Annotated in this window: 48 protein-coding genes and 1 tRNA gene (2 of these 49 only partly in view); 28 read left to right on the top strand and 21 right to left on the bottom strand. The window is 34.3% G+C overall.

Features of this window, described 5'->3' with window-relative positions; genetic code table 11:
* A protein-coding gene (locus tag IPK88_13635) for a TonB-dependent receptor (protein ID MBK8244465.1) crosses the window boundary here: on the bottom strand, window positions 1–2,146 show its 5' portion. The gene continues 83 nt to the left of window position 1, outside the view; 2,146 of the gene's 2,229 nt are visible here — the first part of the coding sequence; its start codon is at window positions 2,144–2,146; its stop codon lies beyond the left edge, outside the window.
* Between the two features lie 150 nt (window positions 2,147–2,296).
* Here IPK88_13635 and IPK88_13630 point away from each other — a divergent pair, with 150 nt between their 5' ends.
* On the top strand, window positions 2,297–3,391 hold the full coding sequence (locus tag IPK88_13630) for a hypothetical protein (GenBank protein ID MBK8244464.1): 1,095 nt from the start codon (window positions 2,297–2,299) through the stop codon (window positions 3,389–3,391).
* Window positions 3,375–4,850 carry a sigma 54-interacting transcriptional regulator gene (locus IPK88_13625; GenBank protein ID MBK8244463.1) on the top strand — a complete coding sequence of 492 codons (1,476 nt, stop codon included), beginning with the start codon at window positions 3,375–3,377 and terminating at the stop codon, window positions 4,848–4,850. Before IPK88_13630 ends, IPK88_13625 begins: the two co-directional genes overlap by 17 nt.
* A 729-nt stretch (window positions 4,851–5,579) precedes the next feature.
* Here the strand turns inward: IPK88_13625 and typA are convergent.
* Window positions 5,580–7,394, bottom strand: a complete 1,815-nt coding sequence (gene typA / locus IPK88_13620; protein MBK8244462.1) for a translational GTPase TypA — start codon at window positions 7,392–7,394, stop codon at window positions 5,580–5,582.
* Window positions 7,395–7,689: 295 nt separating this feature from the next.
* Here typA and IPK88_13615 point away from each other — a divergent pair, with 295 nt between their 5' ends.
* The gene (locus IPK88_13615) at window positions 7,690–8,433 is read left to right on the top strand and encodes an acyl-CoA desaturase (protein MBK8244461.1); all 744 of its coding nucleotides are present in this window, start codon (window positions 7,690–7,692) and stop codon (window positions 8,431–8,433) included.
* Window positions 8,434–8,482: 49 nt separating this feature from the next.
* Complete coding sequence (locus tag IPK88_13610) at window positions 8,483–8,965, top strand: hypothetical protein (protein MBK8244460.1); 483 nt, start codon at window positions 8,483–8,485, stop codon at window positions 8,963–8,965.
* A gap of 63 nt (window positions 8,966–9,028) precedes the next feature.
* On the opposite strand, the gene IPK88_13605 is transcribed toward IPK88_13610, so the two are convergent.
* Window positions 9,029–9,550 carry a hypothetical protein gene (locus IPK88_13605; GenBank protein ID MBK8244459.1) on the bottom strand — a complete coding sequence of 174 codons (522 nt, stop codon included), beginning with the start codon at window positions 9,548–9,550 and terminating at the stop codon, window positions 9,029–9,031.
* Between the two features lie 105 nt (window positions 9,551–9,655).
* On the opposite strand from IPK88_13605, the gene IPK88_13600 reads away from it, so the two are divergent.
* The 3 genes from IPK88_13600 to IPK88_13590 are packed head-to-tail and all read left to right on the top strand — an operon-like array spanning window position 9,656 to window position 12,103.
* On the top strand, window positions 9,656–10,000 hold the full coding sequence (locus IPK88_13600; protein ID MBK8244458.1) for an iron-sulfur cluster assembly accessory protein: 345 nt from the start codon (window positions 9,656–9,658) through the stop codon (window positions 9,998–10,000).
* A gap of 50 nt (window positions 10,001–10,050) precedes the next feature.
* Window positions 10,051–10,476 carry a DoxX family protein gene (locus IPK88_13595; protein MBK8244457.1) on the top strand — a complete coding sequence of 142 codons (426 nt, stop codon included), beginning with the start codon at window positions 10,051–10,053 and terminating at the stop codon, window positions 10,474–10,476.
* A gap of 37 nt (window positions 10,477–10,513) precedes the next feature.
* A complete protein-coding gene (locus tag IPK88_13590) occupies window positions 10,514–12,103 on the top strand; it encodes a T9SS type A sorting domain-containing protein (GenBank protein MBK8244456.1) in 1,590 nt (529 codons plus the stop codon).
* Between the two features lie 10 nt (window positions 12,104–12,113).
* Here the strand turns inward: IPK88_13590 and IPK88_13585 are convergent, their stop codons facing one another.
* Window positions 12,114–13,568 (bottom strand): T9SS type A sorting domain-containing protein, encoded by a 1,455-nt coding sequence (locus IPK88_13585; GenBank protein ID MBK8244455.1) that lies wholly within the window; start codon window positions 13,566–13,568, stop codon window positions 12,114–12,116.
* 829 nt (window positions 13,569–14,397) lie between these two features.
* Between IPK88_13585 and IPK88_13580 the strand changes: the two genes are divergently transcribed.
* The gene (locus IPK88_13580; GenBank protein ID MBK8244454.1) at window positions 14,398–15,033 is read left to right on the top strand and encodes a hypothetical protein; all 636 of its coding nucleotides are present in this window, start codon (window positions 14,398–14,400) and stop codon (window positions 15,031–15,033) included.
* A 148-nt stretch (window positions 15,034–15,181) separates the two neighbouring features.
* Here the strand turns inward: IPK88_13580 and IPK88_13575 are convergent, their stop codons facing one another.
* From IPK88_13575 to IPK88_13565, 3 genes are all read right to left on the bottom strand, one after another.
* Entirely contained in the window at window positions 15,182–15,778 is a 597-nt protein-coding gene (locus IPK88_13575; protein MBK8244453.1) for a hypothetical protein, read from the bottom strand.
* Between the two features lie 217 nt (window positions 15,779–15,995).
* The gene (locus IPK88_13570) at window positions 15,996–16,751 is read right to left on the bottom strand and encodes an enoyl-CoA hydratase/isomerase family protein (GenBank protein ID MBK8244452.1); all 756 of its coding nucleotides are present in this window, start codon (window positions 16,749–16,751) and stop codon (window positions 15,996–15,998) included.
* 202 nt (window positions 16,752–16,953) lie between these two features.
* On the bottom strand, window positions 16,954–17,544 hold the full coding sequence (locus IPK88_13565) for a transferase hexapeptide repeat family protein (GenBank protein ID MBK8244451.1): 591 nt from the start codon (window positions 17,542–17,544) through the stop codon (window positions 16,954–16,956).
* A 145-nt stretch (window positions 17,545–17,689) separates the two neighbouring features.
* On the opposite strand from IPK88_13565, the gene IPK88_13560 reads away from it, so the two are divergent.
* Complete coding sequence (locus tag IPK88_13560) at window positions 17,690–18,358, top strand: DUF2461 domain-containing protein (protein MBK8244450.1); 669 nt, start codon at window positions 17,690–17,692, stop codon at window positions 18,356–18,358.
* A 555-nt stretch (window positions 18,359–18,913) separates the two neighbouring features.
* Here the strand turns inward: IPK88_13560 and IPK88_13555 are convergent.
* The 3 genes from IPK88_13555 to IPK88_13545 are packed head-to-tail and all read right to left on the bottom strand — an operon-like array spanning window position 18,914 to window position 21,569.
* Window positions 18,914–19,882, bottom strand: a complete 969-nt coding sequence (locus tag IPK88_13555) for a YihY/virulence factor BrkB family protein (protein ID MBK8244449.1) — start codon at window positions 19,880–19,882, stop codon at window positions 18,914–18,916.
* Window positions 19,872–20,285, bottom strand: a complete 414-nt coding sequence (locus tag IPK88_13550) for an acyl-CoA thioesterase (protein MBK8244448.1) — start codon at window positions 20,283–20,285, stop codon at window positions 19,872–19,874. The genes IPK88_13555 and IPK88_13550 overlap by 11 nt, the downstream gene beginning before the upstream one ends.
* Window positions 20,286–20,303: 18 nt before the next feature.
* Entirely contained in the window at window positions 20,304–21,569 is a 1,266-nt protein-coding gene (locus IPK88_13545) for an arginine deiminase (GenBank protein ID MBK8244447.1), read from the bottom strand.
* Window positions 21,570–21,840: 271 nt separating this feature from the next.
* On the opposite strand from IPK88_13545, the gene IPK88_13540 reads away from it, so the two are divergent.
* On the top strand, window positions 21,841–22,479 hold the full coding sequence (locus tag IPK88_13540; protein ID MBK8244446.1) for a nicotinamide mononucleotide transporter: 639 nt from the start codon (window positions 21,841–21,843) through the stop codon (window positions 22,477–22,479).
* 88 nt (window positions 22,480–22,567) lie between these two features.
* On the opposite strand, the gene IPK88_13535 is transcribed toward IPK88_13540, so the two are convergent.
* Genes IPK88_13535 through IPK88_13520 form a run of 4 tightly spaced genes read right to left on the bottom strand, consistent with a single transcriptional unit; the run spans window position 22,568 to window position 27,427 of the window.
* Complete coding sequence (locus tag IPK88_13535; protein MBK8244445.1) at window positions 22,568–23,731, bottom strand: PLP-dependent transferase; 1,164 nt, start codon at window positions 23,729–23,731, stop codon at window positions 22,568–22,570.
* Window positions 23,728–25,053 (bottom strand): amino acid permease, encoded by a 1,326-nt coding sequence (locus tag IPK88_13530; protein MBK8244444.1) that lies wholly within the window; start codon window positions 25,051–25,053, stop codon window positions 23,728–23,730. The genes IPK88_13535 and IPK88_13530 overlap by 4 nt, the downstream gene beginning before the upstream one ends.
* Window positions 25,054–25,095: 42 nt before the next feature.
* Entirely contained in the window at window positions 25,096–26,169 is a 1,074-nt protein-coding gene (locus IPK88_13525) for a mannose-1-phosphate guanylyltransferase (protein ID MBK8244443.1), read from the bottom strand.
* Window positions 26,170–26,185: 16 nt separating this feature from the next.
* Window positions 26,186–27,427, bottom strand: coding sequence for an aminotransferase class I/II-fold pyridoxal phosphate-dependent enzyme (locus tag IPK88_13520; GenBank protein MBK8244442.1), 1,242 nt, complete (start codon window positions 27,425–27,427; stop codon window positions 26,186–26,188).
* Between the two features lie 140 nt (window positions 27,428–27,567).
* Between IPK88_13520 and IPK88_13515 the strand changes: the two genes are divergently transcribed.
* Both IPK88_13515 and IPK88_13510 read left to right on the top strand, forming a co-directional pair.
* On the top strand, window positions 27,568–28,290 hold the full coding sequence (locus tag IPK88_13515; GenBank protein ID MBK8244441.1) for a TIGR00730 family Rossman fold protein: 723 nt from the start codon (window positions 27,568–27,570) through the stop codon (window positions 28,288–28,290).
* A 9-nt stretch (window positions 28,291–28,299) separates the two neighbouring features.
* Window positions 28,300–29,160 carry a hypothetical protein gene (locus IPK88_13510; GenBank protein MBK8244440.1) on the top strand — a complete coding sequence of 287 codons (861 nt, stop codon included), beginning with the start codon at window positions 28,300–28,302 and terminating at the stop codon, window positions 29,158–29,160.
* Window positions 29,161–29,236: 76 nt separating this feature from the next.
* Here IPK88_13510 and IPK88_13505 read toward each other — a convergent pair whose 3' ends face one another.
* From IPK88_13505 to IPK88_13495, 3 genes are all read right to left on the bottom strand, one after another.
* Window positions 29,237–30,259, bottom strand: a complete 1,023-nt coding sequence (locus tag IPK88_13505) for an SRPBCC family protein (protein ID MBK8244439.1) — start codon at window positions 30,257–30,259, stop codon at window positions 29,237–29,239.
* 187 nt (window positions 30,260–30,446) lie between these two features.
* Window positions 30,447–31,112, bottom strand: coding sequence for a fructose-6-phosphate aldolase (fsa, locus tag IPK88_13500; protein MBK8244438.1), 666 nt, complete (start codon window positions 31,110–31,112; stop codon window positions 30,447–30,449).
* 296 nt (window positions 31,113–31,408) lie between these two features.
* Window positions 31,409–32,080, bottom strand: a complete 672-nt coding sequence (locus IPK88_13495; GenBank protein ID MBK8244437.1) for an RNA pseudouridine synthase — start codon at window positions 32,078–32,080, stop codon at window positions 31,409–31,411.
* A 40-nt stretch (window positions 32,081–32,120) separates the two neighbouring features.
* On the opposite strand from IPK88_13495, the gene IPK88_13490 reads away from it, so the two are divergent.
* The 3 genes from IPK88_13490 to IPK88_13480 all read left to right on the top strand — a co-directional run bounded on the left by IPK88_13490 (window position 32,121) and on the right by IPK88_13480 (window position 34,805).
* Complete coding sequence (locus tag IPK88_13490; protein MBK8244436.1) at window positions 32,121–32,957, top strand: 1,4-dihydroxy-6-naphthoate synthase; 837 nt, start codon at window positions 32,121–32,123, stop codon at window positions 32,955–32,957.
* A 413-nt stretch (window positions 32,958–33,370) separates the two neighbouring features.
* Window positions 33,371–34,483, top strand: coding sequence for an alanine dehydrogenase (ald, locus tag IPK88_13485; protein MBK8244435.1), 1,113 nt, complete (start codon window positions 33,371–33,373; stop codon window positions 34,481–34,483).
* An 88-nt stretch (window positions 34,484–34,571) separates the two neighbouring features.
* Window positions 34,572–34,805 (top strand): DNA-binding protein, encoded by a 234-nt coding sequence (locus IPK88_13480; GenBank protein MBK8244434.1) that lies wholly within the window; start codon window positions 34,572–34,574, stop codon window positions 34,803–34,805.
* Between the two features lie 63 nt (window positions 34,806–34,868).
* Here IPK88_13480 and IPK88_13475 read toward each other — a convergent pair whose 3' ends face one another.
* The gene (locus IPK88_13475) at window positions 34,869–35,963 is read right to left on the bottom strand and encodes a DUF3810 domain-containing protein (protein MBK8244433.1); all 1,095 of its coding nucleotides are present in this window, start codon (window positions 35,961–35,963) and stop codon (window positions 34,869–34,871) included.
* Window positions 35,964–36,043: 80 nt separating this feature from the next.
* Between IPK88_13475 and trxA the strand changes: the two genes are divergently transcribed.
* From trxA to IPK88_13425, 10 genes are all read left to right on the top strand, one after another.
* Window positions 36,044–36,364 carry a thioredoxin gene (gene trxA / locus IPK88_13470; protein MBK8244432.1) on the top strand — a complete coding sequence of 107 codons (321 nt, stop codon included), beginning with the start codon at window positions 36,044–36,046 and terminating at the stop codon, window positions 36,362–36,364.
* A 67-nt stretch (window positions 36,365–36,431) separates the two neighbouring features.
* On the top strand, window positions 36,432–37,358 hold the full coding sequence (locus tag IPK88_13465; protein ID MBK8244431.1) for a DUF58 domain-containing protein: 927 nt from the start codon (window positions 36,432–36,434) through the stop codon (window positions 37,356–37,358).
* A gap of 16 nt (window positions 37,359–37,374) precedes the next feature.
* The gene (locus IPK88_13460) at window positions 37,375–38,124 is read left to right on the top strand and encodes a polyphosphate kinase (protein MBK8244430.1); all 750 of its coding nucleotides are present in this window, start codon (window positions 37,375–37,377) and stop codon (window positions 38,122–38,124) included.
* Window positions 38,125–38,131: 7 nt separating this feature from the next.
* Window positions 38,132–38,530 carry an RNA-binding S4 domain-containing protein gene (locus tag IPK88_13455; GenBank protein MBK8244429.1) on the top strand — a complete coding sequence of 133 codons (399 nt, stop codon included), beginning with the start codon at window positions 38,132–38,134 and terminating at the stop codon, window positions 38,528–38,530.
* Between the two features lie 112 nt (window positions 38,531–38,642).
* Window positions 38,643–38,716: transfer RNA gene (locus tag IPK88_13450), tRNA-Ala, on the top strand.
* A 474-nt stretch (window positions 38,717–39,190) separates the two neighbouring features.
* A complete protein-coding gene (locus tag IPK88_13445) occupies window positions 39,191–40,492 on the top strand; it encodes a hypothetical protein (protein MBK8244428.1) in 1,302 nt (433 codons plus the stop codon).
* Between the two features lie 229 nt (window positions 40,493–40,721).
* Entirely contained in the window at window positions 40,722–41,099 is a 378-nt protein-coding gene (locus IPK88_13440) for a LysM peptidoglycan-binding domain-containing protein (GenBank protein MBK8244427.1), read from the top strand.
* A gap of 184 nt (window positions 41,100–41,283) precedes the next feature.
* On the top strand, window positions 41,284–43,023 hold the full coding sequence (locus tag IPK88_13435; GenBank protein ID MBK8244426.1) for an OmpA family protein: 1,740 nt from the start codon (window positions 41,284–41,286) through the stop codon (window positions 43,021–43,023).
* 79 nt (window positions 43,024–43,102) lie between these two features.
* Window positions 43,103–44,014 carry a class I SAM-dependent methyltransferase gene (locus tag IPK88_13430; protein MBK8244425.1) on the top strand — a complete coding sequence of 304 codons (912 nt, stop codon included), beginning with the start codon at window positions 43,103–43,105 and terminating at the stop codon, window positions 44,012–44,014.
* Window positions 44,007–44,774: a class I SAM-dependent methyltransferase gene (locus tag IPK88_13425; protein MBK8244424.1), complete on the top strand. Its 768-nt coding sequence runs from the start codon at window positions 44,007–44,009 to the stop codon at window positions 44,772–44,774. The genes IPK88_13430 and IPK88_13425 overlap by 8 nt, the downstream gene beginning before the upstream one ends.
* A gap of 82 nt (window positions 44,775–44,856) precedes the next feature.
* On the opposite strand, the gene IPK88_13420 is transcribed toward IPK88_13425, so the two are convergent.
* Both IPK88_13420 and IPK88_13415 read right to left on the bottom strand, forming a co-directional pair.
* Window positions 44,857–50,601: a gliding motility-associated C-terminal domain-containing protein gene (locus IPK88_13420; GenBank protein ID MBK8244423.1), complete on the bottom strand. Its 5,745-nt coding sequence runs from the start codon at window positions 50,599–50,601 to the stop codon at window positions 44,857–44,859.
* Window positions 50,602–51,044: 443 nt separating this feature from the next.
* Complete coding sequence (locus IPK88_13415) at window positions 51,045–51,671, bottom strand: aquaporin (GenBank protein MBK8244422.1); 627 nt, start codon at window positions 51,669–51,671, stop codon at window positions 51,045–51,047.
* A gap of 66 nt (window positions 51,672–51,737) precedes the next feature.
* On the opposite strand from IPK88_13415, the gene ribD reads away from it, so the two are divergent.
* From ribD to IPK88_13400, 3 genes are all read left to right on the top strand, one after another.
* Window positions 51,738–52,739, top strand: a complete 1,002-nt coding sequence (ribD, locus tag IPK88_13410; protein MBK8244421.1) for a bifunctional diaminohydroxyphosphoribosylaminopyrimidine deaminase/5-amino-6-(5-phosphoribosylamino)uracil reductase RibD — start codon at window positions 51,738–51,740, stop codon at window positions 52,737–52,739.
* A gap of 170 nt (window positions 52,740–52,909) precedes the next feature.
* Entirely contained in the window at window positions 52,910–53,386 is a 477-nt protein-coding gene (locus tag IPK88_13405; GenBank protein MBK8244420.1) for a DUF255 domain-containing protein, read from the top strand.
* Between the two features lie 134 nt (window positions 53,387–53,520).
* Window positions 53,521–54,738 carry an NAD(P)/FAD-dependent oxidoreductase gene (locus IPK88_13400; protein MBK8244419.1) on the top strand — a complete coding sequence of 406 codons (1,218 nt, stop codon included), beginning with the start codon at window positions 53,521–53,523 and terminating at the stop codon, window positions 54,736–54,738.
* Window positions 54,739–54,911: 173 nt separating this feature from the next.
* Here IPK88_13400 and IPK88_13395 read toward each other — a convergent pair whose 3' ends face one another.
* Window positions 54,912–57,671, bottom strand: the 3' portion of a protein-coding gene (locus tag IPK88_13395; GenBank protein ID MBK8244418.1) for a gliding motility-associated C-terminal domain-containing protein. The gene runs 2,985 nt beyond the window's last position; 2,760 of the gene's 5,745 nt are visible here — the last part of the coding sequence; its start codon lies beyond the right edge, outside the window — the gene reads right to left on this strand; the stop codon is at window positions 54,912–54,914.

Genomic DNA, 57,671 nt, shown 5'->3' with positions numbered 1-57,671 from the left:
TATTCTTGCGATCATAAGCATTCGTAACACTGGCTACGATTTCAAAATTAATATTTTTAGTAATATCAATTCTACGTTTTAATGAAAGGTCCAATCGATGGTAATATGGCAATCTTCCTGAATTGATCTTATCAGAATACACAATACCGATATCCGGATTATCAATTCCAAATTTAGTATCCAAGCCATTTGGTATTTTATTGTCTCCGATGAATCCTTGGATCTTAGTAAATGCAAAACCAGAACCTAAATTCCACCTTAGTCCCAATTCCCAACATTTAGCTCTACCCCATTGATAATCCAAAACTGCATTCATATTATGTCTTCGGTCAAATAATGCCGGAAATTTTTGCTTCCCATCATCCCGATTCACAAATCCTAAAGAATAACCTAACCATAATCTCCAATTAACCCACGATGATTTTACTAAAAAATCTATCCCATAGGAATCTCCCGTTTCTTTGGTATAATCTGATTCCTGAACCGTTCTTTTGTTGCGATTAAGATTGTAAAGGGATGTGAATTTTTTATAATATCCTTCTACATTGATATCCGTATTCGAAGTAATATCATATTCAAATCCTCCAATAGCATGTGAAGAATAAATTAAATCTGGACTTGTAATGAAGCCCACAAAAAGATTGACAATATCTCGTTCACTTACAGAACTCATCAAATTCTGTGAATACAAACCACCCGCAGCTTTGAGTCTAAAATCATTGGTAACATTTACTTTAAGTCCAAATCTAGGCTCTATGCTGGTTTTACTTAAAGATGCATAATATTGAAATCTGATACTTGGATCTATTACAAATATTTTAGATGCATAACGGTACCTCAGATAACCGGCAACTTCAGTATTATTATCTTTTTTAGTTATTGGAACTTTTAAGAAATTTGTAAATCTAAAGTCCGTTGAATTGGCATTAAATTCTATTCCATATTTAATCTCTGACTTGCGATTAAAATAACTAAAATCCAAATTCGCCTGCAATCCATTGATTTGGCTTAATCTACGTTCAGCCTTAATTTCATCCAGCGTTATTAAATATTTTGAATAAGCTACGTTACCACCGATAATAATACTTGAAGACCCTGGTATTAATTTAAAACTTGCACCTGCACCGCCGGCATTCCAATTTAAATCTGCCAGATCGGTGTAATTCACTTGATCTTTAAAATTAAATCCAAATAAATTTAAAAAACTTCCATTTCCACTTATGGTAGAAAACTTACCATAAATATCCGTAAAATTAAATGGCAATTTTCCTGTGGCGCTATCCACTGCATATTTATAAAAAACAGGTGAAGTCTGAGCTATATAAGACTTCTTTCCTGTTACTAAAAAAGATGTACTACCACTTTTACCTTCTCTGTATTTGGAAATAGGGCCTTCTAACAATAATTTAGACATAAAAGGACTAGCCGTAGCTAATCCAGAAAATCTGGTCTTATTCCCTTCCCTTGTTTTCATATCGACTATGGCCGACACCCGCCCACCGTATTCTGCACCAAAACCTCCAGTAAGTACATCTACGGTTCTTATCACTTCGGTCTCGAAAACAGAAAAAATTCCAATAGAATGAAAGGGATTAAAAATGGTCATTCCGTCTAACAATATTTTGTTCTGAACCGGTGACCCACCCCTTATGTATATTTGACCGCCCTGGTCACCGGTGCTTATAACTCCCGGTATAATCTGTAAATATTGAGCAATATCAGCTTCACCACCTGTAGAAGGCAAGGCTTTTATTTCCTTAGGTGTAACAGAAATAGATGAGATTTTAACTTCAGTTCTGGCTTGTTCCTTTTTTCCTGAAATACTTACTTCCCCTAAGGTAAAACCCGTTTCAGATAGCGCAACCTGCTTGTTGATAATTTGATTACCTTGTAAGGTCAATAAAAAACTGGCACTGTCATAACCTATATAGTTCACAACGAGGCGATAATCACCTTTTGGCACACTTGCTATGGTATAAAAACCCAATGAATTTGTTGTGGTACCATAAGACGTACCTGCAAGAAAAACGGTAGCAAAAGCAATCGGTTCACCAGTAGCTTTATCATAAACATTTCCCCGTATATCGCCCTTTTGAGCTGATAAACTAAGACTTAAAAACAAAAAAATGATACTAAAAACCCTCATGCCCTAAATAATTATAAAATGAATGCAAATGTAACAATTAAGCCATTCCCATTTCCAAAAAGAAATGATTGACCAATTCTAAACGATTCAGAATATAATTCGTTTGTATCTAGGCAATATAAATCTATGAAATCAAAGCAAAATAAACCAATTCATGGCATAAGTTTTAATGCTTCTCTTGTGGACGGGGATATTAAGAGCTTATTTGATGAATTATTTAGAATTTTAAAAGATCTTTTATTGGCTACAGGCGGGGATATCAATGAATCTATACAATGGATTCATGAATTGGATCGCAAATTTCAGTTTACCACTCCAAATTACGGAATGGCTGACTTCTTACGAGAATTGGAAAGCCAGGGATACATTCGAACCGATCATAGAAATCTAAAAAAGACCACTAAACTAAGCTCTAAAATGGAACTTGCCTTGAGAAAAGGCGCGTTTGAAGAACTTTTTGGGAACATTTTAAAAGCTAAACCGGGCAGACACAATACCAATAAGCAAGGCAAAGGTGATGAATGGTCAGGCGATCTCAAACCTTATCAGTTTGGGGACAACTTAGAGCGAATCAATGCTCAGGAATCGATCAAAAATGCGATGATGAATCCATACAACGATCAATTTTCTTTAACAGAAAATGATCTGTTTATCCAACAATCTTTTGATCAAAGTCAAACGAGTACCGTACTCATGATTGATATTTCTCACTCTATGATTTTATACGGCGAAGATCGAATCACACCTGCTAAAAAGGTTGGCTTAGCATTGGCTCAAATGTTAATCCAATTTTATCCAAAAGACACTTTAGATATTCTCGTTTTTGGCGACGATGCCTGGAAAATTGAACTCAAGGATCTTCCCTATCTGCAAGTTGGTCCTTTTCATACCAATACAGTAGCAGGACTTGAGTTGGCCATCAATTTGCTGAATAAAAGAAAAAATCCAAACAAAAAAATAATGATGATCACAGATGGCAAACCCACCTGTATAAAAAAAGGAAATGAATATTATAAAAATTCCTTTGGACTCGATCGACAAATATTAAATCGTACGCTGGCACTAGCAACCAAGTGCCGCAAACTTGGAATAGACATTACCACTTTTATGGTGGCTACAGATCCATTTTTAATAGAATTTGTAGAAGCTTTCTCAAAGGCTAATCAAGGCAAAGCATTTTATACTGCATTAGACGGATTAGGTGAACAAATATTAATCAATTACAGAGATGAAAAAAAACAATAATAGCATTAAAACCCTGGGAGAACTTATAAAAAGTGGGTATCAATCAAGCTCAATTAAACATGAAATCAGAAAGAATTTAATCACTAAATTAAGTTCTAAAGAAAAACTATTTGAAGGCATTTATGGCTATGACAAAACCGTAATACCTGACTTGCAACGCGCATTATTGAGTGAACACAATATTTTGTTTCTAGGATTAAGAGGCCAGGCTAAAACAAGAATCGCAAGACAAATTTGCACTTTATTGAATGATGAAATTCCCATTATTGCAGGGTCAGAATTAAATGATGACCCATTGAATCCAATCAGTGCATACGGAAAAAAAATGGTTGCACAATTGGGTGATCAGACACCCATTGAATGGATCAATCGAACAGATCGATATGTTGAAAAACTAGCAACACCTGATGTTTCGGTCTCTGATTTAATTGGCGATATAGATCCTATAAAAGCAGTCAACCAAAAACTGTCCTTTGCAGATGAACAAAGTATACACTACGGGCTTATACCGAGAAGTAATCGCTCCATTTTTGTGATCAATGAATTACCTGATTTACAAGCACGAATTCAAGTCTCCCTATTTAATATTCTGGAAGAAGGTGATGTACAGATTCGTGGATTTAAAGTTAGAATGCCATTGGATATATTGTTTGTATTTACTGCAAATCCGGAAGATTATACGCACCGCGGAAGCATTATTACCCCATTAAAAGACAGAATTGAAAGTCAAATCATCACCCACTATCCTGATGAGTTAGAAATTTCCAGGTTGATTACACAGCAAGAGGCTAAAATAGCACCTGATTTGAAAGCGTCTATCAGAATCCCTGAGGCCATTTTAAATATGATTGAACAGATAGCATTTGTCGCCAGGGAACATGAATTGGTTGATGAAAAAAGTGGCGTATCTGCCAGGCTTACTATATCAGCTTTAGAATTATTATATAGTGCTATTGAAAGACGAATGTTGATTAATGGTGAAACCAAGGGCATTGCCCGGATTATTGATTTACTTTCGATCATTCCAGCCATTACTGGTAAATTGGAACTCGTCTATGAAGGCGAACAAAAAGGAACTTACGAAGTAGCTTTAGAAATCCTCAACGAAGCCATTCAAGAAGAATGCGAAATCATTTTTCCTCCTATAGAGAAAAAGAAAAAAAACGGCCCCGACATTTACAAGCCAGTTACGGATTGGTTTGTGACTTCAGGATCTATCGATATGGAGAGCGATATGTCACAGAAAGCTTTTATTAAAGTAATGAATCAATTTCCCACGCCTGAATTACTAATGGAAATGATGGAAATCGAAAAGCAGGATGTTTTATTATGGCGCGAGATGACCTTACATTATCTCTGCCATCATCAAATTCTACAAAAAGAATGGCATGATCAAAGGCTTGCAATCCGAGATCCTTTAGCCAATATGCTGAATGATCTGAATATGTCTACGAATTGATCTCTTAATTAATTGATTTTAGATCATGAAAATGTTTTCTAATTTGACATTCAATGTTCAAAAACCTTTTAAGAAATTCGACTTTGTTAAATTTTAAAAGCTTGACATTGACCCTATTAATATAATACATTTCATAGCACTTATCTCTGAGTGGGCGAAATAAATCAACAAAGATCATAGCCATTTGAAACAAACTCACATCCATTCTTTAAGCCCTGAAAGGGCGGAATAAATCAACAAAGGGCAAAGCCCTTTGAAAAGACTCTAATCTAATCTTTAAGCCCTGAAAGGGCGAAGTATATTATGGCATACGGCACCTCCATTGCACTGAACCTTAGACTTTAAATAAAAAACTAGGCCCTTCCTCTGAAATTTTTTTTACAGTTATAGTGGGATAAATCACATTAGTATAAAATATATTGCGCCCTTTCAGGGCTCTTAGGAGGTATTTATTAAATATCGATGGGTTAACACCCATCGCTGATTTATCTAACCCTTTCAGGGCTATAAGTTTGTACTCATAAATACGTTTAGAATATTTGAAAAAAAACTATAAACGAAAGTATTATTAATCTTTAGCCAATTAATGGAAATATGAATTTAATATCCTGAAAATAATTGACTGCAATCAAATTTAAAAATCTAGAATACAATAATGAATATATTGTAATATCTCTTCAAAATTAAATTTCAAGATCCTAAAAGATTAACCGTAAAGAAACACATGGCTTATGCCATTGACTCCACCTGCTTTTGTGATTTTTTACGCTCGTTTTCGTCAAGTACCACCTTTCTCATACGAATGGATTTTGGTGTAACTTCTACATACTCGTCTTCTTGGATATACTCAAGCGCTTCTTCTAATGAAAAATTACGCTTAGGAACGATATGCGTTGTGCCGTCACTACCTGATGCACGCATGTTCGTTAATTTCTTACTGGTAATGATGTTTACAACTAAATCTCCTGGTCGAATGTGCTCTCCAATAATTTGACCCGTGTATAATTGATCTCCTGGGTCGACAAAGAATGCACCGCGATCCTGTAGATTACCTATTGAATAGGCTGTACAAGCACCTTGTTCTTTGGAAACAAAAACTCCCATTACCCTTGAAGGAATTGCACCTTTCCAAGGTTCAAAATCTTTAAATCTATGGGCAATAATAGCTTCACCTGCCGAAGCTGTCAACAACATATTTCTCAATCCTATCAAACCTCTGGAAGGAATATTAAATTCTATGTGTGTAAGGTCACCTTTTTGTTCCATGACTGTCATTTCTCCCTTCCTCTGACTGATAAGTTCAATCACTTTACCGGAAAATGCTTCAGGCACATCAATGGTAAGTAATTCCACCGGCTCACATTTCACACCATCAATGACTTTTATAATAACACGCGGTTGCCCTACCTGCAATTCATATCCTTCTCGTCTCATGGTTTCAATAAGTATGGACAAGTGCAATATCCCACGACCATAAACAAGCATAGAGTCCGGAGAACTTGTATCTTCCATTCTCATGGCTAGATTTTTCTCTAATTCTTTCTCCAATCGCTCACGGATATGCCTTGAAGTGACAAATTTTCCTTCTTTACCAAAGAATGGCGAATTGTTGATCGTGAAAAACATACACATGGTAGGTTCATCAACCTGAATGGGTGTTAATCCTTCAGGACTGTCAAAATCAGCAATCGTATCACCAATTTCAAAATTATCAATTCCAAAAACTCCACAAATATCCCCCGCTTGAACTGATTCGACTTTCGCTTTACCCAATCCTTCAAACGTATATAATTCTTTAACTCTTGATTTTGCGATACTTCCATCTCGTTTAACAAGCGATACAGGTTGATTCACTTTTATAGATCCTCTCAATACCCTACCGATGGCAATTCTTCCAATAAAAGAAGAATAATCAAGTGATGTGATCATTACCTGTAAGTTTCCTTCTGAAACCTTTGGTGCGGGAATTTTATCAATAATTACATCCAACAAATAGGTAACATCCTCAGTAGGTTTTTTATAATCAGAACTCATCCATCCATGCTTGGAGGATCCATACACAGTCGGAAAGTTCAATTGATCTTCTGTAGCTTCAAGATTAAAGAATAACTCAAAAACCTGATCATGAACTTCCTCAGGACGACAGTTGGGTTTGTCCACTTTATTGATGATTACTATGGCTTTCTTACCCATAGCTAAGGCCTTAGCCAAAACAAAACGGGTCTGAGGCATAGCACCTTCAAATGCATCCACCAACAAAACAACACCGTCAGCCATATTCAATACACGTTCCACCTCACCTCCAAAGTCGGAGTGACCAGGTGTATCGATGATATTGATTTTGACATCTTTATATCGAACAGAAACGTTCTTTGCTAAAATGGTAATTCCCCTTTCGCGCTCTAACTCATTGTTATCCAGGATCAATTCACCAGTTTCCTGATTATCTCTAAAGAGCTTAGTTTGGTGCATGATTTTATCCACCAAAGTAGTTTTTCCATGATCTACGTGAGCGATGATGGCTATATTTCTTATATTATTCATTAAGGAGCAATTAATTAAAATGCAAAAATACTTCGAAAGTCTTAGAGAATTTAGGCTATTTAAGATAATAACATATTATTTACAATTATTAATCTGTATGTTATATATAATTATTTATTTAATATTATAAATTTTCAACGGTTCAGTGCCTGATTTTATCAAATGAAGTGTATTATTTTCCTCCAAATGCAATTATTCTACGTCATCATATAAAGTTATCGAAAATTGAACATCATACCACTTTAGATGTTAAATTTGCGACGTTTTTTAATAACCCATTTGATAGTAGTAAATCATGATATATATTCTTCTCTTGTTTTTTGGACATTGGTTTGTTTCCTTATTTTTTCACACCTCTTTTTTACATCGGTTCGCTTCTCATAAAATGTTTACTGCCAGTAAAACAGTAGAGCGCGTGTTCTATTTTTTTACCTGGGTTTCACAAGGATCTTCCTATTTAGTTCCAAGAGCCTATGCTGTAATGCATCGGATGCATCATGAGTATAGTGATACTAAAGAAGACCCGCATTCACCTTATTTTTTCAAAGATGTTTTTGGTATGATGATCCATACGCGAAACATTTACAATGGTTTTGTGTCAGGTAAATTAACTGCAGCTTCAAAGTTTTGTAATGACCTTCCTATTTGGACTAAATTAGATCAATTCGGAGATCATTATTTGGTAAGAATTGCATGGGCTATTTTATATACAGCAACCTATGTATTTCTGATCCATCATTTTGATCTGAGCTATTTTTGGCTTTTATTATTGCCTATTCATTATCTAATGGGTCCTGTTCAGGGAGCTGTGGTCAATTGGTGTGGCCACAAATATGGATACCAAAATTATGAAAACGGAGATCATTCCCATAATTCAGAACCATGGGGTGTTTTATTGATGGGCGAATTATTCCAAAACAATCATCATAAATATCCCACCTCCGCGAATTTTGCACAGAAGTGGTTTGAGTTTGATCCATCTTTTCAGATACTTAAATTGTTAGATCGATTAAAAATTATTCATTTGATTCCTGCTTGACCTTTGCAATAATTACTGCATATATTCACTTTTTTTCTTATCATTGTAGATGTTTAGAATAATAACTATTCTTTGTGCATTTACTTTGATGTGGTCATGCCAATCGACTGATGACTTTTCTATTATTCCGAGCATTAAATATGTAAGTGTAACTAAATCTTCTTTAGTACAGGGTGACTTAAATCAGGATTCATTGTGGTTGACATTTAGTTTTCAAGATGGCGATGGCGATTTGGCTTACTCAGCCAATGGCAGCGAAAAGGATATTTTTCTTTATGATAAGAGACTTGGTTTACTATTAGACAGTTACAAAATTCCAGAGCTTTCCAATACCAATGGGAATTCATTGGAAGGCAGTATGCAAATATTGATTTATACCACCTGCTGTTTATTCAAAGATAATATTCCGCCTTGTTCTGCACCGCCACAATACCCAACCGATACACTTCTATTCGAATTATTTATTAAGGATAGAGCTGGTCATGAAAGCAATCGCATTACCTCACAAGCCATTTTACTCTACTGCAACTAATATTTGCAGTAGATTTTATCCACTGCAACAAAATGAGTCGTCCCTACAGGACTAACCCATCGTTTACAACAATAAATGGATCTCTTTTTTAATCGCCAATAAAGCAGTTTCAATGGCCTTATCTGCACTTTGTGAAGCTTGATTAAGTATTAAAGTACCTGCATTAGAAGCATCTGCCTCATTCACCAATGCCTGACCTGCGGCATCTAATGAAAACAGCACTTCATCTTTGGACAGACAGATAATTTCCCACAGTTTGTCACTGACATATATTTGTTGGACCAAATTGTGTTCATATTCTTGTTGGATCGCCAGCATCATGGTATTCACCAATTGTTTTGCTGAAATATCCTTGGATTGGAAACGCAACAAAAGGTTGGAAACCTTGATTCGTTCCATAAAAAGTGCCAATCGTTCATAGGACTGTAATCTCAAAGGCAATGAAAACTCCCGATGTGCTTTTTGAGATTCACTTTTTCTCAGAAGCCGCTCATGTTGAAAATACATTCTCAACATATAAAAAACGGTCAAAAAGACAATAAAAGAAGGCAATATTAATTTCAATAATTCCAAGAAAAACTCCATACAACTTGTTTAGGTGACACAAAATTAAACTAAGCCTGCTATTTTGAGCGTGGCACGAACAAAAAACGTTATATTTGTGTTTATTGTTGTAAATTAAATCAAATCATGGAAGTCCTTACCGAAACACCCATCATTATTACAGAATCCGCGATGGCTCAACTTAAACGCATCAAGGAAGAACAACAAATACCTGATAATCATGGCCTTAGAGTTGGAGTCAAAGGAGGAGGTTGTTCTGGATTTAGTTATGTCATGGGATTCGACACCATGAAAGATGCCGACCAGGTATATGATATTAATGGTCTTCAGGTATTTATGGAAAAAGCACACTCACTCTATTTGGTTGGTATGCAAATTGAATGGGTTGAGGGATTAAACAACAGGGGCTTTTCCTTTGTCAATCCAAATGCTAAAGAAACGTGTGGATGTGGCCAGTCTTTTTCTGCCTAATGCCACTGTGTAAGCATCCTAGAGTTTATTTTTTTCATTTTATTTAAATCATGAGAGATTTGTTTGATTTACTAGCTAGGATGTTTCTGTCCACCATATTTTTGTTTGAAGCCTTTACGTCATTGAAATTTTTTGATCGAACTAAGTCCACCATGACGGAGTACGGTTTAACCTGGCAACAAGATTTCCTATTAATTGCCACGATTACCTGTTTATTTATTGGAGGAGCTTTTTTACTCATAGGTTACCGACCTGTTTTTGCAGTAACCTTACTGCTTATTTATTGGATCCCGGTTACATTTATTGTGTTTTCATTTTGGAATGATCCACCTGAAGTTCAAAACATACATTCCATTTTTTTTATGAAAAACATAGCTATAACCGGAGGATTAATACATGTATTGGTACACGGCACAGGTAAGTATAGCATACGACGTTTTTTTGGCATGACAGTGCTACCCAAAGAAAAATGGTAGTTTTTAGTTTAACACTATTTTCAAAAGTTCTATTGAAGTGAAATCAAAAAAAAAGCTTTTTATATACTGTATTTACTTACTGCATATTTCGATTTATAGCCAATTTAATTATTCCATTTCAACTGACACATTTCGCATTCCAAATTGGCCTAATATTCATTCTTTTACTTATGGAATTTTCAATGAATCCATTTACATGTTTGGTGGTCGACTAGATGGCATACATGATAAAAACAGTGGTTTCGAGAACAAGTTTTCCAATGATCAAATCTATCGATGGAACACTAAAACTCAAACCATAACTCAATATTCTTTGGATTCATTGTCACCATCAATGATTGAACCACTTAGCGCTGCCAATGCTGCATTTACTCAAGTCAACAATCAATTAATGATCATTGGTGGTTATGGACAATCTAAAACAGGTGCATACAAAACCTATCCCAGTCTGATAACAGTTAATTTAGCCAAGCTGGATCAAGCAATAGCATCAAATCAAAATATCGGTACTGCATTCAAACAAATCATTGATGACACATTCGCTGTGGCTGGAGGACAATTAGAAGTGTTAGATCAATTGTATTACTTGACTGGTGGTCATCGCTTTGAAGGCATTTATAAAGACAGTTCTTTAGTCGTCAATCAAAGATATACTTCAGCATGTCGCATATTCAATATAGATTTTTCAGGTGATACCCTATCCATAGATTTCAAAAAAGAAATTGTAGATGAGTTTAATTTCCACAGACGGGATTTTAATTTATCTCCATTTATTATGCAAGACAGGAATGAAAAATTAATGTGTTTTGCAGGCGTATTTTTAGTGAATGAAAATAGGCCCTTCATGAATCTTGCTGCGGTAAATTATAATGGCTATGAAGACATCCCGAATTTTAATCAGCGCTTCACCAATTACACTTGTCCGCATGTTGGATTTTATTCGGATATCAAGAATGAAATGCATAAAGTTTTTTTTGGAGGCATGGCGGAATATTATAGAGATACATTAGATCAAGTGGTGAGAGATCCTTTTGTTCCATTTGTAAAATCTATCAGCAGCATTTCCCGAATGTCTGATGGAACATTTCAAGAAACATTACTCAAAGAAAAAATGCCTGCATATCTAGGTACCAATTCAGAAATATTTCTGAATCCCCAACTACCCAATTTTAGAAATAAGATTATTAATTTAGATTCAATTCAAAAAGATAGTACATGGTTGGGATATATCTTTGGTGGCATTTACAATCCATTAAATGAAGCTAATCCATTCGAAAAAAACAAAGCAAGTTTGACCCTAGCCAATCCATATATTATTAATGTACAACTTATAAAAAATAAATCTACTCAGGTCCAAGAACCCAATAGTTCAGCGCAACAAAATAAATTCGAATGGATCCTATCACCCAATCCTGCAACTCATAAAATAAGCATCATATCTCCGAATGTAAATATTGAAACATTAAGCATTTGGATTACAAACGCATCCGGAAAACTAGTACACTACGAAAAATTAGACCACCAATCAACCATCAACATAGCATCACTACCTGCTGGAATGTATCAGATTTATGCATTAATGAATGGAACTGCATTCAATTCAAAAGTGTTTTATAAAATAGATTAATAGTATTCCCCTATTGCTTAATCCATTTGCCAGAACTTATAAGAGCATCCTTTCTGAACAAATTATAAGTATACATTCCAGAAGGCAAGAAATTGAGATTTATAGTGTTGTTATTAGTTTGATTCTGTGAAGAATGTACGATCTTGCCCTGCAAGTCAATAATGTCCACTCTATAACTGATTCCAGAATCATCTATTACATCAAATTTAAAACTTCCTGGTGATGGGTTGGGATATATCATGGCTTCCCAATTAATATGGGTTTCATCATCAGTATTTGTCACATTGCCATCAGCATCTACTTTTAGAAAATAAGCCTCATATTTCGGATACACATGCGGTGTAATAGTGCTAAACCATCCACCAACCAAGCATCCATCATCAGCCGTAGGCAATATTTTGAATAATGCATAATAATTATCTAAAGCAAATACTTTCTTCCATTTTACATTTAGATTTGAATCCAATTTAGTTATAAACACTGCACTGGAATCAAAAGGAAATACTGAAGGCCCCGAAGTGCCGGCTGTATAAATGCTATTCCTATTATAATAGGCTATTGATCCATTCCATGCACAAAAATCATTCGTTGTGTCTGTTCTATCTAAAACACTCTTAATAGGTTTAAAATTATTATCAATAAACCACAAATGAAGATCTGCTGTAAATTCCCACGAAACAGAAGCCATTAAATACTTTTTTTCTGACCATCTAAGTAAAGTGGTAGAGTTAGTTGTAATAAAATACCTGTGTTCGTGACTAATAAAACTATCTATACTAACCAAATTCAAATTCTTATCCAAGATCATTAATACATCTCCCATTGCCATATATTTTGAATTGTCTAATGAACTTGATATAGTATGAGGCCCATAATTCTGACTTGGTTCTCGTTCACGATGTGTTTTAATTAATTTCCCATCATGATCTATTTGAATGAATTCGGTTGCAGCTGTAATTTTATTCAAGTGATTTAAATCTAAAATACATAATAATGTATCATTGATTACTTGAGAATAACTATTAGGTATACTAAATTCGGGATAATTGATACTAATACTATCTATAATATTAAAGTTTAAATCACATTTGAATAATATAAAATCCATATTATAAAACACAGGTTTTTTATAATGAATACAAGTGATAAAATAATTATCCTTCATTTTGAAAATACTTCTTGGATGATAGTTATAATTAGATGATAAAATTATTTTTTCATCAATTTTTTTACCATAAGGATTAATTTTCATAATTTTTATTTGAGAGAATTCAGAGCTATCGTATAGATTTAGATAGTCAAACGATTCAACTAACCCATTATAATTTCCATCTATATCAAGTAATACATCGTTTAATAGATCGCATCTATTTGAATGATTGATGAATTCCCAAGAAGTATTTTGAGTGTATGAAAAATGTAATGTAAAAAAAGCAACGAATTGAAAAAAAAGTAACCTCTTCATAATGAGTATAAATTGAAATATCAAAAGTACAAATAAACTGTACTTTTGATGTGAGTTAATAAAAATAAAACAACCTTAGAAAAGCTACATCAACTTTTTTACCGTAAACTTACTTCTACAAAAATAAGAATATTATTCTCCAATACACAAACTTTATCATATTAATATTTCAATCATATTTTACTTCACAAAAAAATAAGGTTTTGTAAAAAGTCAGATTAAATCTTTAAACTACTGAAAATTTAGAGTCTTCATTTAGCTTTGAAATGGTTTATTGATTTAATTTTAGGACAAAACAGGGTCTTGTCGCAAGAGAAGCATAGTCGAGGATAAGCCGTGGAATAGACGTGGAATAGGCGCGGAATAGATGTGGAACATATCTCGTCCATTCTCTTAGTGGAAGAGATGTGACAAGACTATATGCGTTGCACAATTGATTTAGATATTAACCATCCTTTGATTTGATCTTAGCTTTAAGTTTTAAGGCAAAATCATACGTTCGTTTAAAAGTTCCCTGCGTTGGTTTAAAAGGTCTTGCCAATTACAAGTTAATATTTGATCTTTGGCTTAAGCTATTAAATGATTAGAATTGAACATTAAAATACTTGAAATCCAATACAATAATGATTTGAAGCGTTCATGCAGATGGAAACACAGATTTGCAAAGCAGAATTGTTATGTATCCCCGAATCATTTTTTTGTTAAATTAATTACAAACGACGGGAATGGAAATCAAGATTAAATTAATAAATTCCAAATTTTATATGATAGTTCTCAATAACTTATAGTTAAATATAATTGATTTTTCCAAAATGCAATTTCCAAAAAAATGAATCAGACAAAGTTTCTATTAGTATTTATAATCTTTGCAACATTAATCAGTATGCAATGTAATGAGGAATGTCCTCAAAGATTTCATGTGCCTGCGGAAATCATTCCATATCAATTAGAATACCATATTGGAGACACAATTAGATTTGTTTCTAAATTTGAAAAAAATGTTCATGAAATTCACACTGATATGAATTATGATATGAGTAAAATAGATTTTATACCAAACACTGTTATAGATTTCCTTGATACAATCGGTAGGAGTAAGATTTCAGACTATTTTATATTTTACAGTTATTCTCCAAATTATAAAGAATATATTTTATCGAAAGGGCAAAGCTTACTAGAAGGTCAATATGCTTTCCTTAATGATTCATTTACATTAGAATATATTTTAATTCCTAAATATCCTGGAAATTACTTTCTAACTCAAAAATGTGGAATTTGGGAAAATTTTCCAGGGAGATGCAGGCATGTTTATTATACTGTTGGTGTAGATATGAATTCAGGAAAGAATGGCAATATAGAGTTACTAAAAGAAAGTGAGGATACTTTATACAATAAAATAGATGCAAATTCACCAAATTGGCTTTTTTATGATAAAGGTGGATTTTGTTTTCGTGTAGTACCATAAGTTATTGCTATAACATATTTGACTTTTGTTAAGTATAATTTTCAAAATAATGAATCAGATAAAGTTTTCGTTGACAGGTATATTATTAATTCAAAAAAGATATGGATCAAAAAGTTATGGCATGAATAAGCATTTAATAAAAACTGAATTAAAATTGATTAAGCATTAAGTTACTATATAATTTCAATAATTTATCTCTAACTTCCTCATGTCTTGCTCCAATATATATCTTATTATCAACAATCTTGTAGCTATTATTATACTCTGTAATGATAACAATATTCTGATCATTATATTCGTCTGTCACCTTTATATCTGATATTTTAAAATTAGTAATAGAATTTACTCTGTAAATTTTACGGTCAAAGTAATCCATTGAAAATCCTATGTAATTTTCGCCATCAAAAAGTAGTATTGAAGTTATTGAAATATATAGGCCCGCTTCAAATTCGTGATATATTATATACATTTTATCCCACTTATACTTCATGGACTTCAGAAATAGCTTTTTTAAATCATAATCAGCAACTTGAACTAAGGAATACATTACAACATCTAAATCAGTAAAATCTATCTTTTTATTGAAGCAATATTGAGTTTTATTTAAAAATGCTTGTGTCGATTCAAATTTCCAGGTATTTAAAAGTCCAGCTCTATAGCCTTCTTCTTTTGTAATCCAATTACTAGATTTATTATTACAATTAAAACTAAAAAAGATTAGAGCTAAAAAATAAGTTCTATTCATTATTCTGGAATTTTTCTATCAATGACATTTTGTGCTTTTCTTATAGTGATTTCTCTCTTACTGGTATCAATCCATGAGATTTTTTTAGCACTATTCTTAACTATTACAAATATAAGTATATTCTTCTTCAAATATTAACCGGCTGCATATATAAATTTAAGTATTATTAAATTACACATAATTTAAAATCCTTAAAAATCACTACTCATAACCTCCTTTACCCTACTTTAAACTTTGCTATTGCTTCTTTCGTAAAATGGCTCAACACCAATTCTCCTGAAATGGCTGCCCTTGATTCCAGTAAAGTATCCCAATGGTCTGTATTGGACCAAAATACTGTTTTTAATTCTTTTAAAGCCAGGGGATTTGAATTCAATAATATAGTCGTGAATCGTTTTAAATAATCATCCAGCAATGCGGAGGTATCAAATACTTCATGGTACAATCCATGGGTTTTGGCCCATTCGGCAGTCTGCCATTCCGTGGCATTTAATGCCATCTGTGAAAATGCACTCAAACCCATTCTGCGCTCTACTACAGGTCCAATTACAAAGGGACCGATGCCAACTGCAAGTTCACTCAAACGAACGGTAGCATGCGTTGTAGACATAGTATAATCACATGCTGCAGCCAACCCTACCCCACCGCCAACAGCTTTGCCATGTATTCTACCAATGATGATCTTAGGGCACTTACGCATGGCATTAATCACATTAGCAAAACCCATAAAAAAAACTTTACCTGTTTGAATGTCATTTATTGAGGCTAATTCATCAAAACTCGCACCGGCACAAAAAGTTCGGTCGCCTCCAGATTGCAATACGATTAATTTCACAGCCTCATTCGTTCCTGCTGCATTTATGTGGTCAACAAGTTCTTTTAAAATAACACCCGGCAATGAATTACTCGCTTCAGTAAAAAATGTAATGGTTGCCAATCCTTGATCTATATCCGTTTTTACAAATTGATTCATAATTATTGCTTTTGTATTTATTGTAATTAATCAACTATGTTTTTGTCATTATTTTTGCAAAAATCAGGCAAAAATATCGCCAAAAACACTTATTTACTATTATATGCGACGGATTTTATCCGTCGCTAAATATCGGTTGCCCCTACAGGGCAAGGACTTGAATAATTACATGTTTTTTAATGGATTTTGACATAACAATTCATTATTTTCCTCGTCTCCAACTACTATATGCTCCATTGGGCGTTGCCCAATTCTCCGGAAATATATCGAGCGCTTGGCATTCTTTGAGTTCTGTGTGACAATCACGGGCTAATTGCTGATATAATTGAGTGCCTTTGGTTTTCCATTGGATCATTTCATCGCTGACGTCCTTAATAATGCGCGCAGGATTCCCAACCACCAGACTTCTAGAGGGAATTCTGGTGCCTTCCTTAATGAATGACATGGCTCCGATTATACATTCATCACCAATTTCAACATCGTCCATAATCACCGTGTTCATCCCTACAAGGACATTAGAGCCTATAACAGCCCCGTGAATCATGGCTCCATGACCAATGTGCGCATTAGTTTTAAGGTGCACACTTACACCCGGAAACATGTGAATTATACAGTGCTCTTGAACATTACAGCCATCTTCAATAATGATTTCACCAAAATCACCCCTAAGCGCAGCAAAAGGCCCCACATAAACATCTGCCCCAATTCGAACACATCCTGTCACTACTGCCATGGGGTGCACAAAAGCAGTGGGATGCACATAAGGTGTAAAATTTTTATAAGAATAAATCATCCCAATTATTCATTTTATTTCCGAAGAATATCAAACCAACTATTCACTTTCCTTTTTTAAGATATTTTAGCAAATAAAAAGTAAAGATCTAATATTGGGAGTAAAAACAGAAACAATTGTAGTTTTACCCTAATAAATATTTTATATGATCTATTTTAAGACGGCATTTTTAAATTTTCTGGCTGATCTGGAAGTTTATAATAATCGAGAATGGTTCAATGCTAACAAAAAAAGATTTAAATCTGATGTAGAAGCTCCTTTCCATGTATTCATAGAAAGAATGATTGAATTACTAAAAAAAACATACCCTAATCTTAACACGAGTGCCAAAGAATGTGTGTTTAGAATTTATAAAGATGTTCGATTTAGCAAAGATAAAACACCCTACAAATCTCATATGTCCGCTGCTATTTCTCCTGGTGGCAAAAAAGACTTTGAAACCCCTGGATTGTACATGGAATTCAAGGCAGATAAAATTCATATTTATACTGGCGTTTATGCCCCTAGCACAGAAAATTTAATAAAAATAAGAACTTACATTGCAAGTCATTTAAAGGAATTTGATAAATTGATTCATGATAAAAAATTTGTTGCTTTGTATCAGAATATTCAAGGTGAGAAAAATAAAAAGATTCCAGCAGAATTTAATGAAGCAGCAAACAAACAAGCGCTTCTCTATAATAAATCCTTTTTTTATACCTTTGAATTTGATAGCGAATTGATATTGAAACCCAAATTAGATCAACACATCTTAGATTGTTATAAAGTGGCTTTACCCCTGAATCAGTTTTTTACTGATGCATTAAATTCCTAAAACATAACTTCAGAACTCCTTGCACTGTTCAAAATTTTAGAACATTTTTGAGCTTGTTCGTAAATTGTATTCAAGGAATTTTTGTATTAATGAGTTGGTGTAGAAATTTGGATCGGCCTTAAGGGATAAGCCGTTAAAAAATGATGTAATGAAACCGTTAAAAATTCAAAACTGTATGAGCCCAACACTATGCTTAAAAAAAAGAACAAGAATTCGAGATGAGCAAGTGTGATGCCAATCAAATGAAAGAAGGCCAAAGGCGAGTTTTTTGAATTTAGGTTTCATGGAATCATTTTAGGCTTAGACTTTATAGCCCTGCCTGACTGACGTCTAGTCAGGCAGGCTAGAATTTTTGGTTTCCCTCAGCCTGATACAGGCTTCGGTTCATTCGTTAATTTGTGATTTTGGATCACAAATTTCTTGCTGAGGCAAGATCACTCAATCATGTTTCATGAAAAAAGAACAAAAAGTTGTAAATTACAACGAAAGTTAATATTTTGGAATCATGTCAAACAATTAGAATAATTAGGTTTTCAATGGCAAAAAGTTTTAAACTTAATCTTCTTCATCTTGAATTAATGCCAATTGCCTTATATCTCTATTAATGATAATTCCAGCATTCAATTCAAATCCTAGAATCAAGATTAATACATTCAATCGGATCCAAATCAGCGTTATAATCAATGCTGAAATAGCACCATAGACTTTATGATAGGTTGAAAAATGATCCACAAAATATCCGAATAAAACGGAAGTTATGATGGAACCTATAGTAGCAAAAATAGTACCCGGAGAAAAGAAACTAAATGGCTTCTTTAATGCAGGAGCTAAGCGATACATCAATTCGATAACGGAATAAAATAATAAGATAATAATCAAGTATTGAAAAAATTTGACTGCGATCACTGTCAATTTACTTAAATGCAGTATGCCAAATATCCATTTAAAAATCTGACCACCTAAAATTAAAATCAATACGGAAAAAATCAATAATATACCTAATAAGAACGTCAGTAATATAGCAATCAATTGCTTCTGAGTCCACGATCGTTTTCGAAAACTGGATTTATATGTTTTATCAAATCCTTTCATCATCGTCAACATACCATTAGATGCAAACACTAAGGCTAAAATAAATCCTATGGATAATAATCCACTCTTTGCTTTAGGTCGAATGGTACTAACTATATCTTTCCAAATATAATCTTGGGCTCGATCTGGCATTACAGATATAATGGAATTCTCCATGGCAGAATAAAAATCCCAACTCTTCGGAAAATAAGCCGTTAATGTAAATAAGAAAATCAATGATGGAAACAAGGCTAAAAAAAAACTATAGGACATCGCACTTGCTCTGGTATTCAGATCATTTTTATTCAGTTCATTTCGAATAAAAGTTAAAGTTGTATAAATACTTACATCATGAAATCCCGGCAATGAATGGTTCTGACTCCATATCACTATATTTACTATGATAGGCCATTGTAAAAATTTATTCCACCATTCATTCCATTTATTTTTCAAAATAAGGACTTAATTTTTGGATCAATAATTCCGGCATTTCCACTCTTTTCCTGGACGCTATATCCAAAAAACACAATACTACCTGACCCTGATTTAACCAGTCCCCTTTCTCATTTAGAATTTTAGTATCGAATTGAATACTGGTGTTGGGCCATTTAATAATACTGGTCTCAAGAGTTAATAAATCATCGTAGTGTGCCGGTCTCAGGTATCTCACATTTAATGAAACTACAGGCATGAAAATATGCATTTGATCTTCCATGGATTTATAATCCAATCCCAAAGATCTTAAAGCTTCCACACGACCAATTTCATAATACAGGGAATAATATCCGTAATAAACAAAACCCATTTTGTCGGTTTCACCATATCTGACCCGAACTTGTGTGGTATGTGTAAACATTAAATAAATGGTTTTTGATTACTTTCTTAAAACAGGACAAGACATACAATGAGTTCCTCCTCGTGCTCTTGACAACTCACTTGAAGGTAAGGTAATAATGGTATTCTTAATATCGGCTACATCCAAGCCTCCACCTTCGACCTGACGCATAAATTCTGATGCATGGATGACTTGATATCCTGCAGCTCTAAAGGCCTTCTCCGTATAAGGATTACGATCGTAAGTTAGTGCCACACCGGGTCTAATCGTTAGCAAGTTGCACCCATCGGTCCATTGTTCCCTTTCCTGATAGGGTGACTCGCCACCACCACTCCAAATAAATTCAATTTCAGGATCAATTTCAGCATGTAAAAAATCAACAACAGAAGGATATTCTACCACTTCTCCGGTTATTCTAAATACAGTAACATAAGACCCCAATCCATCTTTTACTATGGGTTTAAATCCTACAAAGTGTTTTTCATTAATCTGAGTAAACAAGGTATCTATATGCATATATGAACGTTCCTTTGGAACTTCTATTTCGACTACGTTCTTTATGATGCCACGTTCGAACAGTAAATTCTTCAAGGTCATAAGTGCATGATCTGTAGTCCGCTCACTACTTCCTATCAATAAATAATCTTTATTGAGTATCATAATGTCTCCGCCCTCGATTGAAATGGGTTCACCTTTACGGGATGGTGGAAATTCATTCACCAAATTCAAATTGATCAATCTATTTTCTTCCATTAAATGTGCAAAATAGGGATGCGCATAAAATATAAACCGGGTCAATAAATTCTCACGATGTCTAACATATTTAGATGCTTTGGTAATGACGACATGTTCGTTGACAATTACCGCAATATCCCGAGTAAAAATAAAATTAGGAATTGGGTCAAACAAAATCTGATCTTCGGCAGGATAATAACCTGAAATCAAAACATCAGCTAATACATGATGCGGCAATTCAAAAAGTAATTTAACGGTGCTTTCCGGTAATTCTTCAAAATCCTTAATCAACTGTATGAGTTCTTTTTTATAAGCTTCATTGGCGTCTAAGGATTCCTTTATCAAAGTGCAGGTCTCAAGCACGTTGTCCTTACCAATAAAGAGCTTTAGAATATTCTCAAACGTCTCATGTTCCCGTTGCATCACTGGCAAATAAACAATATCATCAAAAAGCAATTCCCCTGCCCTTCTTGGTGTGATTCGATCAATTCCTGCATCAGGTGCATGAATAATCACTTTAAGCAATTCAGATATCTCAGAATCAACGTATACATCTTGTCTTTGGCTCATAAATTTGCTGTTTTCGAGCACAAAGGTAGGCTTAAAAATCTACTTGTCAAACTTTGTCCTGATTGGGAATGCCAGCAATCGCTCGAAAAAGTCTCCCTTTATCATGGGCAGTAAAAAAACAATTTAAGCTATAAAAAATCAAATATATAGTTATATTACAACAACTTACACATTAAACTCTTATTATATTTAAAACCAAATTATTTGTCCCTGGTGGGATGCAATTATCCTTAATATTATCTTATCTTTAATCGATCAAATAAACCGATGAGTGTCCTATTTTTATATCGATAATACCTTCTTCACCCTTTTAGACTATCCAATAAGTTATTTAGAATTTTACGGAACTATAGCGGGAATTATTGCTGTTTGGCTGGCCGCGAAATCCAATATCCTAACCTGGCCCATTGGTTTAATCAATATCATGCTTTTCTTTATTATCTTCTTTCAAGTTCAACTCTATTCAGACATGTTTTTACAGGTCTATTTTTTTGGAATCAGCATTTATGGCTGGTATAATTGGATTTATGAAAAAAAAATAAATATTCCCATTAAAGTACTCGAATTAAAATACATCCTATTTTTAACCATTGGAACATTGGGATTAAGTTTAATCTTTGGCTTTTTTATAAAAAACATTCATTCTATTTGGCCTCAGGTTTTTACAAAACCAGCAGCTTATCCCTATACTGATTCTTTTGTAACCATAGCAAGCATAGTTGCGAATACCCTATTGGCAAAACGATATTTTGAAAATTGGATCATTTGGATTATCGTTGATATTATTTGTATTTTTCTCTATGCATTTAAAGAAATCATTTTTGTTTCTTTTGAATTTTTTATTTTCTTACTCATCGCTATTTATGGACATTGGTCTTGGTGGCGAGAATACAAATTGGGCAAGTTATAAACTACTAAGATTTGACAAATTATTAAATCCTAAAAAACTTCTAAAAATGCATTTGAAAAATGAAATAAATTACTTAATACAAATTCATTTATAAAAATTCAAGTGCTTGCTTTAAATCATTAATCAAATAATCCGCACTTTCTAAACCAACATAAAATCTAATCATCCTATGATCTTCCTGATGAACATCAAATGAATTTATTTCAATACCAGCTACTTTAGGTATGACCAGACTCTCATAACCTCCCCAACTTACGGCTATAAAAAAACATTTTAACTGCTCACAAAAACGTTCTATGTGTTCAGCTTTTTCTGTTCTTACAATTACAGAAAACAATCCACAAGCACCTTGCATTTGTTCGCTTGCTAAAAGGTATTGATCAAAATCAGGATCCAAAGGAAACAACACTTTTTCAATTTTCGGGTGGCATTTTAAATATTCAATAACTAATCTTGTGGTCTTGGATATGGCTTCTAATCTAACTGGGAGCGTTCTTATGCCACGGATCAATAACCAAGCATTGAATGGTTGAATGCCATTGCCCACCAATAAATAATCCAAATCGAAAATTTTCTTCAACAATATTTTTGGACCACACAATACGCCTGCAACCACATCACTATGTCCACCGATATACTTCGTTGCTGATTGTATAGAAATATCGATTCCCAATTCAATGGGCTTTTGATAAATCGGTGTACAATAACTATTGTCTACAACCGTAAGAATATTTTTAGACTTAGCAAGTGCAGAAATACGTTTCAAATCCTGGATCGCATAATCCCAACTATTGGGCGATTCCAAATAAATAATTTTTGTATTGGTTTGAATGGCGTTCTCAATATTTTGAATAGTCCTTCCATCAACATAGGTGGTCGTCACACCAAACTTCGGCAACCATAAGTCAAATAATTTTTGAGCCCAGGTATACGGCTTTCTGACAGAAATAATGTGGTCACCATGAGATACAAAAGGCACAACTGAAGAATAGATAGCAGCGGCTCCAGAATTAAAAACCAAACAATCTTCCGCACCATCCAATGCTGCCAATTTTTTTCGTAAAATATCTACAGTTGGATTTAAGCCTCTCGAATATAAATATCCTCCATACTCATCTTTAAACCGTTCTCTGAGATCTGCAATTCGTTTGAATGCAAAATTGCTGGTTTGAACTATGGGTGGCGCAATCGCGTTAAAATAATCTTCCCGATCCTCACCCAATTCATTCAAAATATAAGATATGTCTTTCATTTAATATTCCATTTTTTAATTACAAAATACAAACCTAGAAATGCTACAAAAACTAAAGCCCCAATTCCCGCCAACCAAGGTGTATTTCGAATTATCGTAAAACTGACAAATAAATATGCACTGATAAAAATTAATGTAGCTATTGGAAATAATTTCATTTTATAAATTCCTGTTCCGTCCAGGTGCGCTGTTTTTTTTCTGATAACAAATAAGGTCGCAGCAGATGTAGCCATTCCAATAGAGTCTAGAAACATCGTAAAACCAAGTATTTTGTCAAATGTATTTGCAAAAAAAAGTATAATGATCGTAATCAAGGTAAATACTGTTAAACTTACAATTAAAACATCTTTCTCTTGAGTCCTTTTCTGGAATATTTTTGGCAATATCCCATCATCCGCCATAGCAAACATCACCCTGGGATTACTCAACAACAATACATTGACATAGGCTAAAACAGCAGTGAATAACAAAACAGAAAAAACTGTTTTTCCTATTGGTCCAAATATTTTTTCAGCAATAATTGATGCAATACCTTTCGCATGTTTTAATTCTTCAAAACCTATAATTTTATAATATGCATAATTAACGGTTAGATAAAGAATAATCACGATGAATATCCCTACAATGATTCCATGAGGTAAAACTCTTTTAGCGTCATTAACCTCCCCACCAAAATTTATAGATTGTTGATATCCTCCATATGTAAAACAAACAGAAACCAATGCCGCACCAAATGCTCCTAACATAGAAGTGGAACTCAAGGATACTGCTTGTTCTGTAATTTGTTCAGCTGAATGATTTATAAAAAACAAAGACAAAATTAATATGAGTATCATCCCAATTTTAATGATCATCAATACATTTTGTGTATTAGAGCTCATTCGCAAACCCAGAAGATTCACTCCATAAAAAGTTAGAATAGCAGACATGGCTATCCATGATTTACCAAGATCCGAAATAGCATGATCAGATAATACCGGAGCGATATATTCTGTGCCAATTAAAGCCACACCTGCTAAGGAAGCGGCATTAGAAATAAGAATAACACAATTTAAAGCAAAGGCTAAAGATGGATGAAAGGCGTAAGAAAATATTTTATAATACCCACCAATAATCGGATACCTGGAGCCAATTTCAGCATAACTGAGTGCACCAAATAGTGCAATAACCCCACCAAAAATCCAGGCACAAAAAAAAATGCCGGGTGTCCCCGCTGCTAATGCTGCATCAGAGGCCGTTCTAAATATTCCCATTCCAATAACCAGACTAATCACAATCATGGTTAAGGAAAATACATTTAATTTATTTTTTTCAATGTTCATGACGGAGCCTAATGATGGTATAAAAAAATCAAAATCTTCTGATTAGGAAAAATTGTTTTTCCCAAAATGAGTTGCTGCATCTGCGACCATTTGTTTAATATTTTGTTCATTTGATTTTTCACAAATGAGCAACACATCTGCAGTATTTATAATTATATAATCATTTAATCCCTGAACTACGATGAGTTGATCTGTATTACTATGAATAATGCATTGGTTCACATCATACAATAATTGCTTATCTGAATGAATTACATTCTGTCTGTCATCTTGCTTACTAAGATGATATAAGGAACCCCATGTACCCAAATCACTCCAACCAAAATCAACCGTTTTAACATATACATTTTTGGATTTTTCCATCACAGCAAAGTCAATAGAAATAGATTCTACCTGATCATAAATAAGTTCAAGTTGATCCATTGAAAAATCAGAAAACAAAGCACTAATTGCTGGAGTATATTCTTCCATGGCGCTTATGATGGATGATGTTTTCCAAATAAACATCCCACTATTCCATAAATAATTGCCGCTTTCTAAATATTGTAATGCTAAATTATGATTGGGTTTCTCCACAAATGCAACCACTGGAAAAATATCATGCGATTGATTTTCATAGTTATTAAAGTGTATATAACCATATCCTGTATCGGGTCTTGATGCTTGAATGCCCAATGTCAATAATCCCTGAGTTGATTCAACGAATTGAAAACCTTCATGTATGTCTTTAACAAATTGCAAATCGTTTAAAATCAAATGATCAGAAGGAGCAATGAGCATAGATGATTCAGGATCTAAATCTTTTAATACCGCAGCTGCAAAGGCTATGCATGGCGCAGTATTTTTACGTGATGGCTCACAAAGAATTCGGTCGCTTTCTATCAATGGTAATTGATCTTTAACCAATTCGAAATAATCAAGATTCGTGACGACCCAAATATTTTGTTGTGGAACACAAAGACATAATCTATCGAACGTCATTTGTATCAATGATTTACCCGTTCCTAAAATATCTATAAATTGTTTGGGTTTTTGATTCCTGCTTAGCGGCCAAAATCGACTCCCAATTCCACCAGCCATAATGATAGCATGATGATGTTTATTCATTTCATTCACTGCTTACTATTTTTAATTAATGTAGTTGTTCTAATCCTTTACGAATGTTCCCAATAATAATTGGTATGTCTTCCAGTTTCAAAGTTCCAACAGATATTCTATACCATTCAGATTGGTCCGTTCCTCCGAAAGCTTTAAATGGAACCATAGCAACATGACACTCATCTAAAATATATTGTGTTACCTCCGTTTGAACATTCAATGATTTTCCTTCTTTTGTTGTTTTTCCAACTAATGGAAATCTAATGGTCAAATAAATGGCTGCTTGCGGTGGAATAACTTCAATCGGCAATCCCAATTTATGGAGCCCGTCAAAACCTTCAAACAATTGTCTTAACCTCAATTCCACTTGGGGTTTAAACCAATTCAAATAATCATTTACTGCTTTTGGATTTTCTAGAAATCGTGCTGTGGCTATTTGTTCAGCCTTAGGCGCCCATGCCCCTACATGAGACAATATAGCACGCATTTTATTAATAACCTCTAATGGACCAAAACTCCACCCTACGCGCACTCCCGTTGCCGCATAAACTTTTGACAAACCATCAATGTAAATGACGTAATCTCTTAACTCTGGAACCAAATGTACAGGATCCTCATGTTTGAGTCCCCCAAAGGTTAATTGCCAATAAATTTGATCATAAAGAATATAGAGTGGTTTTTTTACACCTTTACGACGTTTATTTTCTTCAAGTACCAACTTTGAAATATCCATCAATACTTCTTTCGAAAAAACAGTCCCGGTGGGATTTTGTGGTGAACAAAGCGCCAGTAAATAGGCATCTTCTATAAAAGGCTTTATATCTTCTGCCCTTGGCATAAAATTTTGTTCCGGCCCAACTTCGAGTTCAATTTTAGCTGCATGATTTAAATGACAATAATGATTATTATTCCATGAAGGAACTGCATAGATGACCTTATCTCCCGGATCCAAAATCGTTTGGTAAACAGCATAAATCAAAGGTCTGGATCCACCTGATATCAGAATTTCCTCAGACGAGTAAGACAGATCTAATTGTTCTTTTAAAGTTTTGGACAATACATTTCGCAATTCCTGAACTCCATTAGCAGCAGGATAGTTGGTATGCCCATCCATATAAGCCTGAATAATAAAATCACGCAAATCAACAGGTATAGGAAATAATTGAGGATCAAAATCCCCAATCGTTAAATTATAGATCTGCTCTCCCTTGCTTTTTCTTGCATTAATTTCGTTACCAAGCTTAATGATTTCTGATGGAATAAGGTTTTCCGCCATTTGAGAAACAAGATTTATGTCTTTCGAAGTTAAGTTTTGATTGAGGCTCATGAATTGGTTTTAGCTTAAGGACGTAAAATATAAAAAAAGTCTAATATGAATGTTTTTTTCTAATCTTGCAGTTCAAATTTGATTAACTCATGTCAAAGAAAAAAGGTGATATCCATTTTTTAGAGGGACCATTAAACAGATGGGAAGAATTCAAATATATGCTTGATGTCTTCTGGGACTTATTCAAAGGAATTCGGGGATTACATTTTGTTGGCCCCTGTGTTACCATCTTTGGTTCTGCTCGATTCAGCAAAGAACACATGTATTATAAGATAACGGAAGACCTTGCTGCTGAAATTGCAAAACTAGGTTTTACTATAATGACCGGTGGTGGTCCGGGAATCATGGAAGCCGCCAATAAAGGGGCCAGGGAAGTGGGCGGAAGAAGCGTAGGTTGCAATATCGTTTTACCCAATGAACAACTACCGAACCCCTATTTAGATCGACATGTAGATATGGATTATTTTTTCACCAGAAAAACCATGTTAATTAAATACTCCTATGCATTTGTGGTCATGCCGGGAGGATTTGGCACTATGGATGAATTTTTTGAAGCCCTTACCTTAATACAAACAGGCAAAATCACCGGATTTCCAATCATCCTCTTTGGAAAATCTTTTCACAGACATCTGGTTGCTTTTATTGAAGATTTGGTCATCAAAGGTACCATTGCCGAAAAAGACAAGGATATGATTTTAGTAACGGACGATATCTCAGAAGCTATAGACCACATCAAAAAAAATGTTGTAGTTAAATCAATTCTTAGACCACACAATCTTTTAAAACCCATTAAGTGGTTGGGTGAAAGTTAGTAGCAAGATATGGACTTCAACTATTTACTTACACAATTTATTTTACCCAGTCCATGTGAAGAAATTATTTATCAAGATCTTCGCATTCGTATAAAGCGAGATGACCTGATACATCTTGTGGTCAGTGGAAATAAATGGCGCAAACTAGAGGGCCATTTATTGCATTATCTAAAATCAACCTACACTAATATATCGAGTATTGGTGGCGCTCATTCTAATCATCTTCATGCATTAGCCTGGACATGCAACCAACTTAAGATTCCCTGTGAACTATACATCTACGGACATCCAGAAAATAATTTGTCACCAACCATGCAAGATGCCTTACTTTGGAATGCCAAATTAAATTTGATTTCCCGATCTCAAAAAGAAACCATTGGAGAATCAATGGCAAAAAACAATACCTATTGGATTGGAGAAGGAGGAATCGGACCATCTGCTGATTTGGGTATTGCAAAATTATTAGCCGAATTTCCAAAAGATTTTGATCATAAAAACAACATCATTGCAATCGCTTACGGATCAGGCACCACACTAAATGCCATATTAAATCAAACTCAACATGTAAAATTAGCCTGCTTATCTCCTGTCAAAAGCAAAGTGCATTTAGATCCTTCAAACCGCATTATAATTCTCGAAGAATCAATTCAAGTTGCATTTGGAGGATTTAATAAAAAACTACTTGCTTTTATAACCTCATTTTATGACCATACAAGCATACTATTAGATCCCATTTATACAGGTCGGTTAATGATGGCTTTCACTGAATTTTTACAGTATTATCCACAAACAGGCGATATCTATTTTCTACATTCTGGCGGATTGCAATCCTGGATAGCATACAATAAAAGACATGCCTCTAAGGCATAATTACCGTAATAACAATTACGTCATTAAGCTAGCAATTCCTAATTAAATCAACTTAAATTAAAAGATTAAATCCAGATTACTTGTATGGCCAATATACATTAGTAAGAAACAAATTTGGATCCTTTACTTCCATTGGGTCATTTGCATATTCTTCGTAGGGCTGTCCATTGGTTTCGTATCCTTTTTCTTTTATGTAAGCTTCTATAGCATCATATGCCATTTTGCTGTTTTCATAAGGTCCCTGGAAGACTGCTTTTATTAATTTTTGACCTATAATTTCAAAACAATAAACCTCACTTTCCTTTAATGACTTACATTTTTTGTCAACTGGCAACATTGCTAGTACTCTTACCAACTTTGCTGTAGGATCAAATTCTGGATAACTAGCTAATGGCATCCCAACGACCTTGATTTGTTCAGGAGTAATTTTCTCATTAATTGCACCATACATCTCTCCAAGTTTGGCGCCTATCTCATTAGGTGAACAAGTTCCAATCATCTGGGCTAGAATCATATTTTTACTAGTCATTTCTTCTACACTTAATACAGAGCCACTTGATAGTTTAGCCATTTGCAGACTATATTCATCAAGAGTTTGAAGACCTTTTTCAAAGTCAGGACCAATCATTTTGTCCATCATTAAATTGAAATATTTACTTATTGGCTTAAAATAAAAAGGCATCCCTTCACCTTCTGAATCCATACTCCAGGTAACTTTTGTTCCCTCTCCTTCGTTTTTCAATGTGTATGTCCCAAATGAAATTCCCATTCCATCAAAATCCATTTTCGCTTTAATGAATTCCGGACTATCTTCAATGATTTCTAATTTGCCATTCCCTACTATTTTACTTTTCCAGGAATAACTGGCTCCCTTCCCTACCAGATTATTTTGATATTCAAGCACAATATTTGTATCCATTCTTATCCATGGCGACCAATTCGGCCACTGGTGTAAATCTGCAATTGATTTATGAATCACAGCTGTGGGTGCTTTAAGTATTGCTGTACGTTCAACATGTGATTTAGAAGGAAGAAAAAAACTGATAAGAATTAAACTTAATAAGATAATGCCTATCCATTTTAGAATTTTAATAATCATTACGTTTTGTTTTGTTTTGTTTGGGAACAAATATAAAGCATTTTTTAGTCATCAAAAATCTCATATCAAAAAATAGTCTACTTGACTTCGGAATTGTAAATACCCAATAATGCCAATTGAGAGCAATAGCAAAAAGAAATATGTTGTTACAACAACATGATAATAAAATTACAATAGAAGCTAAAAATTATTTTGCTGCGCTTTCTGCTTTCTTATGGTCTTCCAAAAATTTCGCCAAGCCAATATCTGTCAAAGGATGTTTCAGTAATCCGAGAATAGCATCCAAGGGACAAGTAACTACATCTGCTCCTGCTTTGGCCGATTCAACGATTTGATATGAGCTTCGAATCGATGCAGCTAAAATTTCAGTCTCATATCCCTGTAAAGTATAAATTTCAAAAATATCTTTGATCAATTGCATGCCATCCCAATTCGAATCATCTATTCGGCCAATGAACGGAGATACATAAGTAGCACCCGCTTTTGCTGCAAGTATAGCTTGTCCTGCACTAAATACAAGTGTACAGTTGGTTTTAATCCCTAATTCAGTAAATTCACAAATGGCTTTGATTCCATCCTTAGTCATTGGCACTTTAACAACAATATTGTCTGCTATTTCTGCCAATTCTTTGCCCTCCCTCAACATTCCCTCTAAATCAATTGAAATCACTTCAGCACTGACATCTCCTTCAACCAAATCACAGATCTTTTTATAGTGGCGATAGATATTTTCTTTACCTGAAATACCTTCCTTAGCCATAAGGCTCGGATTGGTGGTGACACCATCAAGAATACCAAGTTCGCTAGCTTCTTTGATTTGATCTAAATTCGCTGTATCTATAAAAAACTTCATAATGGGGGATTTATAAATAAAAAATGGCAAGAGTCCATCGCACCGCTACGACTTCACGCCCTTGCTGTATTTCTACCCTGGGGGATTAGAAGGAGCCAGTCGTGAACCCTCACCAGCCGCAAAAGTATAAAAATTTTGGAAATTAGTTTGCTCAATTTATGTTCAGCCTCAAGCAAGAATTGTCAAATATGGTATAATCACATATTATTGAACATAAATTTTACATAAAACCTTATTGCTCAAATAATAAATGAATAAATATGTAAACTACAAAACAATGACTATTTACTAATCATTTAAATATTCTGTGGCAATAATGTTTCTTCCCTTGGAAAAAAAGATTCCATTCCAGTCCAATAGCCTGACCCTTTAGGAAAGTTAGTAAAAGTCATCTTGATTTTTTGAACCGGATGCACAAACGATATGTGGTAAGCATACAGGCATAAATTATAGGCAGGTTTCTGCAGGACATTACCATATTTAACATCACCCATTAAAGGGCATCCAATATTGGCCATCTGTGCTCTGATCTGATGTGATCTGCCCGTAATTAATTTAATCTGAAATATGAATTTGTCATCTTTTTGGCCCAGCAATTTGTATCGCAATTTTGCCTCTTTGCTTCCGGGAACTTCAATATCGTGAACCGTAGTACGATTAATTTTACTATCCTTCAATAGATAATTGAACAACAAATCTTCTTCTTTAGGAGGAGCAGATTTACTCATGGCAAGATAAAATTTGTCGACAGTCCTTCCTTTAATCTGATCATGAAGTCTAGTGAATGCCTTAGATGTTTTAGCGACCACCATAATACCCCCAACTGGCCTGTCTATTCTCTGAAGCAGGCCTACATAAATTTCGCCGGGCTTACTGTATTTAACTCTTAAATAATCTTTAATAATGTCAACTAAATTAGGATCCCCTGTCTCATCACCTTGTGATAAAAGCCCTGGATATTTCTCCAAAACAATTATGTGATTATCTTCGTATAAAATATGAGGCACCATGAATAGACACAAAAATAAACTAAGTCTGGCAATATCCCCTTGTCCAAATGATACATTTATTTTTGGACCATGGATCAATCAAATGATTTCAGCTCCGCAACATCACGAAGTTGAAGCCCAGTATTATGATATTGAAGAATTAAATATACTGGCTCCTTCAGGGCAATTCGATCTGATTAAAGTAAGTGCAGCAAAGTTTCCTGAAATTATAGACCAATATGATATCCTGAGTTGTGGTGGTGCCTTAGGCACTAATAATGGTCCACTGTTAATAGCAAATCACAACATAGAATTAAATGAAATTCCAAATCTAAAAATAGCACTCCCAGGTGTTCATACAACAGCTCATTTCCTATTCAAATTTGCCTTCCCATCAGCAAAAAAATTACAAAATGTTGTTTTTTCACAAATAGAATCCTTGGTTCTTAATCACCAGGTTGATGCCGGGGTGATAATCCATGAAAACCGTTTTACCTACGAATCCAAAGGCCTATTCAAACTTTTGGATTTAGGAAGTCATTGGGTAGAACAAAATCAACTCCCTATACCATTGGGATTAATAGCAATTAAAAGGAGTCTGAATCCTGAACTTAAACTTCAAATCAAAGCTAATATTCAAGCGTCTATCACATTTTCAAATGATCATTATCCAAAGATTTATCGATTTATTGCACAACATGCGCAGGAATTAAGTGAGGAGGTCATTAAAAAACACATTGACCTTTATGTCAATGAACACAGCTATTCGTTCAACTCCGCTTCTATAGCAGCCATTCATAAATTATTTACCTTGTCGCACCCTACTTTGGATACAAGCACCTTAAATTTTATATAAATACATGTTATACAACTATTAAGATATATATAATAATATTAATTTAAGTATTTTCTTTATAGAACACACAACTGATTTTATTAATTTTAAGTCTAAATACCTTACAAATCTTCATTTTCGACAAAAGTTGGCACAGAATTTGGATAAGGATAATCTGAGTTTTGAGTTTTGGTTATTAAATGAAGATTTGCCCGTATAACGTATACGGGCATTCTTTTTTTTAGGCCATAATATTCATTGGAATTCTTCCTAAGGCTTAATTTAAAGCTTGAGTTATTTATACAGTTCTCATATCCATATCATATTCGATTTCTTTACAGTGCATCAATTATAAATAAAACTGAATTCTATTTAAATGAATATCGGTAAGCGTTGTATTTTCGCCATTATTATCCACAACTAAAAAGAAATTTATGATAATTGGTGTTCCTAAGGAAATTAAATCAAGTGAAAATCGTGTTGCATTAACCCCTGCAGGTGCTTTTGAACTTCACAAACGCGGTCATGATGTATATGTGCAGTCCACAGCAGGCGAAGGAAGTGGATTTCCAGATCACAAGTATATCGATGCGGGTGCTAAAATCCTTAAGACTATTGAAGAAGTTTATGCCATAGCTGAGATGATTATAAAAGTTAAGGAACCCATTGCATCTGAATATCCATTAATCCGGAAAGACCAATTATTGTTTACCTATTTTCATTTCGCATCATATGAACCGTTGACTAATGCAATGATTAAAAGCGAAGCCGTTTGTTTAGCATATGAGACTGTTGAATTACCGGACAGAAGCTTACCATTATTAATTCCCATGTCAGAAGTAGCTGGTCGCATGGCTATACAAGAAGGGGCTAAATATCTTGAAAAACCACAAAAAGGAAAAGGAATACTTTTAGGTGGAGTGCCAGGCGTTCCTCCCGCAAAAGTACTTATTTTAGGTGGTGGTATAGTAGGTACGCAAGCAGCTAAAATGGCGGCAGGATTAGGTGCTCAGGTTACCTTATTAGATATAAGTTTAAATCGATTACGATACCTTGCTGATGTTATGCCGGCTAATGTCATTACCATGTATTCTAATGAATTAACCATCAGAGAACTGGTTAGAACACATGACTTAATAGTAGGAGCAGTATTGATTCCCGGTGCAAAAGCCCCAAATCTGGTTACACGAGATATGTTAAAAACCATGCATCCAGGCACTGTATTGGTCGATGTCGCAATTGATCAAGGAGGTTGTATTGAAACTTCCAAACCTACAACTCACGATGACCCTATATATATAATTGATGAAGTGGTTCATTATTGTGTAGCCAATATGCCTGGAGCAGTACCCTATACTTCCACAGTAGCATTAACCAATGCTACCCTACCATATGCCATCTTACTTGCCGAAAAAGGGTGGAAGAAAGCATGTCAAGAAAATAATTCATTAAAATTAGGACTTAATATTGTTAATGGCAAAGTGGTTTATAAAGGCGTTGCTTCTGCTTTCGATCTGGAATATACTTCTGTAGAAGAATTTTTATAATTTTTTTATATAAAAACAATCTAGGTATTATAAAAACGTCTTATTTTAAGGGGTCGATTTATTATTCACATTTTTAAACCACTTAAATATGTACATAACCTTAGATGAATTACGTCAAATCAAACACCAATTACCCAGTGGCAGTATATCCAGAATCGCCACTAAACTTAATTTGGATGAACAGATCGTTAGAAATTATTTCGGAGCACATCATCTAGAGCACAGTGGGAATCATCTAGAATCTGGTCCAAATGGCGGTGTTGTTCTGATTGAAGATGAAACCATACTAAACATGGCCAAACAAATTATATCTGAAAATTAAAATATAAAAGTCACATTTAACTTTACCTATCAATTGGGTCTTTTTAATAAAAAAGGCCCTTTTTTATTTTGTTGGTTTTGACTTTTGAACAATATCCCGTTCAAATGAAATGATCCACTTAACCAAATCCGAATAACTTTCAATTCCTGAACGAATTCCATTCACTTTTAAATATTGGTCATAAAACAGTAATCTCAACGATTCAAAAACTTCAGGATATCGATCCATTTTTTTGCGTATTTCCTTCAGGTCACTTTGTATTGTTTCAGCTAATTGATCTAATTCAAAAGAGGTCCATTCAGGATCTAAGAGCCACATACTGGAATTCAAATACCTCCAATAAGCTAAATTGCCGCTGTATTTTATTTCGATGTCCTTACTCCGATCACATGCCAGATAAGCTAAAAAATTACACTCCCCTTCATCTGTCCACCCTTTAGCATGACACATTTCGTGGGCCATGGTAAATGGTACTTGAATCCTGTGAATACCACCATCAATATTAGCTTCACCTGAAAATGGCCAATATACACCAGCTGAAGCCCAAATCAAAAGAGATCCCGGCCAAATGATTCTACAATTTACATTTGGAATGTCTACTAATTTAAATTGATTAAATAGTAGTCCCAACTGATCATTCAAAATCCTTTTCAAATCTGGGTCACTTAAACCTTCTAAATTAGAATTTGAATTAACCAAGTTCGATTTTAATACTGTTATTTTTTCAGTTATTTCACAATAAGCGTCTCTTAATTCATACTTATTTATGTTTAAATTAAGAGGCAACCGCTCTATTAAAGGACTTCTAAAATAATTAAAACCCCAGGTTAAATAAAACCAACTGAGGTGTATCATAAGCCCCGAAATCAAATTAACCAATAACCGGATTGCAGAAATTCTCCGTTTTACAGTTAGATAAATTAACCTGATAATACCTACCACGATAAATAAAAACCACAAATAAATAATTGGAATTGGGAGCAACCCCACACTGTAATCCCAAACAAATCGAAATCCTCTATACAAAGTATTGGTATAGAAGTCATCCAACTGGGCTGTTGGTAAACGCTTTAGTAATATTCCTAGACTAAAAGTCAATAAACAAACAACCAAACTAATAAATAAGACCCGATTTGATTTTGTTAAAATCTTTAACATACCTACATTTACAATATTATGTTCCCATTTGAACCATTTAAAACTAGGTATTGTTTCCCAATTAATAAAAATTAAAAAACATGGCATTTGAATTTACAGATAGCAACTTTCCAACTGATGCATTGGCACCAGATAGTGTTTCCGTTGTTGATTTTTGGGCTGAATGGTGTGGCCCTTGTCGGCTTGTAGGACCGATTATTGATGAATTATCCACTGAATATGCGGGTAAAGTAAAAATTGGAAAACTTAATGTGGATCATAATCCGCAGGTTTCAACCCAATTTGGAGTTCGATCAATTCCTACAATACTATTTATAAAGAATGGTCAGGTTGTTGAAAAACATGTAGGAACTGCTACTAAAGCCACTTTAAAACAAAAAATTGACGCTTTAGTCAATTAATAGAATTAAATAGGAATCATCACAGCCCTTATCCGAATACGATAAGGGCATATTTTTTTTTATAGATATGAGTTTTTTTGATCAATTTCCTGTTCAGGCTTTTAATCATCTGGAATTATTGGCTAGTCAAGTGGTGGAAGGTTTTATTATTGGACTACATAAATCACCATTCCATGGCTTTAGTGTTGAATTTGCTGAACATCGGATCTACAATACCGGAGAATCCACAAAAAATATTGATTGGAAAGTATATGGCCGCACCGATAAATTATATTCCAAAAGGTATGAAGAGGAAACCAATTTAAGATGTCAACTAGTTATTGACATCTCCTCATCCATGTATTTTCCTGAGGAAAAACTTTCGTCTGGACTTATTTTGAATAAGTATAAATTCTCAGCACTAGCAGCCGCGTGCATTATGAATTTACTTAAAAAACAGAGAGATGCATTCGGCTTATCCCTTTTTGATCAAGAAATTCAGGTCCATTCAACAACAAAATCGAGCACAACGCATTACCAGTTGCTACTTAATTATCTGGAGCAACGAATGCAAGCTCCAACTGCATATCGAACGACCTCCGCAGCAGAATCACTCCACCAAATAGCAGATCAGATTCATAAAAGATCACTGGTTATCTTATTTACAGATATGTTTGACCATGCAGATAAACTTGATGACATTTTTACTGCCATTCAACATTTAAAACACAACAAACATGAAGTCATTTTATTTCATGTTGTGGATCGAAATCTGGAATTAGAATTCAATTTTGAAAACAGACCTTATCAGTTTGTTGACATGGAAACTGGTGAAAAAGTAAGACTTCAGACTCACCAAATCAAAGAAAAATATTTAAATAACATCCAAAAATATCATGATAGTATCAAATCTAAATGTATACAATATCGTATAGATTATAATGAATCAGATATTCACGCAGGATATAATTATATATTACAATCATTTTTAGTTAAAAGAAAAAAAATGAATTAATTTAAATTTCAATAATATGGGTAAAATAATTCTTTCAAAACTAGCTACAAGCGCTCCAAAAAAAATCAATAAAAAAAATATTAAAAAGGAGACCAAAGAACTTATTGAAAACATTGGTATTCTGGCTGATAAATTATTTGCCGAAAAAAAAAGCAGCCTACTTATTGTTTTACAAGGAATGGATGCAAGCGGTAAAGATGGTGCCGCAAAAAATGTATTCGAATCATGTCCAACTTTATGTATTGATGCCTATGCTTTTAAAAAACCCACAGAAGAAGAATTTGCACATGATTTTTTATGGCGCATCCATAAACAAACGCCAGCTAAAGGACAAATAAAAATATTTATTAGATCCCATTATGAGGACATTTTAATTCAGCGGGTTCATGAATGGATAAATGATGACCGGGCATTGATGAGACTTGAAGCCATAAACAATTTTGAAAAACTATTACAAGAAGACAATCAAACCACTATTCTAAAATTTTATTTACACATCTCACATGAAAGGCAATTAGAAAAATTAGATGAACGAAAAACCACACCCGGAAAACAATGGAAATTCAACCCTGCCGATTATGAAGAGAGCAAATTATGGGATAAATATATGCGATACTATGAAGCAGCAATTAATGGCAGTGATATCCCTTGGATGATCGTTCCTGCAGATCACCGATGGTATCGGGATTACATCGTTGCTAAAAAAGTCTATGAAACATTATCCAATTTAAATCCAGAATATCCACTGATAGAAAGCCAATCTTAATTACATTATGAGAATTGACAAGTGGCTTTGGGCTGTCCGTTTATACAAATCCAGAACCATAGCAGCAGATGCCTGTAAATCCGGAAAGATCAAAGTAAATGACGCAGCTGTAAAAGCTTCATATATCATTAAGGAAGGTCTAGTACTAACCATCCGAAAAAATAATTTCAACCTGGTTTTCAAAGTAAACAAGTTAATACCTTCCAGAGTTGGCGCCCCAATTGCAGTCACCTGTTATGAAAATTTAACCCCAGAACAAGAGTTGAATAAATTCAACGAATGGTATATTGGAGGAGCACAAAGTGAATTTCGTGAGAAAGGAACAGGCCGACCCACGAAACGCGAAAGGAGGGATATCGATAGCATCAAAGAACCGACATTTGATTGGGATGACATTGAAGATTGACACTAAATTTTACTTCCCAAATATCGAAAATCCAATTACCTTTGCCGAACTTATCGGATACTATATGTAAGTTTTCCATAAGCTATTATAATACAGCCTAAATAATTCTCTTGGGGGTTTAGCTCAGTTGGCTAGAGCGCTTGCATGGCATGCAAGAGGTCGTCGGTTCGAGCCCGATAACCTCCACAAATTTAATCTACTCACAAATAAAAAGAAATAATTTTTAAAGTAACTAAATTTAATACCCTTTTTGTTTTTCAATTATTCCAATCAAAATTCATTTACTGTTTCGTTACAATATACTTTGACCATTTTTCCTTAATGAACGATTTATAATTTTCAATTTAAATCTAAACATTACCGTGTGTTATATATTTCTTTCATTATCTCAAAAAAATGAATTTAATATTTACGTTTAGTAAAATTTTAATTTCATTTTATCTTTGATTACACTATTTATAATCGCCTTAATACATTTTTTTTATTAAAAAATAATTTGAATTCATTCTAGAAAATAAATCGCAAAAATCTACTCCAATAAAATATCTACAATTTTATTTATTCATTTGAAACCTATCATTTGACAAGATAAAGACAACTCTTGTTTCTCCCTTGTCCATATTCTATTTCTTTCCCATCTTTGCACAAAAAATGAACCCTATGTATCGATTGTTATTATTGTTGTGTGTGGCATGTGCTTGTAGTGTTCAATCCGGAGGACAAAAGGCAATGCATCTGGATAACAAAGGAATTACCTGTGATGCGGTGAATTTCGAGACGGATCAAGTGGCCATTTGTGGTGAAAGCTCAAAATATGCGGAGCAATCCAATGGATCCACACGGAAAGATGGGTTTGTCATTTTAGCAAAATATGGTTCAGATCAATGTGATGGTTTTACTTTTGGAAATAGTTTAAATGATTTTCGATTAGAAAAGGGTTTTCATTCTGGAAACAATTTTGTGTTTTCGGGTTATGGTTTCGAAGGAAGAAATGCTTTAATTACTTGTGTCAACAAACAAATGGAAACCCAATGGACTTACAGCAATGCTCAGTTACAAGCATTCGAAGAGCCCGCAGGTGCTTGTGATGCCCAAGGAAATATACTTGTAATCAGTAAAAATCCACTATCAACGCCTTACTATGCATACTTAACCTTGGTTAATAAAGAAGGTGAGATCAAGTGGACCAAAAAAGTAGATTTGGTAGATGTTATGTCTGATTTAATACCAACTAAGAGCGGAGATTTCTTAATGCACTTCAAACAAAAAGGTGCCTACATAGACGGTACCACTCGTAGAAAATATTTTATTGCACCGACACTTAGAATTTCTAAAACAGGTGAAATAGTCAGTCAATTTCAATTTATTATAGACCGGGAAAAATTTACGGACTTCGATATTCGCAAAGTCCTGGAAACGACATATGGTACCGTTTATTATTTTGGATCAGCCATTTCGATTTCTAAACGGATAGACTTATTTATCATTAAGACGGACATCAAAGGAACAATAATTTGGGCCAATACCTATCAAACCAATGCAGAACTTGCTATTAAAACAGCAGTTTTAGATGATAAGCAAGATATCGTTTTTACAGCCGATTCTTATGGCCATGCTGGTGGTATGTTAAGAGCTGGCCTAACAGTTGATGGAGATATAAAGTGGAATTCATTTAATACCACTAAACCCTATGAACAAATAAGACATTTAAGTTTGAGTAAATCCGGTGATTGTCAAGTGATTTATGACAAAACTTTAAGTTTTGCTATGTTTAATACCAACAAGAATGGTCTTAATTGCCTAGGTCAATCTTCAACTTTAGATATTAAAAAAACTCCAGCTGAAGTCGAATTGAGTACACATAATTCAATTTTGGAAACGGACAATTCAATTTGGGAGAAAAAAACGATTCAAGTTAAATCTATTGGCAAAATAAAAGGAATTATAGATTGCGCTAAATAAAGTAATTTAAATTTATCTGACATTTTTATATCCCCGACATTTCAACCTTATCAGGTATTGCTTTTGGTTCACCTAGAAACCAACTAAACTAAGGCATTAATAATCAATCCTTTACATTTATTCATAGGCATCTATAAAAATTAGTTAAAAAAACGAGTCATTTTTGGAACTAAAAACCTACTTCAAAGGTTATGAACACATTATTTCACAAAAATTAATTCATCTTATCATGTTACAAGAAAAATACAAAGCAGTTCTTGATTTAGGTCAAAAATTAGGCGTAAAAGACGGAAGTGTTATTGAAGAAAACGGCGTACTTAAAGTTAGAGGAACTACTGAAACTCAATATCAAAAAGACCAAATTTGGGACAAAATCAAGGAAATATCTGGTGATAGCCCAAGCGATTTAATTGCTGATATTAATGTAAGCAACACTTCTTATTATACTAAGCATACTGTAGCTAAGGGAGAAAGTTTAAGTTTGATTGCTAAGCATTATTACAAAGATCCGATGAAATACAAACAGATTTTTGCTGCAAATAGTGATATTTTAAAGAATCCGGATATTATACATCCAGGTCAGGAATTAATCATTCCTAATGATTAGTTTTTGAACTCAATAAATGATATGCCCCACTCCTTTTGGATGGGGCTTTTTATTTTATTTCAAATTAAAATACCAATCCACCAAAATTCAAACTAATTTAACGCCTACTTACGTTAAATGACTATTAATATATATTATGACTATTTTTTTTCGTCTGCTGTTTATTTTTGAAATCCTCTTTTCTTTGAATTCATTATTCGCCCAAGAAAAGAAAAACGCTATTGTTGAAAATTATCAAAAACTAGATCCAAGAGAAGCGGTCAGAGCCATCCTTATTGATAAGCAAAATTACAAATGGCTAGGAACAGATAAAGGTCTTTACCGAGTTATAAGTATGGATTCTGAACCGGAATTGATGATTTCAGATAGCATCAGTAGTCTAGCAGAAGATAAAAGCGAGATGGTCTGGTTTGGCAATAGAAAACAACAACTCATCACAGAAGATCAAAAGCAAAAAATAATACTCAGTGATAAAAATCTTGAAATCACCTGCATGTCTTATTTTAAAGGAGATATATGGGTTGGAACCAACAATGGATTATTCAAGGTTTCAGATGATCAAAATAAGATTCTGAATCATTATACTACAGATAACAGCAAACTGAAATCGAATCATATTAACATGCTGTATCCAGACAAGGAAGGGAAATTATGGGTAGGTACAGATAATGGAGTTGTTATTATCGATAATAAAAAATGGGATCAATATGAAAAGGACCACAAAATCACTGGCGCTATTGCCACCAAGGATGGTATTTGGTTGCTGGCAGAGAAAAAAATGTGGCTCATTTATAAAGAAGAAGGCCGAGACAGATGGCAGGATGCTGCTGTCAAAAGAGGTTTAAGCAAAGGTCCTGTTAGAGCTATTGTAGCTGATTCCAAAGGTCAAGTTTATATAGCCTCCGAAACCCTGGTACAATTTGATCCCATCAATGATAAAATACTTCAAATTGATAAAGACTATGGATTTGTATCTGCACAAACCCTATCATTAGCATGCGACAAAAACGACGACCTTTGGGTAGGAACGGCAGATCGGGGATTATTTCGAGTTGACATTATTGAGGGCGAGGCTGAAGAGCTTTCTGTCGTGGTCTTTTCTAAAGGCGAAATCAAATGTCCCGGAGCAAAGACAGCCCAAATTACCGTGATTACCAGAGGGGGAAAAACTCCATATTCCTATTTATGGAATAATCCGACAATGCAAGGTGCAAAAAAGGATACTATTGGTGCAGGAAATTATACAGTTACCGTTGTCGATGCCGAAGGAGAAGAATTTACTGCATCGGTCTTAATCAAAGAACCAGAACCCATCCAAATAAGCGTCATTCAAAAAGAACGGGTGACTGAAATTAATAGAAAAGATGGCAAAGCCAAGATCGAAGTAACTGGTGGTACTTTTCCTTATCGTATCATCTGGGATAATGGCAAATCTGGTTTAAGTACAACTAATCTATCCGCCGGCAAACATATCGTCAAAATATACGACCAAAATCAGTGTTTTCAGCAAGCAGAAGTTTACATTGAAGCTCCTAGAGCCATACCCGATTTGGATCGAAAGAAAATTGTGGTTGGCCAGACACTTAGGATTAACGAATTGTATTTCACTTCGGATTCATCCGATATATCTTCAGAATCCTATTTAGTTCTGGATGAAATATTCAATTTCTTGTCCACCAATAAAGACATATATGTTGAAATAGGTGGCCATACCAATGGTATTCCGCCTCATGAATATTGCGACCAATTGTCGGCAGCGAGAGCGAAGAATGTAGCTCAATATTTATATGAAAAAGGTATACCACTAAACCAAATATCTCACCGTGGATATGGCAAAAGAGTACCCGTAGCCTCCAATGAGACCTTATCAGGCAGGCAAAAAAACCAAAGGGTTGAAATAAAAATAACCAATATTAGCCAGTAATCAAACATATGATATTGAATAATAATATATTTGCACTTTAAATTATTAAATTTTCAGAGATTCCATCGGAGAACACCTTATGCTTCCAATCCCATTTTCTCAATGCCCTTTCTGCCATTCTTCAGCAATAAACAAGGCCTTTTCTATTAAAGATTACAGCATCAGTCAAGAAACATTTGAATTATTTAAATGCCAAACTTGCACCCTACTATTCACACAAAATCCTCCTTTTGAATCAAACATTGGTCGCTATTATGAAAGTAACCAATACATATCTCATTCCGATACAACCAAAGGTGTAATAGCAAAAACCTATCATTGGATTCGAACATTCATGTTGAGAAAAAAAAGAATGATCATTGATCCATTAAGCCAAATAAAAAAAGTAATTGACATCGGAAGCGGGACAGGTTATTTTCTAAATGAGATGAAATCACATGGCTTTGAAGTATTGGGAATTGAAAAAAATAAATCAGCCAGAGATTTTAGTATTGAACATTTTAAAATAGATGTTCGCGACCCGGAGACATTATTATCAGGCACACTCATGAACACCTTTGATGTAGCAACAATGTGGCATGTGTTGGAGCATATTTACGACCCCAAATTGTATCTCACAGCTATACGAAATGCATTAACCCAGAATGGATACCTAATTATTGCTGTTCCAAATTATCAATCATATGATGCGACTCATTATAAAGAACATTGGGCTGCATATGATGTACCGCGACACCTTTGGCATTTTGATTACACAACGATTCAACAATTAGTTCATCCCATTGGATTCAAATTAATGGACATTAAAAGAATGCCTTTTGATTCTTATTATGTTGCTATGCTAAGTGAGTCGTTTAATAAAAATGCATTATCAATAGTAAAAGCATTGATTATTGGATTTATTTCTAATTTAATAAGTCGTTTCAATCCTAAAAAAACCAGCTCAATATTATATATTTTTCAAAAAATAAATGTGACCAACAATGAATGACACAGCAGAGCGCGTATCCAGTCATGATTACAGTGATAATTATGTATATCAACGCTGTCTTTATGCCTATCAGCAAGCAGCAAAAAGAATTCATGGTAAAGTTTTAGAAATAGGAACGGGCAGCGGAATTGGATTATCTTATATGGCGCCACAGTGTGATTCATTTACAACGATCGACAAATTTTCAAGTAATATTGATTTTACAAAATACCCAAATACCACATTTATCCAAATGGAAATTCCACCATTTGTTAATATTCCAGATCAGAGTTTTGATTTTGTTATAGCTTTTCAACTTATTGAACATATAGAGCCTGACGATGCCTTTGTTAAAGAAATTTACAGGGTTTTAAAAAAGGATGGAAAGGCGCTGCTCACCACCCCAAATCGACTGCAATCACTCACCAGGAATCCGTGGCATATCAGAGAATATCTAGCCAGTGAACTTGCTGAACTTTTCCGAAAAAATCAGTTTACCAAAATAGAAATGCTGGGGACTTTTGGGAACAAAAAAGTAAATGATTATATTGAAAAAAATAAAGCTTCTGTAAAAAGAATTACCCGTTTTGATATTTTTAATTTACAATATCGACTACCCAGAAAATGGCTTCAGGTTCCTTATGATTTTTTCAATAGAATGAATCGAAAAAATATTGCAAAGAACAATGTTGCGCTAACAACAGATATTTCTACTAATGATTTTTATTTAAGTCAGGAGAATCCTGAAAGCTTAGACCTTTTTATTATTGCAACAAAATAAAATGAATTGAATTAACAGTCAAAAAAAAAAAAAACCGTTCAAAAACTTGAACGGTTTTTTTTTATTTTAATTAACTTGAAAACTATCTCAACAAAGTAAATTCTCCCTGAAACTTATCAAAACCGGTAGATTTTTCATATTCAATTTCAGCATAGAAAGTATATACTCCAGGCAATGCTTTAACACCCTTAAACACGCCATCCCAACCTTTATTTTGTCCACCGTTATTACCGTCAGGCAAATTCTGTTGGGAATAAACTCTAGCACCCCAACGATCATATATTTCTAATAATTTAACTTGTCTTACACGTTTTCCATATAAATTAAAGAAGTCATTTTTACCATCACCATTAGCTGAAATTACGGTTGGCCACCACACATCTTTAAGGATTCTTACCAGCACTCGTACTCTTTCACTGATTTCACATCCCTCTTTATCATATCCTGTGATTAAGAATTCTCTGCTTGTGTCTGCATTGTAAATCAACCTTGGTTTCCAGTCAATTTGCTGATCAAGATTAAACCATGTTGTATCTTGGTAACCTCCATTAGCAACTTGTGTTCCACCTGAAATTTCCAACAACAATGAATCTAAATGTACTTCTGTACCTTGGTCCACAACGATACTCTTGATTACCTTGATGCCCATTTTTCCTGGTTCTATCAGATCATGACGAGTTTCTAAAGTACAGCCATTAATATCTTTTACTTTGATGGTATATGACCCTTGTGTTAAGTTCGTAAAATTCGGGTTTGATGTAAATGGGCCACCATTTATGGAATATTGGACATTACCTAATGTTTGGTTGTTCTTATCCAAAACTCCATTAATATCTATGAATCCATTTCTGTCTCCAAAGCACTTTGGATTATGCGGATCCGATAAGATTTGAGCTAACGGATTTCCCAATTCATCAACTGTAATAGTATCAATTGCAGTACATCCATTCTTGCCATCTCGGACTGTCAATCTAAAAGTTCCTCCAGGTTTTCCTACAGTAATTTGTGAACTACCTTGACCTGATATGATATTTCCAGTTAATGCATCCCATGAATAATTATTGATATTCCCGGAAAGTCCTCTTGATTTAGAACCATCTAATTGTACCTCATTCACGGTGCATGTTAATGTTCCTTTTTGCTCAATTAATGGTACCGGAGTTAGCTTATCTTCAGTTACTGTTACAAATGTAGAATCCTTACATCCATTTTGTGTATTCGTCACAACAATGGTGTATCGGCCTATACTTGATACTGTTGGGGAATAAGTCGCACCTCCAATTATCGTTCCAGGGCCTGACCAATTAGCTCCATATATAGCACCTCTGGATGATCCATTTCCATCCAAATTAATACTTGTCACTGCACAGGTCAGTACATTTGGAGGTGCAATAGCTACTATTGGTTTAACCAAATTTTCTGTTACTACAAAACTGGTTTGATTTTTACATCCAGAAATTGGATCGGTTACATCTAATATATAGGTTCCGGGACGATCAATAGTGGATGTTCCTGTATTTGCAGGTCCAACTATTCTACCATTTTGGGTACTCCAAGCAAAATCCAATGGACTTCCTGATCCACTTGTTGATTTTAATCCATCTAAAGCTAAACTAGTTACCGCACATGTTAATATATTATTTCCATTGATAGCTGCTACCGGATATGCATACCAGGTTACCGGTACCACATCAAACAAGGCACAGCGATCCGTGAAATTTACATTGCCTGTATTAGGGTCCAGATTTCCAATAAACACTGATATGTAATAGGTCTTTCCTAATTGCATTTTACTTGGATCAAAAACAAATTTTCCATCACTGTTCACAGATATCGATGTTCCATTTTTAGGATCTGTTGACGAGCCATCATATAACATATAACGAACGACATCATTTCCATCCAATACACCTGGAGCCACATTATATTTAGCACTGGCTTGGCCATCTGCACACAATATGATTGGCGTCTTATCCAACGTACCCAATGCGGTTATACAAGCACATGGTGCATCTCCAGGTAATTTAAAAAGATTACATTGATATTGATCTTCAATGGTAATGGTAAAATCAGTATTTGATGAAAACCAGTCTGAGGTCCATACATTACCACTAAACGTTCCATTTAAAAGATTACTGCCATCATATGCACCTTTCAATACCCAAGTCGGCTGATCTCCTTTTTGTGCTCTAATGATTACTCTTGCATTCTCTGCTGTATTATCACATTCTATATCTATTAATGAAAGGTCTGGTGAATCGTGAAATACAACCCGCACCGTGTCATAACGATCGCAAGAAAAATTGAATACACCCCACTCAAATGTATAAGCTCCAAATTGGCTAACTGTAACACTTGAGTTAGCGAGATTTACATCACCTATTGTTGCTGTTCCTGGACCAGATATTAATTTCCATGTTCCTGTTCCTAAAGTCAAATTCGCTTTGAAATTATAGGTTAATCCGCAAACATCTTCTGGTGATCCTGCATCTGCTAATGGATATGGCTCCCATGTTATAGGTCTGTTATTCGATACGCGTTTACATGGATCCCTTGTGTCTATGATACCATCTTTTGGCAAAACATCATCACCAACTATTCGAGATACGTAGTACGTATTTCCATTTCCTAAGACCATGTTCTTACTGTCAAAACATACGATATCATTCAATGAATAGAATGTATCAATTGCATTTGTATAATTACCTCGGTGTAGTATATACATTATACCATCTTCAGGATCAATGACTTCATTAATTGAATTGGTTAATAATTCTGCAATGGTATAACATTGATCTTCACATTTAACCAATAATGAAGTATCCAATTTTCCTGGATCAATGATTCCACATTTACAATTGTAATTATCATCAATTATTAGCGAAACACATCCATTTGCATCCTGTATTTGAACAGTAAATGAATTTGGACTAAAAAGTGTATCCGAGCACCAAGTATTTCCAACTATTTTTCCACCCCCAGATAACAAAACATAAGGTGGGGTTCCACCTTTGATTTCTGCACAAACAATATATTTCCCATCAGGAGTTACTACGCCGCCTTCTAAAACACAATCCTTAACGAGATTAATGATTGAAGGAGATTCATTAAATGTAATTTCAACTACATCTTGTCTGATACAAATATCATTATTATTTTCTTCGATTTCAAATCGATATTTACCAAAACCACTCTGTGCACTTACTTGTGTAATTGCTGTTTTTGCATCTGTAAACAAGGCCCCATTTCCACTAATGACTCGCCAAGTGATATCACTTCCGGGGATAGATTGTATTCCTTTCAGATCATATACACTACCACAAATTGCATCATCAGGACCAGCTTGAGGGGTTGGTATTTGATAAAAAGTAAATTCAGTACCAGCTGTTTCACTTAGACATCCTAGCAATGCATCAATTCCTCCTCTTCCGTCTTTTCTCCCTAGAATAGCCCCAATGTAATACGTTTGACCAAATACAAAAGAAGGATTATAACCAAAAGAAAATGATGTTATATCCTTGATTTTAGTAGCGAAAGGATTAGTTGGATCTGAGCAAATAAAGAAGATCACAGTATCTGCAGGATTTAAATCCAATACTTCTGTTGTTTTATCATAATTAACGACAACTGTACCATCCTCACATAAAAGATATTTGTCAGGCATTAATTTCCCTAAGCTATTGGTGCATTTACATTCATAAGTATGTATAAAAGTAAATTCACAACCATTGGCATCTCTAATAATCACTGTGTCAATGGAATTATTTAAAATAACTTTAGAGGTATAAATGTTTGATGCATCAATAGTCCCGTTACCTTTTATAACAGTGTATGCAGGTTGACCTCCAGATATTTGGAATCGCACTTTAAAATCTTTATTATTACCGCTACAGATATAAGACTCAATATCCTTCTTAGGATCATCATTAAATCTAAGTACAACTGTATCTGCACCTGTGCACCCTAATCTTGATTCTGACCAAACGAATGTGTACGTTCCATAAAGATCAACAGAAACGGGAGATCTATCGTCAAAAACGTCTGTAATTATTGCATTTCCAGGACCAGAAACTTTTACCCATTGTCCACCAACATCTTTTTGCCCTTTGAACTGATTGGCTAATCCGCATATGCTTTCATCGGGTCCTGCTTTTGGCGCAGGTGAATTTTCTATTTTTACATCAATACAACAATCAGGGCTTGTTCCACATTCTGAAGAATAATTATAACATACCGTTCCTATACTAGCTGGGTTGTTCCATAGAACTTCAATCGTTGTAGCTTGAAATGGATTCGTGGTCAAAATAGTTCCATTGGTAATAGACCAGTTATGAACCGCATTCGGAGGAGTTATCGTGTCTATAAAATAAATTCCGGTTTTACCTCTACAAACTAATAAATCTCCTTTTGGACAAACCTTTAGTGGCTTAAATTGGTCTTCATCAATCTTTTCACAATAATTAAAAACACATGTTTTTGAAATCGTTCCCAATTTTGTCAACACTGTATACTCAACACAATAATCTTCTTTTTTATCAACTAAAATAGATTCATTAAAGCCAATAGGTGTTTTTCTACCATCGCTTTTTAAGTACCATTTGTATTTAAAATCAAAAGTCTCACCGCCACCACAACTAAAAGTTAAGTTTTCAATATTAGGTTGAATTAAAACTTTACCATTAGCACATTCTTCCGTAAAATCAGGGTTAAATTCCAAAAATACCGTAGTAAGATCAATAAAACTATCACATTTAAAAGGATTGCTGGCCTTAGAAAAAGTGATGACTTCATTCATATAACATCCACGATATGGAATTTTTGTGGTTGGCTCTATATAAACATCATTGGCATCGCATCCGATATGATAAATACTTGGACCAATAGGAATTGGGAGTACTATAAATTTAACAACTGAATCATAAATGCAACAATCTTTATCTGTAAACATATTTCTGTAAATACCGGTTTCAGTTACCGTTTGATTATGCCATGGAAAAGGGACATCTTCTGCACATAATCTCCGATCAACCCCTATTCTGTCTTTGTAAGGAATAACAGTAATTGTTATACATTCAGGACCTTCCTGGTCACAAATTGAACCGGATGATGGATTTCCAATATAAGCTGTAACACATAAGTTAAAAACTCCTTCATCAGGAAAATCCAAATCAATATTGTCTTCATCACCTCCTACTATGTTTCCATCCAGTGTCCATTCATAAGTTGGTTCGCATCCTCCATTTTGACCTGCAACTTTAAAGTTAACTCCACACGCACCTTTACACACCGTCAATTTTCGGTCTGCATCATTGTTTATTTTTCCGAGTGGACTTAGGTGTGGAGCGGAACCTCCCGAAGTTGTTATTGTAAAATCACAAACATCTCCACTACATCCATCAACAAATAAGTAGTATGTTTTACATGCTGTCAGCTGTGCGGTAATTGTAAACTGTCCCGGACCACTACAATTTGGGTTACATGCAACAGATTCTGCACAATCACAATCACCCCAGATACCCATTTGAACACCTGTACCATTAACCGAGCAGTTCTGATAAGTTATTGTAATGGTTACATTTCCACCATCGCAAACAAAAGCCCACCAGGCTGTATTATGAGCACCTCCACCTGAAGGGCATAAAGGGCTACATCCTGTTGGATTGCTGTAATTTGGATTAGAACAACTATAACCATTTACTTCATCCAATGAACATAATACATTGGCATCCTGGCAATTGTCAGCGGATGGTGGTGTACATTGAGCTAAAAGTTGAAGATTGGATCCTAATGATAAACTAATCAGTAAAATCAGTAAAAATCTTTGCATAATTAAGTTTTTATTCCTTTAAATGGGATTATATGAGTCAAATATACAAATAAGACCTCACTATACCTAAATTCGCTGTATGGGCTCAAAAAATAATCCATGAAAATTACAATCTTAAACTATTTCCAACATTAAAAATTGATATCAAGCGAGCTAAAACATGAACATACAATGCACTTAAAAATAGTTTATAGGATTTCGGCATATTCCAAAAACGCTATAAAATTCTGTAATCCCAAGCCATATTTTATTCCTTAGGTTTTCTATAGAACCTAAATGAATATCATCAATATGCAATTAAACATTACTAACATTTTTCCTGCTAGCTTACATTGACATATAAAATCATTTATTCTGCTGGTATTTTTGTCATAAAATAGAACAGACAGAAACCTATGATGAATAAATCTTAAAAAATATCCTAAAACTCAGACAACCAAAAATTAATCCTTACCGTTAATATACAAAAAAGTAAATGCTGCGACTACCGCACCGATGATCTCTCCCACCCAATAAATCCAAATATTAGCAAACCCTGAGATATTTGAGATCCCCAATCCTAAGGCGATAGCTGGATTAAATGCAATACCAGAAATTCCTCCGAAAGCATAAGCACAAGATGTCATTGTTAGCCCTATTGCTAAACCATAAAATGAATTTCCAACATTATCTTTTGTTGTAGCAACATTCAATACGACATAACACATCGCGAAACTACCCAAAATCTCACACAATATTGCTTGAGCAGTAATTCCCGAAAGATCCATTCCAACTCCCAATTTACCGATAATAAAACTGGATCCAACCAAAGCTGCCAATGCTGCTCCGAATAATTGAGCTAGTATATAACCCGGCACTTCATGTGGGGGACATTTTCCTCTAATAAACACGGCCAAAGTAACAGCGGGATTATAATGACCTCCCGAAATATGTCCTCCAGCAAAAACCATGACCATGAGTGTAATCCCAATTGCCAATCCTGCCATATTTCCTACTGTTCCCAACAAACATAAGGTAACGCTTAATGAAACAAAAAAGGCTCCAATAAATTCTGTCAATAATTTCTTCATACTTGGTTTAATTTTGTCATTCTAATTTGACTCTAAACTCTCATTAGGAAGACTAAAGTTAACCATGTGAAGGAATTCCACGAAAAAAATATTAGCTATTGTATTCATTTAGCTCAGCGGGGTTTGGGTCAAGTTTCACCAAATCCCATGGTTGGAGCGGTTTTGATTTATAACCAACAAATTATAGGTCAGGGCTGGCATCAATACTATGGAGGACCTCATGCTGAGCAAAATGCAATAGACAATGCGGTAGAACTAGGGAATCAACACCTCATTTCAGAATCAACACTCTACGTCAGCCTTGAACCTTGCAATCACTATGGCAAAACACCGCCTTGCACACAGTTGATTATCAAATATAATATCAAACGTGTTGTTTTTGGAACTTTTGATCCAAATCCAACGATGGCTGGAATAAGCATTAAAAAGTTAATGCACCAAGGAATTGAAGTGTTAGGTCCCATTTTAAAAACTAAATGCGATCAACTTATCCAAATGTTTAGAATTAACATGCTTCACACAAGGCCTTATGTTATTCTTAAATTTGCCCAAAGTGCTGATTTTTTTATTTCGAATTGGGAACACAACACAAAAATATCCAATCCATACACTGATATTCTTGTTCACAAATGGCGTTCTGAAGCTGATGGTATTCTCATAGGAAGAATTACTTTACAAACTGATAATCCCTTGTTAAACAATAGGCATTGGTATGGGAAAAATCCTAAAATCATCATTTGGACAACTCAAAATCAATTGATCAATTCTGATTACAATGTATTCAAACATTCCGAAAATACCATTTTGACTTCACAAATTACTCATAAGAATTCTTTAGAATCAATCCTTAAATCACTCTATTTGGAAAAAAAATTAGGTGTCATTCTTGTAGAGGGAGGTGCCAAAGTGCTCAATGGATTTATTGAATCCGGATTTTGGGACGAGGCTAGAATAATAACGAATACAAAACTTAGAATACAAAATGGTGTAATAGCCCCAAAAATTCAAGGAAAATTAATAGAATCAGATCAGCTTTTAAACGATAAGATCCATTATATCCAGAGATAAGGTAAAACTTAGTTAAAATTCATTTAAATAAAGCACTACAAGTCTTCTACTATGGATTATTTGAATTTTTCATTGTTATATTTGCACAATAAATTAAATAATTGCAAATGAATTTAATGAGTATTAGATTGTTAATGACAGGATTACTTTGCATTAGTTTTTTCTTATGCATGGGAAATTTAATTTATGGTCAATCCAACAGCATCAATTGGGTCAGATGGTCAGATGTACCTGCTCTGATGAAAAAAGATAAAAAGAAAATTGTTGTTGATATTTATACCGATTGGTGTGGATGGTGCAAGAGAATGGATGCTTCAACTTTTCAAGATCCAAAAGTTATTAAGGCCATCAATAAAAATTTTTATGCTGTCAAATTTAATGCTGAACAAAAAGAAGACATTAATTTCAAATCTAAAGTTTATCAATTTGTTCCACAGGGCAACAGAGGATATCATTCCTTGGCAGCAGAAATAACTCAAGGAAGATTGTCTTATCCAACCTTTGTTTTTTTAGATGAAGAATTAAATACAATACAACCCATTCCTGGATATCAAGATGCAACTATTTTCGAAATGATTTCAATCTATTTTGGTGACAACCATTATAAAACTGTTCCCTTTAAAACCTTTCAAGAATCATATAAATAGCAGGTTCATCTGATTCATAGACTTAAGGTAATTTAGTTAACTTTTACTAATTAAATCCATTGTTTTTATTTCAGAATACTTTTGCTTTCGTTTTAGTTTTGATTGTAAATTAATCTAATTTGACAAATCAAATAATTTACGATACAATTATTATCGGTGGAGGTGCATCAGGAATTTTCGCTGGAATCTCGTGCAAAACTCATTTTCCAAATTCATCTGTACTTGTCTTAGAAAAAAGCACAAAGTTATTATCAAAAGTCAAAATATCAGGAGGCGGTCGATGTAATGTTACGCATTCTTGTTTTGAAAACAAAGAAATGGTTTTAAATTATCCAAGAGGATCCAAAGAATTGAGAAATGTTTTTTCATCATTTGATGCTTCTGATACGATACATTGGTTTGAATCTCGAGGTGTAACATTGAAAACAGAATCTGATGGCCGAATATTTCCAACATCAGATTCATCACAAACCATTATTAATTGTTTACTAAGTGCATGTCAAAAATTAGATATTAAAATATTTCTTAAACATCAAGTTGAAAACATTTCAAAAAATAATGAAGGAACATTTGTTGTAAGTGTAAATAAAAATCAGATTTATTTTGCCAAAAATATAATTATTGCAACAGGGGGACATCCTAAATTAAATTCTTATCATTGGATTGAGCATTTAGGAATAAAAATCGTATCGCCAGTTCCCTCACTATTTAGTTTTAATGCTGTAAAATCTCCACTGTCAGGATTAGAAGGAGTTAGCTTTGATGCAAGCTTTTCAATCACAGGTATTCATCTAAATATTACAGGACCAGCAATCATTACTCATTGGGGGATCAGCGGACCTGCGCCATTGAAATTATCAGCCTGGGCAGCCCTTGAGCTTTATACAAAAAAATATGAGTATGAGCTCAATATTCATTTTTGTCCGCAATGGAATCAAATTGAAATTCAAAATGAATTAATGAACTTCAAATCAACAAATGGAAAATCAAAAATCAATAAAGCCAATCCATTTAAAATACCGAATAGACTTCATGAACGCTTATTGATCATCAGTGGAATAGACATTCAAAAAAATTGGGGAGATATCAATAAAAAAGAAATAGCGGCATTAGTACTTAACATCAACCAATTCAAAATTCAATGTTCGGGTAAAACAACATACAAAGAAGAATTTGTAACTGCAGGTGGCATTGATCTAAAGGAAATCAATTTGAGCACCATGGAAAGTAAAAAAATACAAGGTTTGTTTTTTACTGGTGAAGTATTAAATATTGATGGGATTACCGGAGGATTTAATTTTCAAAATGCATGGAGTACAGGGTGGATCGCAGGTGCAAATATTCGAATATAAAAATCATTTTAATATAATAACTAAAATCATATTAATCGTTTTGTTTCCTAATTTGGAATATCCCAATGCATTTTGGAATTTTGATCCATTGATTGATTAACTTATTCACCTAAAAAAAAATCCGTCCAAATAAATCTGAACGGATTTTTTTTATTATTTAATAACCAAAAAAATTATCGCAACAGCGTGAATTCACCTTGGAACTTATCTGCCCCAGTAGATCCTTCATATTCCACTTCTGAATAAAAAGTATATACTCCTGGAAGTGCTCTTTCCCCTTTAAATATTCCATTCCACCCTTTCTTATCTCCACCTTTATTACCATCTGGGATATTGGTTTGTGAATAGACTCTTGAGCCCCAACGATCATATATTTCTAACAATTTAATTTGTCTGACACGTTTACCATATAAGTTGAAGAAGTCATTGACCCCATCTCCATTTCCAGATATAACTGTTGGCCACCAAACATCTTTAATAATTCTTACCAATACCCGAACTCGTTCACTGATTTCACATCCTTCTTTATCAAATCCAGTAATCAAAAATTCTCTACTCGTGTCTGCAGCATATCTCAACTTATTCTCCCAATCAATATTTTGATCTAAATTTAACCAAGTCGTGTCTTTGTATCCACCGCCAGCAAGCTGTGTTCCACCTGAAATTTCCAACAATAATGAATCCAGATCAACTAGAGTTCCTTGATCCACAACGATACTCTTGATTACTTTGATACCCATTTTTCCTGGCTCTATTAGATCATGCCGAGTTTCTAAGGTACAGCCATTAATGTCTTTTACTTTGATGGTGTAAGATCCTTGAGTTAAGTTTGTAAAGTTTGGACTTGATGTATATGGGCCTCCATTTATGGAATATTGGATATTACCCAATGATTGATTGTTCTTATCTAAGACACCATTAATATCAATGAATCCATTTCTGTCTCCAAAGCATTTTGGATTGTGTGGATCTGACAGAATTTGAGCTAACGGATTCCCCAATTCATCGACTGTAATAGTATCAATTGCAGTACATCCATTCTTGCCATCTCGGACTGTCAATCTAAAAGTTCCTCCAGGTTTTCCTACAGTAATTTGTGAACTACCTTGACCTGATATGATATTTCCTGTCAATGCATCCCATGAATAATTATTGATATTCCCGGAAAGTCCTCTTGATTTAGATCCATCTAATTGCACCTCATTCACGGTACATGTCAAGGTTCCTTTTTGCTCAATCAATGGTACCGGAGTAAGCTTATCTTCAGTTACTGTTACAAATGTAGAATCCTTACATCCATTTTGTGTATTCGTCACAACAATGGTGTATCGACCTATACTTGATACTGTTGGTGAATAAGTTGTACCTCCAATTATGGTTCCAGGTCCTGACCAATTAGCTCCATATATAGCACCTCTGGATGATCCATTTCCATCCAAATTAATACTCGTCACAGCACATGTAAGAACATTTGGAGGGGCTATAGCTACTGTTGGTTTTACAACATCTTCTTTTACTTCAAAACTGGTTTGGTGCTTGCAACCAGATATTGGATCGGTTACATCTAAAACATAGATTCCCGGGCGATCAATAGTGGATGTTCCTGTATTTGCTGGTCCAACTATTCTTCCATTCTGAGTACTCCATGCAAAGTTCAATGGACTTCCTGATCCACTTGTTGATTGTAATCCATCTAAAGCTAAACTAGTCACCGCACAAGTTAATATATTATTTCCATTGATAGCAGCTACCGGATATGCATACCAGGTTACTGGTACCACATCAAACAAAGCACAGCGATCCGTGAAATTTACGTTGCCCGTATTTGGATCTAGATTTCCAATAAAAACTGAAATGTAATAGGTCTTTCCTAATTGCATTTTACTTGGATCAAAAACAAATTTTCCATCACTGTTCACAGATATCGATGTTCCATTTTTAGGGTCTGTTGACGAGCCATCATATAACATATAACGAACGACATCATTTCCATCCAATACACCAGGCGCAACTGTATATTTAGCGTTCGCTTGGCCATCTGCACACAATATAATCGGTGTCTTATCCAACGTGCCCAAGGCAGTTATACAAGCACATGGTGCATCACCAGGTAATTTATAAAGGTTACATTGATATTGATCTTCAATGGTAATGGTAAAATCAGTATTTGATGAAAACCAGTCTGAGGTCCATACATTACCACTAAATGTTCCATTTAAAAGATTACTGCCATCATATGCACCTTTCAATACCCAAGTCGGCTGATCTCCTTTTTGTGCTCTAATGATTACTCTTGCATTCTCTGCTGTATTATCACATTCTATATCTATTAATGAAAGGTCTGGTGAATCGTGAAATACAACCCGCACCGTGTCATAACGATCGCAAGAAAAATTGAATACACCCCACTCAAATGTGTATGCTCCATATTGGCTAACTGTAACACTTGAGCTCGCCAAATTTACATTACTTATTGCAGCAGTCCCGGGACCTGAAATTAACTTCCATGTTCCTGTTCCTAAGGTCAAATTGGCTTTAAAGCTATAGGTCAATCCACATACATCTTCAGGTGCTCCAGCATCTGCCAATGGATATGGTTCCCAAGTTATAGGTCGGTTATTTGATACTCGTTTACATGGATCTCTAGTGTCAATTATGCCATCTTTTGGCAATACATCATCTCCAACTACTCGAGAAACATAGTAAGTGTTCCCGTTTCCTAAGACCATATTCTTACTATCAAAACATATTACATCATTTAATGAATAAAAGGTATCTATAGCATTTGTATAATTGCCTCTGTGTAAGATATACATAATACCATCTTCCGGATCAATAACCTCATTGATTGAATTGGTTAACAATTCGGCAATAGTGTAACACTGATCTTCACATTTAACCAATAATGAAGTATCCAATTTTCCTGGATCAAT

The organism is Candidatus Defluviibacterium haderslevense (assembly GCA_016712225.1).
GTDB classification, from domain to species: Bacteria; Bacteroidota; Bacteroidia; order Chitinophagales; family Saprospiraceae; genus Vicinibacter; species Vicinibacter haderslevensis.
The sequence above is the reverse complement of the archived record's forward strand: the minus strand, read 5'-3'. Positions and strand labels throughout refer to the sequence as shown.

Coding starts and splice junctions, on each gene's coding strand:
- ald (MBK8244435.1), top strand. CDS start 33,371: ATGATAATTGGTGTTCCTAAGGAAATTAAATCAAGTGAAAATCGTGTT.
- IPK88_13430 (MBK8244425.1), top strand. CDS start 43,103: ATGCTTCCAATCCCATTTTCTCAATGCCCTTTCTGCCATTCTTCAGCA.
- IPK88_13425 (MBK8244424.1), top strand. CDS start 44,007: ATGAATGACACAGCAGAGCGCGTATCCAGTCATGATTACAGTGATAAT.
- IPK88_13445 (MBK8244428.1), top strand. CDS start 39,191: ATGTATCGATTGTTATTATTGTTGTGTGTGGCATGTGCTTGTAGTGTT.
- IPK88_13515 (MBK8244441.1), top strand. CDS start 27,568: ATGTCAAAGAAAAAAGGTGATATCCATTTTTTAGAGGGACCATTAAAC.
- IPK88_13610 (MBK8244460.1), top strand. CDS start 8,483: ATGTTTAGAATAATAACTATTCTTTGTGCATTTACTTTGATGTGGTCA.
- IPK88_13585 (MBK8244455.1), bottom strand. CDS start 13,568: ATGAAGAGGTTACTTTTTTTTCAATTCGTTGCTTTTTTTACATTACAT.
- IPK88_13550 (MBK8244448.1), bottom strand. CDS start 20,285: ATGTTTACACATACCACACAAGTTCGGGTCAGATATGGTGAAACCGAC.
- IPK88_13440 (MBK8244427.1), top strand. CDS start 40,722: ATGTTACAAGAAAAATACAAAGCAGTTCTTGATTTAGGTCAAAAATTA.
- fsa (MBK8244438.1), bottom strand. CDS start 31,112: ATGAAGTTTTTTATAGATACAGCGAATTTAGATCAAATCAAAGAAGCT.
- IPK88_13580 (MBK8244454.1), top strand. CDS start 14,398: ATGAATCAGACAAAGTTTCTATTAGTATTTATAATCTTTGCAACATTA.
- IPK88_13565 (MBK8244451.1), bottom strand. CDS start 17,544: ATGATTTATTCTTATAAAAATTTTACACCTTATGTGCATCCCACTGCT.
- trxA (MBK8244432.1), top strand. CDS start 36,044: ATGGCATTTGAATTTACAGATAGCAACTTTCCAACTGATGCATTGGCA.
- IPK88_13625 (MBK8244463.1), top strand. CDS start 3,375: ATGAAAAAAAACAATAATAGCATTAAAACCCTGGGAGAACTTATAAAA.
- IPK88_13490 (MBK8244436.1), top strand. CDS start 32,121: ATGAATAGACACAAAAATAAACTAAGTCTGGCAATATCCCCTTGTCCA.
- IPK88_13415 (MBK8244422.1), bottom strand. CDS start 51,671: ATGAAGAAATTATTGACAGAATTTATTGGAGCCTTTTTTGTTTCATTA.
- IPK88_13545 (MBK8244447.1), bottom strand. CDS start 21,569: ATGAGCCAAAGACAAGATGTATACGTTGATTCTGAGATATCTGAATTG.
- IPK88_13460 (MBK8244430.1), top strand. CDS start 37,375: ATGGGTAAAATAATTCTTTCAAAACTAGCTACAAGCGCTCCAAAAAAA.
- IPK88_13575 (MBK8244453.1), bottom strand. CDS start 15,778: ATGAATAGAACTTATTTTTTAGCTCTAATCTTTTTTAGTTTTAATTGT.
- typA (MBK8244462.1), bottom strand. CDS start 7,394: ATGAATAATATAAGAAATATAGCCATCATCGCTCACGTAGATCATGGA.
- IPK88_13510 (MBK8244440.1), top strand. CDS start 28,300: ATGGACTTCAACTATTTACTTACACAATTTATTTTACCCAGTCCATGT.
- IPK88_13530 (MBK8244444.1), bottom strand. CDS start 25,053: ATGAACATTGAAAAAAATAAATTAAATGTATTTTCCTTAACCATGATT.
- IPK88_13615 (MBK8244461.1), top strand. CDS start 7,690: ATGATATATATTCTTCTCTTGTTTTTTGGACATTGGTTTGTTTCCTTA.
- IPK88_13505 (MBK8244439.1), bottom strand. CDS start 30,259: ATGATTATTAAAATTCTAAAATGGATAGGCATTATCTTATTAAGTTTA.
- IPK88_13535 (MBK8244445.1), bottom strand. CDS start 23,731: ATGAAAGACATATCTTATATTTTGAATGAATTGGGTGAGGATCGGGAA.
- IPK88_13405 (MBK8244420.1), top strand. CDS start 52,910: ATGGGAAATTTAATTTATGGTCAATCCAACAGCATCAATTGGGTCAGA.
- IPK88_13595 (MBK8244457.1), top strand. CDS start 10,051: ATGAGAGATTTGTTTGATTTACTAGCTAGGATGTTTCTGTCCACCATA.
- IPK88_13420 (MBK8244423.1), bottom strand. CDS start 50,601: ATGCAAAGATTTTTACTGATTTTACTGATTAGTTTATCATTAGGATCC.
- IPK88_13475 (MBK8244433.1), bottom strand. CDS start 35,963: ATGTTAAAGATTTTAACAAAATCAAATCGGGTCTTATTTATTAGTTTG.
- IPK88_13560 (MBK8244450.1), top strand. CDS start 17,690: ATGATCTATTTTAAGACGGCATTTTTAAATTTTCTGGCTGATCTGGAA.
- IPK88_13465 (MBK8244431.1), top strand. CDS start 36,432: ATGAGTTTTTTTGATCAATTTCCTGTTCAGGCTTTTAATCATCTGGAA.
- IPK88_13600 (MBK8244458.1), top strand. CDS start 9,656: ATGGAAGTCCTTACCGAAACACCCATCATTATTACAGAATCCGCGATG.
- IPK88_13520 (MBK8244442.1), bottom strand. CDS start 27,427: ATGGCGGAAAACCTTATTCCATCAGAAATCATTAAGCTTGGTAACGAA.
- IPK88_13605 (MBK8244459.1), bottom strand. CDS start 9,550: ATGGAGTTTTTCTTGGAATTATTGAAATTAATATTGCCTTCTTTTATT.
- IPK88_13570 (MBK8244452.1), bottom strand. CDS start 16,751: ATGAATCAATTTGTAAAAACGGATATAGATCAAGGATTGGCAACCATT.
- IPK88_13455 (MBK8244429.1), top strand. CDS start 38,132: ATGAGAATTGACAAGTGGCTTTGGGCTGTCCGTTTATACAAATCCAGA.
- IPK88_13480 (MBK8244434.1), top strand. CDS start 34,572: ATGTACATAACCTTAGATGAATTACGTCAAATCAAACACCAATTACCC.